Source organism: Caulobacter sp. GW821-FHT09B11 (assembly GCF_059418205.1).
Genome location: NZ_JBWKPK010000002.1, coordinates 240,483 through 293,323 on the forward strand (window position 1 = coordinate 240,483; position 52,841 = coordinate 293,323).

At 69.4% G+C, this 52,841-nt stretch carries 52 protein-coding genes, 1 tRNA gene and 1 pseudogene; 24 read left to right on the top strand and 30 right to left on the bottom strand.

Features of this window, described 5'->3' with window-relative positions; genetic code table 11:
* The first annotated feature begins 62 nt into the window (after positions 1 to 62).
* From AC07N1_RS02155 to AC07N1_RS02165, 3 genes are all read left to right on the top strand, one after another.
* A complete protein-coding gene (locus tag AC07N1_RS02155) occupies positions 63 to 1,091 on the top strand; it encodes an aspartate-semialdehyde dehydrogenase (protein WP_198578263.1) in 1,029 nt (342 codons plus the stop codon).
* Positions 1,092 to 1,229: 138 nt separating this feature from the next.
* Complete coding sequence (gene rarD / locus AC07N1_RS02160; RefSeq protein WP_494670273.1) at positions 1,230 to 2,147, top strand: EamA family transporter RarD; 918 nt, start codon at positions 1,230 to 1,232, stop codon at positions 2,145 to 2,147.
* 112 nt (positions 2,148 to 2,259) lie between these two features.
* The gene (locus AC07N1_RS02165; protein WP_494670274.1) at positions 2,260 to 2,589 is read left to right on the top strand and encodes a DUF8776 family protein; all 330 of its coding nucleotides are present in this window, start codon (positions 2,260 to 2,262) and stop codon (positions 2,587 to 2,589) included.
* 186 nt (positions 2,590 to 2,775) lie between these two features.
* On the opposite strand, the gene AC07N1_RS02170 is transcribed toward AC07N1_RS02165, so the two are convergent.
* Positions 2,776 to 3,915: a serine hydrolase domain-containing protein gene (locus AC07N1_RS02170; protein ID WP_494670275.1), complete on the bottom strand. Its 1,140-nt coding sequence runs from the start codon at positions 3,913 to 3,915 to the stop codon at positions 2,776 to 2,778.
* A 72-nt stretch (positions 3,916 to 3,987) separates the two neighbouring features.
* Here AC07N1_RS02170 and AC07N1_RS02175 point away from each other — a divergent pair, with 72 nt between their 5' ends.
* Entirely contained in the window at positions 3,988 to 4,899 is a 912-nt protein-coding gene (locus AC07N1_RS02175) for a 2-hydroxyacid dehydrogenase (RefSeq protein ID WP_494670276.1), read from the top strand.
* Positions 4,900 to 5,062: 163 nt separating this feature from the next.
* Here the strand turns inward: AC07N1_RS02175 and AC07N1_RS02180 are convergent, their stop codons facing one another.
* On the bottom strand, positions 5,063 to 5,911 hold the full coding sequence (locus AC07N1_RS02180) for a PfkB family carbohydrate kinase (RefSeq protein ID WP_494670277.1): 849 nt from the start codon (positions 5,909 to 5,911) through the stop codon (positions 5,063 to 5,065).
* 136 nt (positions 5,912 to 6,047) lie between these two features.
* Positions 6,048 to 7,439 (bottom strand): adenosylhomocysteinase, encoded by a 1,392-nt coding sequence (ahcY, locus tag AC07N1_RS02185; protein WP_494670278.1) that lies wholly within the window; start codon positions 7,437 to 7,439, stop codon positions 6,048 to 6,050.
* A 428-nt stretch (positions 7,440 to 7,867) separates the two neighbouring features.
* On the opposite strand from ahcY, the gene AC07N1_RS02190 reads away from it, so the two are divergent.
* Entirely contained in the window at positions 7,868 to 9,895 is a 2,028-nt protein-coding gene (locus AC07N1_RS02190) for an AsmA family protein (RefSeq protein ID WP_494670279.1), read from the top strand.
* A 25-nt stretch (positions 9,896 to 9,920) separates the two neighbouring features.
* Here the strand turns inward: AC07N1_RS02190 and AC07N1_RS02195 are convergent, their stop codons facing one another.
* Positions 9,921 to 11,417, bottom strand: a complete 1,497-nt coding sequence (locus AC07N1_RS02195; RefSeq protein WP_494670280.1) for a CYTH and CHAD domain-containing protein — start codon at positions 11,415 to 11,417, stop codon at positions 9,921 to 9,923.
* 105 nt (positions 11,418 to 11,522) lie between these two features.
* Between AC07N1_RS02195 and bioB the strand changes: the two genes are divergently transcribed.
* Together bioB and AC07N1_RS02205 are read left to right on the top strand one after the other, a co-directional pair.
* Positions 11,523 to 12,554 (top strand): biotin synthase BioB, encoded by a 1,032-nt coding sequence (gene bioB / locus AC07N1_RS02200; protein ID WP_494670281.1) that lies wholly within the window; start codon positions 11,523 to 11,525, stop codon positions 12,552 to 12,554.
* A gap of 248 nt (positions 12,555 to 12,802) precedes the next feature.
* Positions 12,803 to 15,556, top strand: a complete 2,754-nt coding sequence (locus AC07N1_RS02205) for a M16 family metallopeptidase (RefSeq protein WP_494670282.1) — start codon at positions 12,803 to 12,805, stop codon at positions 15,554 to 15,556.
* 218 nt (positions 15,557 to 15,774) lie between these two features.
* On the opposite strand, the gene AC07N1_RS02210 is transcribed toward AC07N1_RS02205, so the two are convergent.
* From AC07N1_RS02210 to chvI, 5 genes are all read right to left on the bottom strand, one after another.
* A complete protein-coding gene (locus AC07N1_RS02210) occupies positions 15,775 to 16,053 on the bottom strand; it encodes an HPr family phosphocarrier protein (RefSeq protein ID WP_110119891.1) in 279 nt (92 codons plus the stop codon).
* Positions 16,050 to 16,454: a PTS sugar transporter subunit IIA gene (locus tag AC07N1_RS02215; RefSeq protein ID WP_058348726.1), complete on the bottom strand. Its 405-nt coding sequence runs from the start codon at positions 16,452 to 16,454 to the stop codon at positions 16,050 to 16,052. Before AC07N1_RS02215 ends, AC07N1_RS02210 begins: the two co-directional genes overlap by 4 nt.
* Positions 16,455 to 16,529: 75 nt before the next feature.
* The gene (locus AC07N1_RS02220; protein WP_494670283.1) at positions 16,530 to 16,964 is read right to left on the bottom strand and encodes an HPr kinase/phosphorylase; all 435 of its coding nucleotides are present in this window, start codon (positions 16,962 to 16,964) and stop codon (positions 16,530 to 16,532) included.
* A complete protein-coding gene (gene chvG / locus AC07N1_RS02225; RefSeq protein WP_494670284.1) occupies positions 16,961 to 18,622 on the bottom strand; it encodes a two-component sensor histidine kinase ChvG in 1,662 nt (553 codons plus the stop codon). Before chvG ends, AC07N1_RS02220 begins: the two co-directional genes overlap by 4 nt.
* Positions 18,591 to 19,301: a two-component response regulator ChvI gene (chvI, locus tag AC07N1_RS02230; protein ID WP_494670285.1), complete on the bottom strand. Its 711-nt coding sequence runs from the start codon at positions 19,299 to 19,301 to the stop codon at positions 18,591 to 18,593. Before chvI ends, chvG begins: the two co-directional genes overlap by 32 nt.
* A gap of 239 nt (positions 19,302 to 19,540) precedes the next feature.
* Between chvI and AC07N1_RS02235 the strand changes: the two genes are divergently transcribed.
* The gene (locus tag AC07N1_RS02235; RefSeq protein ID WP_494670286.1) at positions 19,541 to 21,247 is read left to right on the top strand and encodes a hypothetical protein; all 1,707 of its coding nucleotides are present in this window, start codon (positions 19,541 to 19,543) and stop codon (positions 21,245 to 21,247) included.
* A 263-nt stretch (positions 21,248 to 21,510) separates the two neighbouring features.
* Complete coding sequence (locus tag AC07N1_RS02240) at positions 21,511 to 21,822, top strand: EthD family reductase (RefSeq protein WP_494670287.1); 312 nt, start codon at positions 21,511 to 21,513, stop codon at positions 21,820 to 21,822.
* Between the two features lie 200 nt (positions 21,823 to 22,022).
* On the opposite strand, the gene pseC is transcribed toward AC07N1_RS02240, so the two are convergent.
* A complete protein-coding gene (gene pseC / locus AC07N1_RS02245; protein ID WP_494670288.1) occupies positions 22,023 to 23,186 on the bottom strand; it encodes a UDP-4-amino-4,6-dideoxy-N-acetyl-beta-L-altrosamine transaminase in 1,164 nt (387 codons plus the stop codon).
* Positions 23,186 to 24,223 (bottom strand): UDP-N-acetylglucosamine 4,6-dehydratase (inverting), encoded by a 1,038-nt coding sequence (gene pseB / locus AC07N1_RS02250; RefSeq protein ID WP_494670289.1) that lies wholly within the window; start codon positions 24,221 to 24,223, stop codon positions 23,186 to 23,188. Before pseB ends, pseC begins: the two co-directional genes overlap by 1 nt.
* Before the next feature lie 118 nt (positions 24,224 to 24,341).
* On the opposite strand from pseB, the gene AC07N1_RS02255 reads away from it, so the two are divergent.
* Positions 24,342 to 24,749, top strand: coding sequence for a hypothetical protein (locus AC07N1_RS02255; protein WP_494670290.1), 408 nt, complete (start codon positions 24,342 to 24,344; stop codon positions 24,747 to 24,749).
* Here AC07N1_RS02255 and tadA read toward each other — a convergent pair.
* The 3 genes from tadA to AC07N1_RS02270 are packed head-to-tail and all read right to left on the bottom strand — an operon-like array spanning position 24,746 to position 26,155.
* A complete protein-coding gene (tadA, locus tag AC07N1_RS02260) occupies positions 24,746 to 25,225 on the bottom strand; it encodes a tRNA adenosine(34) deaminase TadA (RefSeq protein WP_494670291.1) in 480 nt (159 codons plus the stop codon). The two genes, AC07N1_RS02255 and tadA, sit on opposite strands and share 4 nt — an antisense overlap.
* Positions 25,222 to 25,653: a type II toxin-antitoxin system VapC family toxin gene (locus AC07N1_RS02265; RefSeq protein WP_494670292.1), complete on the bottom strand. Its 432-nt coding sequence runs from the start codon at positions 25,651 to 25,653 to the stop codon at positions 25,222 to 25,224. Before AC07N1_RS02265 ends, tadA begins: the two co-directional genes overlap by 4 nt.
* Positions 25,643 to 26,155, bottom strand: coding sequence for a DUF7662 domain-containing protein (locus AC07N1_RS02270; RefSeq protein WP_494670293.1), 513 nt, complete (start codon positions 26,153 to 26,155; stop codon positions 25,643 to 25,645). Before AC07N1_RS02270 ends, AC07N1_RS02265 begins: the two co-directional genes overlap by 11 nt.
* A gap of 144 nt (positions 26,156 to 26,299) precedes the next feature.
* Between AC07N1_RS02270 and AC07N1_RS02275 the strand changes: the two genes are divergently transcribed.
* Positions 26,300 to 27,580: a pseudouridine synthase gene (locus AC07N1_RS02275; protein WP_494670294.1), complete on the top strand. Its 1,281-nt coding sequence runs from the start codon at positions 26,300 to 26,302 to the stop codon at positions 27,578 to 27,580.
* 168 nt (positions 27,581 to 27,748) lie between these two features.
* On the opposite strand, the gene AC07N1_RS02280 is transcribed toward AC07N1_RS02275, so the two are convergent.
* Entirely contained in the window at positions 27,749 to 28,420 is a 672-nt protein-coding gene (locus AC07N1_RS02280; protein WP_494670295.1) for a CDP-alcohol phosphatidyltransferase family protein, read from the bottom strand.
* 107 nt (positions 28,421 to 28,527) lie between these two features.
* On the opposite strand from AC07N1_RS02280, the gene AC07N1_RS02285 reads away from it, so the two are divergent.
* Together AC07N1_RS02285 and AC07N1_RS02290 are read left to right on the top strand one after the other, a co-directional pair.
* Positions 28,528 to 29,511, top strand: a complete 984-nt coding sequence (locus AC07N1_RS02285; protein WP_494670296.1) for a phosphatidate cytidylyltransferase — start codon at positions 28,528 to 28,530, stop codon at positions 29,509 to 29,511.
* 7 nt (positions 29,512 to 29,518) lie between these two features.
* Positions 29,519 to 30,172 (top strand): lysophospholipid acyltransferase family protein, encoded by a 654-nt coding sequence (locus AC07N1_RS02290; RefSeq protein ID WP_492856262.1) that lies wholly within the window; start codon positions 29,519 to 29,521, stop codon positions 30,170 to 30,172.
* On the opposite strand, the gene AC07N1_RS02295 is transcribed toward AC07N1_RS02290, so the two are convergent.
* Entirely contained in the window at positions 30,169 to 31,122 is a 954-nt protein-coding gene (locus AC07N1_RS02295; RefSeq protein WP_494670297.1) for a CPBP family intramembrane glutamic endopeptidase, read from the bottom strand. The two genes, AC07N1_RS02290 and AC07N1_RS02295, sit on opposite strands and share 4 nt — an antisense overlap.
* 160 nt (positions 31,123 to 31,282) lie before the next feature.
* On the opposite strand from AC07N1_RS02295, the gene AC07N1_RS02300 reads away from it, so the two are divergent.
* Both AC07N1_RS02300 and rsmD read left to right on the top strand, forming a co-directional pair.
* The gene (locus tag AC07N1_RS02300; protein WP_494670298.1) at positions 31,283 to 31,948 is read left to right on the top strand and encodes a TMEM175 family protein; all 666 of its coding nucleotides are present in this window, start codon (positions 31,283 to 31,285) and stop codon (positions 31,946 to 31,948) included.
* Positions 31,948 to 32,511, top strand: a complete 564-nt coding sequence (gene rsmD / locus AC07N1_RS02305) for a 16S rRNA (guanine(966)-N(2))-methyltransferase RsmD (RefSeq protein ID WP_494670299.1) — start codon at positions 31,948 to 31,950, stop codon at positions 32,509 to 32,511. Before AC07N1_RS02300 ends, rsmD begins: the two co-directional genes overlap by 1 nt.
* 169 nt (positions 32,512 to 32,680) lie before the next feature.
* Here the strand turns inward: rsmD and AC07N1_RS02310 are convergent, their stop codons facing one another.
* Positions 32,681 to 33,316, bottom strand: a complete 636-nt coding sequence (locus AC07N1_RS02310) for a hypothetical protein (protein WP_494670300.1) — start codon at positions 33,314 to 33,316, stop codon at positions 32,681 to 32,683.
* 180 nt (positions 33,317 to 33,496) lie between these two features.
* On the opposite strand from AC07N1_RS02310, the gene AC07N1_RS02315 reads away from it, so the two are divergent.
* From AC07N1_RS02315 to AC07N1_RS02325, 3 genes are all read left to right on the top strand, one after another.
* Positions 33,497 to 34,141, top strand: a complete 645-nt coding sequence (locus AC07N1_RS02315) for an HAD-IA family hydrolase (RefSeq protein ID WP_494670301.1) — start codon at positions 33,497 to 33,499, stop codon at positions 34,139 to 34,141.
* Between the two features lie 28 nt (positions 34,142 to 34,169).
* Positions 34,170 to 34,457, top strand: a complete 288-nt coding sequence (locus tag AC07N1_RS02320; RefSeq protein WP_494670302.1) for a 4a-hydroxytetrahydrobiopterin dehydratase — start codon at positions 34,170 to 34,172, stop codon at positions 34,455 to 34,457.
* 255 nt (positions 34,458 to 34,712) lie between these two features.
* Positions 34,713 to 35,498, top strand: a complete 786-nt coding sequence (locus AC07N1_RS02325; protein ID WP_494670303.1) for an SDR family oxidoreductase — start codon at positions 34,713 to 34,715, stop codon at positions 35,496 to 35,498.
* A 173-nt stretch (positions 35,499 to 35,671) separates the two neighbouring features.
* On the opposite strand, the gene spdR is transcribed toward AC07N1_RS02325, so the two are convergent.
* Together spdR and AC07N1_RS02335 are read right to left on the bottom strand one after the other, a co-directional pair.
* Positions 35,672 to 36,229: a stationary phase response regulator transcription factor SpdR gene (gene spdR, locus AC07N1_RS02330; protein ID WP_110120159.1), complete on the bottom strand. Its 558-nt coding sequence runs from the start codon at positions 36,227 to 36,229 to the stop codon at positions 35,672 to 35,674.
* A gap of 88 nt (positions 36,230 to 36,317) precedes the next feature.
* Positions 36,318 to 37,721, bottom strand: a complete 1,404-nt coding sequence (locus AC07N1_RS02335) for an ActS/PrrB/RegB family redox-sensitive histidine kinase (RefSeq protein ID WP_494670304.1) — start codon at positions 37,719 to 37,721, stop codon at positions 36,318 to 36,320.
* Positions 37,722 to 37,777: 56 nt separating this feature from the next.
* Here AC07N1_RS02335 and AC07N1_RS02340 point away from each other — a divergent pair, with 56 nt between their 5' ends.
* From AC07N1_RS02340 to AC07N1_RS02350, 3 genes and pseudogenes are all read left to right on the top strand, one after another.
* Positions 37,778 to 38,371, top strand: a complete 594-nt coding sequence (locus AC07N1_RS02340; protein WP_494670305.1) for an SCO family protein — start codon at positions 37,778 to 37,780, stop codon at positions 38,369 to 38,371.
* A 197-nt stretch (positions 38,372 to 38,568) separates the two neighbouring features.
* A complete protein-coding gene (locus AC07N1_RS02345) occupies positions 38,569 to 39,834 on the top strand; it encodes a polyhydroxyalkanoate depolymerase (protein ID WP_494670306.1) in 1,266 nt (421 codons plus the stop codon).
* Between the two features lie 28 nt (positions 39,835 to 39,862).
* Positions 39,863 to 39,956 (top strand): annotated as a pseudogene (locus AC07N1_RS02350) (hypothetical protein); the annotation flags it as partial.
* 44 nt (positions 39,957 to 40,000) lie between these two features.
* Here the strand turns inward: AC07N1_RS02350 and AC07N1_RS02355 are convergent.
* A complete protein-coding gene (locus AC07N1_RS02355) occupies positions 40,001 to 40,945 on the bottom strand; it encodes a Tle-like phospholipase domain-containing protein (RefSeq protein WP_494670307.1) in 945 nt (314 codons plus the stop codon).
* A 112-nt stretch (positions 40,946 to 41,057) separates the two neighbouring features.
* Here AC07N1_RS02355 and AC07N1_RS02360 point away from each other — a divergent pair, with 112 nt between their 5' ends.
* Complete coding sequence (locus AC07N1_RS02360) at positions 41,058 to 41,795, top strand: M48 family metallopeptidase (RefSeq protein WP_494670308.1); 738 nt, start codon at positions 41,058 to 41,060, stop codon at positions 41,793 to 41,795.
* A 111-nt stretch (positions 41,796 to 41,906) separates the two neighbouring features.
* Here the strand turns inward: AC07N1_RS02360 and AC07N1_RS02365 are convergent, their stop codons facing one another.
* Positions 41,907 to 42,389: a peroxiredoxin gene (locus tag AC07N1_RS02365; protein WP_494670309.1), complete on the bottom strand. Its 483-nt coding sequence runs from the start codon at positions 42,387 to 42,389 to the stop codon at positions 41,907 to 41,909.
* 108 nt (positions 42,390 to 42,497) lie between these two features.
* Between AC07N1_RS02365 and AC07N1_RS02370 the strand changes: the two genes are divergently transcribed.
* Complete coding sequence (locus AC07N1_RS02370) at positions 42,498 to 43,094, top strand: YqgE/AlgH family protein (RefSeq protein WP_494670310.1); 597 nt, start codon at positions 42,498 to 42,500, stop codon at positions 43,092 to 43,094.
* Here the strand turns inward: AC07N1_RS02370 and AC07N1_RS02375 are convergent.
* Positions 43,091 to 44,719, bottom strand: coding sequence for a sensor histidine kinase (locus tag AC07N1_RS02375; protein ID WP_494670311.1), 1,629 nt, complete (start codon positions 44,717 to 44,719; stop codon positions 43,091 to 43,093). The genes AC07N1_RS02370 and AC07N1_RS02375 overlap by 4 nt on opposite strands.
* A gap of 136 nt (positions 44,720 to 44,855) precedes the next feature.
* Here AC07N1_RS02375 and AC07N1_RS02380 point away from each other — a divergent pair, with 136 nt between their 5' ends.
* On the top strand, positions 44,856 to 45,527 hold the full coding sequence (locus tag AC07N1_RS02380; protein ID WP_494670312.1) for a TorF family putative porin: 672 nt from the start codon (positions 44,856 to 44,858) through the stop codon (positions 45,525 to 45,527).
* A 116-nt stretch (positions 45,528 to 45,643) separates the two neighbouring features.
* Here the strand turns inward: AC07N1_RS02380 and pnp are convergent, their stop codons facing one another.
* From pnp to AC07N1_RS02420, 8 genes are all read right to left on the bottom strand, one after another.
* The gene (gene pnp / locus AC07N1_RS02385; RefSeq protein WP_494670313.1) at positions 45,644 to 47,794 is read right to left on the bottom strand and encodes a polyribonucleotide nucleotidyltransferase; all 2,151 of its coding nucleotides are present in this window, start codon (positions 47,792 to 47,794) and stop codon (positions 45,644 to 45,646) included.
* A 262-nt stretch (positions 47,795 to 48,056) separates the two neighbouring features.
* Positions 48,057 to 48,326, bottom strand: a complete 270-nt coding sequence (gene rpsO, locus AC07N1_RS02390; RefSeq protein WP_058348691.1) for a 30S ribosomal protein S15 — start codon at positions 48,324 to 48,326, stop codon at positions 48,057 to 48,059.
* Between the two features lie 14 nt (positions 48,327 to 48,340).
* Positions 48,341 to 49,273, bottom strand: coding sequence for a tRNA pseudouridine(55) synthase TruB (gene truB, locus AC07N1_RS02395; RefSeq protein ID WP_494670314.1), 933 nt, complete (start codon positions 49,271 to 49,273; stop codon positions 48,341 to 48,343).
* Positions 49,274 to 49,276: 3 nt separating this feature from the next.
* Positions 49,277 to 49,741: a 30S ribosome-binding factor RbfA gene (rbfA, locus tag AC07N1_RS02400; protein ID WP_494670315.1), complete on the bottom strand. Its 465-nt coding sequence runs from the start codon at positions 49,739 to 49,741 to the stop codon at positions 49,277 to 49,279.
* 227 nt (positions 49,742 to 49,968) lie between these two features.
* Positions 49,969 to 50,766, bottom strand: coding sequence for a dienelactone hydrolase family protein (locus AC07N1_RS02405; RefSeq protein ID WP_494670316.1), 798 nt, complete (start codon positions 50,764 to 50,766; stop codon positions 49,969 to 49,971).
* 17 nt (positions 50,767 to 50,783) lie between these two features.
* On the bottom strand, positions 50,784 to 52,172 hold the full coding sequence (locus tag AC07N1_RS02410) for a serine hydrolase domain-containing protein (protein ID WP_494670317.1): 1,389 nt from the start codon (positions 52,170 to 52,172) through the stop codon (positions 50,784 to 50,786).
* A gap of 62 nt (positions 52,173 to 52,234) precedes the next feature.
* Positions 52,235 to 52,693 carry a MaoC family dehydratase gene (locus AC07N1_RS02415; RefSeq protein WP_494670318.1) on the bottom strand — a complete coding sequence of 153 codons (459 nt, stop codon included), beginning with the start codon at positions 52,691 to 52,693 and terminating at the stop codon, positions 52,235 to 52,237.
* A 71-nt stretch (positions 52,694 to 52,764) separates the two neighbouring features.
* Positions 52,765 to 52,841 (bottom strand) — tRNA-Met (locus AC07N1_RS02420).

The following is a 52,841-nucleotide window of genomic DNA, read 5'->3' on the forward strand; positions in this document are numbered from 1 at the left end:
GTTCCCAGGCGTAACGGGACGGCGCATTTCCCCTTGTCGGGGCTGAAAGATTGGAGACTGCGATGGGTTACCGGGTCGCCGTGGTCGGCGCCACGGGCAACGTGGGCCGCGAGATGTTCAACATCCTCGAGGAAGTGAAATTCCCCGTGGAGAAGATGCACGCCATCGCCTCGCGCAAATCCATCGGCACCGAGGTCTCGTTCGGCAACAAGATCCTCAAGTGCGAGGACCTGGAGCAGTTCGATTTCTCGACGGTCGACATCGTGCTGATGAGCGCCGGCGGGTCGATCTCGGCCGCCTGGGGCGAGAAGATCGGCGCGGCCGGTCCGATCGTCATCGACAACTCCAGCCACTTCCGGATGGATCCGGACGTGCCGCTGGTGGTGCCGGAAGTGAACCCGGACGCCGTCAACTCGATCCCCAAGAACATCATCGCCAACCCCAACTGCTCGACCGCCCAGTTGGTGGTGGCCCTGAAGCCGCTGCACGACGAGGTGCCGATCAAGCGCGTGGTGGTGTCGACCTACCAGTCGGTTTCCGGCGCGGGCAAGGAAGGCATGGACGAGCTGTGGGACCAGACCAAGGGCGTCTTCGTCCTGGGCGCGCCCGAGCCGAAGAAGTTCACCAAGCAGATCGCCTTCAACGTCATCCCCCACATCGACGTCTTCATGGACGACGGCTTCACCAAGGAAGAGTGGAAGATGACCGTCGAGACCCAGAAGATCCTGGATCCGGCGATCCAGCTGGTCGCCACCTGCGTGCGCGTGCCGGTGATGGTGGGCCACTCGGAGTCGATCAACATCGAGTTCACCGGCCCGCTGGACGAGGACGACGCCCGCGAAATCCTGCGCGACGCCGAAGGGATCGTGGTGGTCGATAAGCGCGAGAACGGCGGCTACATCACGCCGAAGGAAGCCCAGGGCGAGTTCCCGGTCTACGTGTCGCGCATCCGCAAGGACCCGACCGTCGAGCACGGCATCGCCCTGTGGTGCGTGGCCGACAACCTGCGAAAGGGCGCGGCCCTGAACGCCGTGCAGATCGCCCAGCTGCTGCACGACAAGGGCCTGATCAAGCAGAAGACGCCGGCCTAGAGAACGACCTCCCCGTCGTCCTTCCGCCAGCGGAGGGACGACGGGAAGCGCCTTCGGGCGAATTTCGCACCTCTCCGCAAAAAGCGGGCGGACGCCGGGACGACTCCCTGTCAGATCCCTCCGCGAAAGGTGCGGTCCATGTCTCCAAGTTCCACGAGCAGCGCTTCGAGCGACGCCCGTTCGGCCTATCTGGCCGGCGTCGGCTGCTATGTGATGTGGGGCTTCCTGCCCCTCTATTTCCACACCCTGGCGACCCTGGGCGTCACCTCGTTCGAGATGATCGCCCACCGCACGCTGTGGTCGGTGCTGTGGGCCGGCGGCCTGGTGCTTCTGGCCCGGCAGAGCGGCCAGGTGGCGGCGGTGATGCGCCAGCCCAAGACCCTGGGCCTGCTGGCCCTGTCGACCCTGGCCATCTTCGGCAACTGGACGATCTACGTGGTGGCGGTGAACGCCGGCCACGTCATCGAGGCCAGCCTCGGCTACTACATCAACCCGCTGATGAACATGGCGGCCGGCGCGCTGCTGTTCCGCGAGCGCATGACCACCGAGGGCAAGGTCGCCATCGGCTTCGCCGCCGTGGGCGTGGCGATCCAGACCGTGGCCCTGGGCCACCTGCCGCTGGTGTCTCTGGGTCTCGCCTTGACCTTCTGCGTCTACGGGATCCTGCGAAAGCAGGTGAAGGCCGACGCCCAGACCGGCCTCTTCATCGAGTGCGCCTACCTGGCCATTCCGGGCCTGCTCTATGTCTGGCATCTGCAGGCCAGCGGCGCGGGGCACTTCACGCAAGGGCTAGGCACGGCGATCCTGCTGCTGGTCGCCGGCCCGGCCACGGTGATCCCGCTGGCCCTCTTCGCCTGGTCGGCCCGCCGCCTGCCGCTGAGCGCGCTGGGCTTTCTGCAGTTCATCGCGCCCACCTTGCAGTTCCTGCTCGGCGTGTTCCTCGGCGAGGCCTTCACGCCGCTGCGGGCGCTGTCGTTCGTGTTCATCTGGCTGGGGGTGGCGGTGTTCGCCTATGGCGCCTGGAAAAGGCTCAGGGCCGCGCCCGCGGTGGCCTGAGACCTTCAAGCGTGACAAAACGTTGGTCAATTTGTCGCATGCCGCCGACGCTTAAGTCGGCGGCAACGGACGCGATTGCAGGTATGCCCGCAGTCTTTCGCAGGGGGAAACCATGACTACCGAAGCTGGCGCCACGCCCAACCTCGCCGCCGTGCTCGAGGCCCTTTCCGTCGAGATGTCGCTGGCCGCCGAGGCCTGCGGCCACCTGGACAGCGCCCTGGGCAAGATCCTCGAGAACACGCCGGCGGAATCGCGGCTGGCCGTGATGCAGGAACTGCACACGGTCGACCACCTGGCCCAGCACATCACCGCCATCACCGACTTCACCAGCAAGCTGGTGCAGGCCGCGCCCGACGGCGTGCCGCTGGAAGTGCAGGAAGCCCTGGCGACCATCACCCTGGGCGCCGTGGCCGAGCGGCTGCGGGGGCGGCTGGGGGTCTGAGGGCCAAGCCCTTCCCCACTCTTCCCGTCATTCCCGCCCTTGTGGCGGGAACCCCTGGTTCCGCTCGCACGTGAAGCGCCAGCGGACTGCTGAGCAGTCCGCCCCCTTCCGCCCTTGCGGCTGACAGAGGGGTTCCCGCCACAGGGGCGGGAATGACGGGAGTTATGGGGAGGGCGAGAGCCTTCCCTACAGGCTCGCGTACGCCGCCTTGATCAAACTCACCGCGCGCGGGTCGCCGATCAGCTCGTTGCCCTGGCGGTTCATCACGTACGAGCCCGAGACCCCCGTCTTCGGGTCGGCGAAGGCGCAGGAGCCGCCCCAGCCGGAATGGCCGAAGGCGTCGCTCGTCGGGCCGTAGAAGAAGTTGGGCGTGTTGCGCATGAAGCCCGCGCCCCAGCTGATCTCGTAGGGCAGCACCAGGTCCTGGCCGGCGATGCGCTCGGCCCTCGCCAGTTCCATCGTCTCCGGCGACAGCACCTTGACGCCGTCGAGGGTCCCGCCGCTGGCCAGGGCGCCCATCAGGCGGGCCAGGGAATGGGCGGTGGCGTGGCCGTTGGCCGAGGGGATCTCGGCCCGTCGCCATTCGCCCGTGCCGCGGCCGCCGGGCGCGGCCCACTTGGTCATGAAGGCGGCGCGGATGGCGTCGTTGATCTCGCCGAACTTGGGAAAGGCGGTCGGCCGCATCAGGTCGGCGCAGCGCTCGTGCTCGCTGTCGGGCAGGCCGATCCAGATGTCGAGGCCCAGCGGAACGGCCAGGTCCTCGCGCAGCGCCGTCCCCATGGTGCGGCCGTCGACCCGGCGGAAGATCTCGCCGGCCGTATAGCCGAAGGTCACCGGATGATAGCCGCTGGCCGTGCCGACCGGCCACAGCGGGGCCATGGCGGCCAGCTTGGCCGTCGTCGCCTCCCAGTCGAACCAGATGGCCGGATCGACCTCGTCGAGGAAGCCCGACAGCCCGTCCTGGTGCGACATCACCTGGCCGACGGTGATAGCTTCCTTGCCGTTCTGCGCGAACTCCGGCCAGACCGAAGCCACGCTCGTGTCGTAGGAGAGCTTGCCCTGGTCCACCAGGCGCGCGACCAGCAGGGCGGCGATCGCCTTGGTGGTCGAGAACAGCGGCGTCAGGGTGTCAGGGCCGAAGGCGACCTCACGTTTCCGATCGGCGAAACCGGCCATCAGGTCGACGACGATCTCGCCGTCGATGGCCAGGGAAAAGCGCGCGCCGAGCTCGCCGCCGCCCGGCGAGGCCGGATCGAAATTGGCCTCGAAGGCTTCGTAGACCTGGGCGAACGGGGCGGGGCAGACGCCGGTGATGTCGAGGCTCATGGCTTTTGCTCTAGCCCGGCGGCGCGGGGTTTGTCATCCGAAGGACAGTCCCCCGCGTAACGGAGCCCGCCGATGAAGCCCGAGATCCTGCAGCTCAAGGCCCTGTCGCCGCAGCTCGAAGCCGGGCTGGAGGCGGCTTACGTCGTCCACCGCCCCTACCGCGCCACCGATGCGGACGCCTTGATCACGGAGGTCGGCCCCAGGGTGCGCGGCGCCGTCACCGGCGGCGACCTGGGCGTGCCCGCCGACCTTTGGGACCGCCTGCCGGCCCTGGAGATCGTCGCTGTCCATGGCGTCGGCCTCGACAAGGTGGACCTGGCTCGCGCCGCCGCCCGGGGCGTGACCGTGACCACAACGCCCGGCGTGCTCACGCAGGACGTCGCCGAGCTGGCCATCGGGCTGTGGCTGTCGCTGTCGCGCCGCATGGTCACCGCCGACCGCTATGTGCGCGAAGGCCGCTGGCCCAGGGCCGAGCGCCTACCCCTGGCGCGGCGGGCCTCGGGACGCACGGTCGGGATCCTGGGCCTGGGCCAGATCGGCCGGGCCATCGCCCAGATGGCCGCCCCCTTCGCGGCGAGCATCGCCTATCACAGCCGCCGGCCGGTGGAGGGCGTTCCCTACGCCTATCACGCCAGTCCGCTGGCGCTGGCGAAGGCGGTCGACGTGCTGTTCCTGGTCACGCCCGGCGACGCCGGACCGCTGGTCGACGCGGCGGTGCTGAAAGCGCTGGGTCCCGACGGCCTGCTGATCAACGTCGCACGGGGCTCGGTGGTCGACGAGGCGGCTCTCGTCGCGGCGCTGCAAACGGGAACCATCGCCGGGGCGGGCCTCGACGTGTTCGAGGACGAACCGAACGTGCCCCAGGCGCTGCTGGCGATGGACAACGTCGTGCTGCAGCCGCACCGCGGCAGCGCCACGGTCGAGGCCCGCGAGGCGATGGCGGCGCTGGTGCTGGAGAACTTGGAGCGGCAGTTCGGGGTGTGAGGACGCCCTCTCAACTCCCGTCATTCCCGCCCTCATGACCCCTCTGTCAGCCGCAAGGGCGAATGGGGCGGACTGCCAAGCAGTCCGCTTGCGCCTCACGTGCGAACGGAACCAGGGGTTCCCGCCACAAGGGCGGGAATGACGGGAGGATGGGGGGAGCCTTCTAGGCCAGCCGCTCGATGCGCACGGTCGGCGAGGTCTGCTTGATGCGGGCGGCCATGGCCACGATCGGCAGTTCGGGGGCGTTCCAGATGTTGGCGGCGGTCACCGTCTCGGCGACGCCGCCGACGGCGCGGGCCAGGCCGTAGGACAGGGTCTGGCCTTCGAGGATCGAGGCGGCGAACAGGGCGGTCAGCAGGTCGCCCGTGCCGCTGGGCGAGCGCTCGGCCTTGGCGTGGGCGGCCAGCCAGGCCTCCTTGCGGTCGGCGTAGACGACGCCGATCTCGTTCCCGCGCTGCACCGACGAGACGATCACCGGCTTGTTCAGCAGGCGGGCGGCGCGCACGGCCCCGGCCGGGTCGCGCACCTCGGCGCCGGTCAGCCGCTGCAGCTCCCAGGCGTTGGGGGCGACGATGTCGGCGCGCGGGATCAGGTCGGCGGCGATGGCGTCGGCCACCTCGGCGGGCACGTAGAGGCCCTTGCCGGCGTCGCCCATGGTCGGATCGACGATGATGGTCGGCTTGCGGGCGGCCGCGCCGTCGCGCGGCGCGGCCCGCACGGCGTCGATGGCGCGGGCGGCGGCGCGCACCTGGGCGGCGCTGGCGAAATAGCCGGTGATGACGAGGTCGGTCAGGCCGAACAGGCCGTTGGCCTCCAGCCCGTCGAGCATGCCCTCGACCACCTCGATCGGCACGGGCGCCCCGCCGGGAACGCCCCAGCCGGGATGGCGGCCGTAGAGCACGGTGGGGACCACCAGGGTGTCGATGCGGAACTGGGTCAGGGCGGCGGCCTGGGCGGTGGCGCCCACCTGACTGCCGGCGACGTGACTGGAAATGAGGAGCGCGAGCGGCATGGGCAAAGCAGTTAGCCGAGCCTGCGGAACTTGAACAGGGCGTCACGAAGGCAAAACGGCGGCCATTCGCGCCATGGTCGATCCGCAACAAAAAAGCCCGCTCCGAAGAGCGGGCTTTCCCGTGAAGCCTGTCGGCTCAGTAGCGGTAGTGGTCCGGCTTGAACGGGCCGGCTTCCGGCACGCCGATGTAGTCAGCCTGTTCCTTGTTCAGCTTCGAGAGCTTGGCGCCCAGCTTCTCCAGGTGGAGGAAGGCGACCTTTTCGTCGAGGTGCTTGGGCAGGGTGTAGACGTCGTTCTTGTAGGCGGCCTTGTTGGTCCACAGCTCGATCTGGGCCAGCGTCTGGTTGGTGAACGAGGCCGACATCACGAACGAGGGGTGGCCCGTGGCGTTGCCCAGGTTCACCAGGCGGCCTTCCGACAGCAGGATGATCTTCTTGCCGTCCGGGAATTCCACGTGGTGGACCTGCGGCTTGATCTCGTCCCACTTGAAGTTCTTCAGGCCGGCGACCTGAATTTCCGAGTCGAAGTGGCCGATGTTGCAGACGATGGCGTTGTTCTTCATCCGGCGCATGTGGTCGACGGTGATGACGTCCTTGTTGCCGGTCGCCGTCACGTAGATGTCGGCGCGGTCGGCGACGTCGTCCAGGGTCTGGACCTCGTAGCCTTCCATCGCCGCCTGCAGGGCGCAGATCGGGTCGATCTCGGTGACGATCACGCGGGCGCCGCCTTGGCGCAGCGAGGCGGCCGAGCCCTTGCCCACGTCGCCGTAGCCGCAGACCACCGCGACCTTGCCCGACAGCATGACGTCGGTGCCGCGACGGATCGCGTCGACCAGCGATTCACGGCAGCCGTACAGGTTGTCGAACTTGCTCTTGGTGACGCTGTCGTTGACGTTGATGGCCGGGAACGGCAGGTCGCCCTTGGCGGCCATCTGGTACAGGCGGTGCACGCCCGTGGTGGTTTCTTCCGACACGCCGCCGATGGCGTCGCGGATGGCCGAGTAGAAGCCCGGCTTTTCGGCCAGGTAGCGCTTCATCACGGTGTAGAGCGCTTCTTCTTCCTCGTTGGTCGGGTTGTTGAGGATCGACGGATCCTTCTCGGCCTTCGGGCCGAGCACGCACAGCAGGGTCGCGTCGCCGCCGTCGTCGAGGATCAGGTTCGGGTAGCCGCCGTCGTGCCACTCGAAGATCTTGTGGGCGTATTCCCAGTACTCGACCAGGTTTTCGCCCTTGAAGGCGAAGACCGGGATGCCGGCGGCGGCGATGGCGGCCGCGGCGTGGTCCTGGGTCGAGAAGATGTTGCACGAGGCCCAGCGGACCTCGGCGCCCAGGGCCGTCAGGGTCTCGATCAGCACGCCGGTCTGGATGGTCATGTGCAGGCTGCCGGCGATGCGGGCGCCCTTCAGCACCTGGGCCGGGCCGTATTCCGCGCGCGTGGCCATCAGGCCCGGCATTTCGGTCTCGGCGATGGCGAGTTCCTTGCGGCCGTAATCGGCGAGCGAGATGTCCTTGACGATGTAGTCGGCCACGGTCGGCTCCTGGATCGGGGGATTGTCTTGCCCGCTCTATAGCGCGCGGCGGGGACAGTGGCAAATCGACATAAAGATTTCCTTATGTCCGTGAAGCGCGAAACAAAACCCGTCGCGGGCGAACTGGCGTGACCCTTGCGGGCGAAGGCGGCTCAAGTGTCAAAGTGGGATCTGGGGGACTATCAACATGCGCTCGCCGAGCCGGCCTTTCTTCAAGGCCTATGAAATCGTGGCCATCGTCGCCTTCGTGGCCGCCGCCGTCATCGTGGGCAGCCTGAAGCTGGTCTACTAAACACCCGGCCAACGACCCGTCTTGGAACGAAACGGCGCCGCCCACGCGTTGTAGGCGGATGCCGGAAGGTTCCGTTACGCCACCGCCGCCTCCGCCCGAGGCCACCGCCACGCCGCGACGCCGGTCGTGGCGCGCCTTGCCGCGCGCCGCGCGCTGGGGGATCGGCGCGGCCCTGCTGATCCTGGCGGCGATCATCGCCTTCGTCGTCTGGTTCGACTGGAACATGCTGCGCGGCCCGGTCGGCCGCTTCGCCTCGGCCCAGTTGCACCGGCAGGTGCGGATCGAGGGCGACCTGCGCGTCCACCCCTGGTCGTTCTCGCCCAAGGCCGAGGCCTACGGCCTGTTCGTCGGCCAGCCCGACTGGGCGCCCAAGACGGGTCCGCAGGCCGGACACATGGCCCGGGTCGACCGCGTGGCGGTGCAGATCAAGCTGCTGCCGCTGCTGAAAGGCGACGTCATCCTGCCGCTGGTGGCGGTCGACCGGCCCGACGTGCGCCTGCTGCGCGAGGCCTCGGGCCGCGCCAACTGGACCTTCGGCGACCCCAACAAGAAGAGCGCCAAGCCGCTGAAGCTGCCGGCGATCCAGCACTTCGTGATCAACGACGGCCAGCTGCGGGTCGAGGACCGCTCGCGCGACGTGCTGTTCATCGGCTCGGTCAGCTCGAACGAACACGCCAGCGGCGACGGCAAGGGCCGCTTCGTGCTGGAGGGCAAGGGCCAGTACAACCGCTCGCCGTTCCTGGCGCGGGTGACCGGCGGCCCGCTGCTGAACATCTCGCCGAGCCGCCCCTACCCGTTCGACGCCAAGGTCAGCGCCGGCTCGACCCAGGTGAGCGCCGAGGGCTCGATCACCAAGCCGTTCGACCTGGGCCGCTTCGAGAGCGACCTGACGGTGGCCGGCAGCGACCTGAACCGCCTCTACGGCCTGACGGGCCTGACCCTGCCCAACACCCCGCCCTACAGGATCAGCGGCCATCTGGTGCGCAAGGGCGGCCGGTTCGACTTCGAGAAGCTGAACGGCCGGATCGGCGACAGCGACGTCAGCGGCGACCTCTTCGTGCTGGTCGATCGCGAGCGGCCCTATCTGGAGGCCGACCTGAAGTCCCGGCGCCTGGACTTCGACGACCTGGGCAGCCTGGTCGGCGCCGCCCCGGCCACCGGCAGGGGCGAGACCGCCTCGGCCGGCCAGAAGGTCGAGGCCGGCCAGCGCGAGGCCACCGGCCGCCTGCTGCCCGACGCTACCCTGCAGACCGAGCGCGTGCGGGCCATGGACGCCAAGGTCACCTACCGCGCCCTGGCGGTGAACGCGCCCAACCTGCCCCTGCAGAAGGTCCGCCTGGACCTGACGCTGGACAAGGGCGTGCTGACCATGGACCCGATAGCCTTCACCTTCTCGCGCGGCGATCTCGCGGGCAAGGTGCGGCTGGACGCGCGGCCCAACGTGCCGGTCACCGACCTCGACTTGCGCCTGACCAACGCCAAGCTGGAAGACTTCATCCCGCTGAAGAGCGGCGGCAAGCCGGCGATCGAGGGCGGCATCGTCGCCCGGGCCAAGCTGCGCGGCGTCGGCAATTCGGTGCACCGCGCCGCGGCCTCGTCGAACGGCACGGTGACCCTGGTCGCCCCCAAGGGCCAGGTGCGCCAGGCTTTCGCCGAGCTGCTGGGCGTCAACGCCTCCAAGGGCCTGCTGATGCTGCTGTCGAAGGACAACAAGGAGACCAGCCTGCGCTGCGCCGTGGCCAGCTTCGACGTCAGGAACGGGGTGATGCGCGCCGACAAGATCATCGCCGACACCGGCGTGGTCCTGGCCAAGGGCGAGGGCACCATCAATCTGGAGACAGAGCGCCTGGATCTGCAGATCGAGGGCGACAGCAAGAAGCCGCGCCTGGTGCGGCTGTTCATCCCGATCGAGATCAAGGGCCCGCTGGGCGCGCCGCGCATCAGCCTGCAGACCAGCGGGGCCTTCACCCAGGGCGGCGTCGCCGCGGCGCTGGGCGCGCTGGTCAACCCGCTGGCCGCCATCCTGCCGTTCGTGACCCCCGGCCTGGAAAAGGACGCCGACTGCGCGGGCCTGGTGGCCGAGGCGCGCGGCGAGGGCGTGGCCGTGCGTACGGCCCAGACCACCCAGGCGGCCCCCAAGTCAGGATCGAAGAAGGGCAAGTAGGGCCGCGCCGGCGCGGCCCCCGGTCTCACCAGAACGGCTTGGCGTCCGACAGCTCGTCCAGCGCGGCCCTGGCCTCGCGGGTCATGGCGCCCGTCGCCTCCGGCGCAGCCGACAGGCGGCCGGCGGCGTAGGCGGCTTCCGGATCGCCGTCGGCCAGGGCGGCGGCGCGGGCCAGGTCCGCGCCCAGGCTGGCGTCGTTGAGGCCGCCCAGCGCGTCCTGCATCTGGCGGGCCGCCGTCGACCACCGCTCCAGCCGCTTGGGATGGTCGGGAAACAGCGGGGCCAGGGCGTCGATGGCGTAGCGCAGGCCCTTGCCGCGGATGCGCAAGGCGTGACGGGCCTTGACGTCGAGGGCGTCGAAATCCTCGCCGCGCTCCAGCACGTCCTTGGCCAGCTTCTTCAGCTGTTTGGCCGCGAAGGCCTTGGCCGGCGTGCGGCGAGCCTCGGCGCGCTCGGGATCGTCCAGCCAGTCGCCGGTCTCCAGCCAGGCGGCGATGTCGAGCGCCAGCGGACCGAAGCGTTCGGGGCGGGCGACCTCGACCGCGCGGGCGTAGGCGCCCTGCTGGGCCTCGACCAGGGCCTTGCCCAGCGCGCCCAGGCCCTCGACCGGCTGCGGATCGGCCGAGACCGCCGGACGCCAGACGCCGGCGATGTAGACGTCGAGGTCCCGCGCAGGCCCCAGGGCGTCGGCCAGGGCCTTCAGCGACTCCAGGGCCGGCGTGGCGGCGAGCTTGCCGGTCAGGGGCCGGAAGAGCTTGATCAGCGCCCGCAGGCGGCGGGCGGCGACGCGCAGTTCGTGCACCGCCTCGGGGCCGGGCAGGTCGGCCAGGGTCTCGGCGGCGACGCACAGGCGGCCCAGGGCGGTATTGCCCAGGGCCTGGAAGGCCTCGGCGGCGGTCATGTCGGGCCGCAGCACGGCCGCTTCGCGCCGGGCGGACGGCGCTTCGCCCAGGGCCAGAGCGTAGCCGCGCTCGGCCTTGCTGACGAGGGAAAGGCGCAGGGGCGCGTGGGCCATCAGGTCTCGCGCCAGGGCGAACAGGGCGGCGGGCGCGCCGGTCTTCAGTTCGAGCTCCAGCTCGCTGACGGCGGCGCGGTCGGTTCCGGCCTGCAGCTCGCCGCGATCCAGCGCCGCCTCGATGGTCGCCCCGCCGTGCTCGACCAGGCGCAGGGTGCGCTCGACCCTCGTGGCGAAAACGGGGGCGAGGACGTCGCCGTTGACGATGCGGCCGGCCGGGGTCTGGTCCAGCAGGTCGCGGTCGGGACCGGGGCCAGTGACCGGGGCCTCCCATTCGCCGCGGGCGAACACCCCGCCGGCCGAGGCCGATTTCAGGGTCTGCTTGCGGCCGCCGTCGCCGTCGCGCACCCGCAGGCCGAAGCCCGCCCGTCGCAGGGCATGGTCGGCGGTGTCGTAATAGGTGGCGTCGAGCCGGCGCACGGCCTCGCGACCGTCCAGACGGGCCAGGACCGCGTCGGAAGCCTCCGGGGCGATCAGGAACTTCAGTTCGATTTCGCGGTCCATCATGTGACTATAACCAGCCCGGCGGCGTTTGGCTTCCGCAACGCAACATCGGTGCGCATGCGCGGGCCGTCTTGCCATTCGGATCGCCCAAGTTCAAACCTGCGCGCCATGACGCCGATCAACATCTCCGCACAGCCCCGCCACGACTGGACCCTTTCCGAGGTCGAGGCCCTGTTCGCCCTGCCGTTCATGGAGCTGGTGTTCGAGGCCGCGCGCGTTCACCGCGCCTGGTTCGACCCCTCCGAGATGCAGCTGTCGCAGCTGCTGTCGGTCAAGACCGGCGGCTGCGCCGAGAACTGCGGCTACTGCAGCCAGAGCGCCCACTTCAAGACCGGCCTCAAGGCCGAGAAGCTGATGGAGCCGGCTGTGGTCATCGCCAAGGCCAAGGCCGCCCGCGACGGCGGCGCCCAGCGCTTCTGCATGGGGGCGGCCTGGCGCGAGCTGAAGGACCGCGACCTGCCCAAGCTCGCCGAAATGATCGGCGGGGTGAAGGCGCTGGGCATGGAGACCTGCGCCACCCTGGGCATGCTGACCGCCGAACAGGCCAAGCAGCTGAAGGACGCCGGCCTCGACTACTACAACCACAACCTCGACACCGGCCCGGACTACTACAAGGACGTGGTGACGACCCGCACCTACCAGGAGCGCCTCGACACCCTGGCCTATGTGCGCGACGCGGGCATGAGCACCTGCTGCGGCGGCATCGTCGGCATGGGCGAGACCCGCCGCGACCGCGCCGGCCTGCTGCACCAGCTGGCCACCCTGCCCTCGCACCCCGACAGCCTGCCGATCAACGGCCTGGTGCCGATCAGCGGCACGCCGCTGGGCGACCAGATCCTGGCCGAGGGCGAAAAGGCCATCGACTCCATCGAGTTCGTGCGCACCATCGCCGTGGCCCGCCTCGTCTGCCCGAAAGCCATGGTCCGCCTTTCGGCCGGCCGCGAGGGCATGAACCGCGAGCTGCAGGCCCTGTGCTTCATGGCCGGCGCCAACTCGATCTTCGTCGGCGGCAAGCTGCTGACCACGCCCCTGCCGGACATGGACGACGACAGCCGCCTGTTCCACGACCTCGACCTCAAGCCGATGGTCATGGTGAAGGCCGAAGTCGCGGCGGCGCCCGAGGCTATTCCCGCGGAATAACCTCCACCTCCGTAAAATCCCCGCGAAAGCGGGGACCCAGGCTTTTTCTGAAAGGCCTGGCGCTCGACGATAAAACACCTGGGTCCCCGCTTTCGCGGGGATTTTACGGGTGAGCGTGAGCCCCCAAGCTCGAGCATTTCTGGACGAAATTTAATGAAGGCGGGCCTGAGGCTCGCTTGTCCCGGAGGCCCCGCAACCTATGGTGCGGGGCATCTTCGCTTTTGCGCGAAACCTATTCGGGGCCTTTCATGAAGCTGTTCGCCTCCGCCGCCGTCGCGGCGTTGCTCCTCGCCAATCCGGTACTGGCTCAAGCCGCGCCAAAGCCGGCCGCCAAGGTCACCGGCCAGCTGGCGCAGCTGCCCGACGTCGACATCGCCTACACCAAGTTCACCCTGCCCAACGGCCTGACGGTGATCGTCCACGAGGACCACAAGGCCCCGATCGTGGCGGTGAACGTCTGGTACCACGTCGGCTCCAAGAACGAGCCGAAGGGCCGCACCGGCTTCGCGCACCTGTTCGAGCACCTGATGTTCAACGGCTCGGAGAACTTCAACGACGACTGGTTCAAGGCGCTGGAGAAGCTGGGCGCCACCGACATGAACGGCACCACCAACGAAGACCGCACCAACTACTTCCAGAACGTGCCGACCGCGGCCCTGGACCAGGTGCTGTGGCTGGAAAGCGACCGCATGGGCCACCTGGTCGGCGCCATCGACAAGGCCCGCCTCGACGAGCAGCGCGGCGTCGTCCAGAACGAGAAGCGCCAGGGCCAGAACCAGCCCTACGGCCAGGTCTGGGACGTGATCACCGCCAGCACCTACGACGCCGACCACCCCTACGGCCACACGGTCATCGGCGAGATGGCCGACCTCGACGCGGCCTCGCTGGACGACGTCAAGGACTGGTTCAAGAACTACTACGGCCCGGCCAACGCCGTGCTGGTGCTGGCCGGCGACATCACGCCCGCCGAGGCCAAGGCGAAGGTCGAGAAGTATTTCGGCGACATCCCCTCGGGCCCGCCGGTCACCCGCCAGAAGGCCTGGGTGGCCAAGCGCACCGGCAGCCAGCGCGCCGAGATGCAGGACCGCGTGCCCCAGGCCCGCATCTACAAGATCTGGAACATCCCGCAGTACGGCTCGGCCGAGTCCGACTACCTGGCCCTGCTGGGCGACGTGCTGGTCTCGGACAAGACCTCGCGGCTCTACAAGCGCCTCGTCTACACCGACCAGACCGCCGTCAACGTCGGCGCCGGCGTCAACGACAGCGAGATCGGCAGCCAGTTCATGGTCACCATCACCGTCAAGCCGGGCGGCGACCCGGCGGCGGTGGAAAAGGCCTTCGACGAGGAATTCCAGCGCCTGCTGCGTGACGGTCCCACGCCCGAGGAAGTGGCCAAGGTCCGCACGCTGAGCCTGTCGAACTTCGTGCGCGGGGTCGAGCGCATCGGCGGCTTCGGCGGCAAGTCCGACATCCTGGCCGAAAGCCAAGTCTATCTGGGCTCGCCCGACGCCTACAAGACCAGCCTGGAGCGCGTCCGCGGGGCCACGGCGGCGCAGTTGCAGGCGGCCGGCAAGGCCTGGCTGACCGACGGCGACTTCACCCTGACCGTGACGCCGTTCCTGACCTACACGACCACCGCCGGCGTCGATCGCAAGACGATGCCCGAGGTCGGCGCGACGAAAGCCCCGGCCTTCGCCAAGCTGGAGCGCGCCACCCTGTCGAACGGGATCAAGGTGATCCTGGCCGAACGCCACGAGACCCCGCAGATCCGCATGGGCCTGCTGTTCGACGCCGGCCTCGCCGCCAGCGCCGGCGACAAGGCCGGCCTGACGGGCGTGACCACCAGCATGCTGACCGAAGGCACGACGCATCGCGACGGCCTGACCATCAGCCGCGAACTGGCCCAGCTGGGCGCGGGCATCGGCTCGGGCAGCGGCCTGGACTTCACCCAGGTGTCGCTCAACACCCTGACCACGACGCTCGACCCGGCCCTGGCGATCTATGCCGACGTGCTGCAGAACCCGGCCTTCAAGCCCGAGGACCTGGACCGGTTCAAGAAGCAGAACATCGCCGCCATCCAGCAGGCCAAGCAGAACCCGCAGGCGCTGTCGGGCCGCATCCTGCCGGTCCTGGCCTATGGCGCGGGCTCGCCCTACGGCCAGCTGACGACCGAGGCCTCGATCGCCTCAATCACCCGCGACGACGTCGTGCGCTTCCAGAAGACCTGGCTGCAGCCGCAGGGCGCCACCCTGGTCGTGGTCGGCGACACCACCCTGGCCCAGCTGCTGCCGAAGCTGGAAGCCCAGCTGGGCGGCTGGAAGGGCGCCCAGACCAAGTCGAAGCCGCCGGTGCAGGCCGCGCCCAGCAAGGCGGCGGTCTATCTGATCGACAAGCCCGGCGCCCAGCAGTCGGTGATCACCGCCGGCAACCTGGTGCCGCCGCGCGATCCGAAGGACCAGGCCGCCCTGGACGCCTTCAACACCCTGTTCGGCGGCGACTTCGTCTCGCGCCTGAACATGAACCTGCGCGAGGACAAGCACTGGTCCTACGGCGCCGTCTCGGGCGTGCGCGACGCGCGGGGCTCGCGGCTGTTCCTGATCCGCGCGCCGGTGCAGACCGACAAGACCGCCGAGTCCTTCGCCGAGGCCCGCAAGGAGCTGACCGACATCATCGGCCCGCGTCCGGCGACCCCGGCGGAGCTGGCCAAGGCCCAGAACAGCCTGACCCTGTCGATGCCCGGCAGCTGGGAAACCGGCCAGGCCGTCTCGGACTCGATCGGCGAGCTGGTCAACTACGACCTGCCCGACAGCTATTTCGACGACTATCCGGCCGACGTGCGGGCGGTGACCGTCGACAGCGTCACGGCGGCGGCCAGGAAGGCGATCAAGCCGGACGAACTGGTCTGGGTGATCATCGGCGACCGCGCCGTCATCGAACCCAAGCTCAAGGCCCTGAAGCTCGACATCCAGGTGATCGACGCCGACGGCAAGCCGGTGAAGTAGGGGTTCGCAAGAGCCTGGACATGCGAAGGGCGGCCTCTCGGGGCCGCCCTTTTCTTTTTTCTTCCGTCATTCCCGCCCTTGTGGCGGGAACCCCTGGTTCGGCGCGCACGTGAGGCGCAAGCGGATCGCTGGCGATCCGCCTCGTTCGCACCTGCGACTGACAGAGGGGTTCTCGCCACAAGGGCGAGAATGACGGGAGTTTGGGGGACTGCGGAGCCCTACCGCTCCTCGTCGAAGCGGTTGCCGACCAGCTCCACCAGCGCATCCACGGCGGCTTCGGCTTCGGGGCCTTCGGCGGCGATGTCGATGGTCGAGCCGATGCCGGCGGCCAGCATCATCAGGCCCATGATCGAGCGGGCGTCGACGCTGGAGCCCTCGCGGGCGACCTTGACCTCGGCGTCGAAGCCCGAGGCCAGCTTGACGAACTTGGCCGAAGCCCGGGCGTGCAGCCCGCGCTCGTTGACGATCTCGACCGTGGCTGTCGCCGTTCGACTCATTTTTCTCCCGCCAGCACGTAGGAGGCCACGGAGATGTATTTCCGTCCAGCCTCCTGGGCGTGAGCGACGCAGGCGTCCAGGTCGTCGCGGGTGCGCACGCTGGCCAGCTTGATCAGCATCGGCAGGTTCAGCCCGGCGATGACCTCGGCCTTGGTCTGCTCCATGACCGAGATGGCCAGGTTGCTGGGCGTGCCGCCGAACATGTCGGTCAGCAGGATGACCCCCGCGCCGTCGTCGACGGCGGCGCAGGCCTTCAGAATGTCCGACCGGCGACGCTCCATGTCGTCTTCCGGCCCGATGCAGATGGCCTTCACCGCGGTCTGCGGCCCCACCACATGCTCCATGGCGGAAACGAATTCCTCCGCCAATCGCCCGTGCGTGACGATCACGAGCCCGATCATGCCTGGTCTCTCAAACGGGATCCCCTTCGCCCGAAACGGCAGGGAGGCGCCGCGCGGGCCGCCTTGATACGCTTGTTAGGGACCGACTCCAAGATGCTCCAGCATGCGGGCGATCTTCGCCGGGGCGGCGGGTTCGAGCGGCCACAGGTCGAAGGCGGGTACGGAAACCCCCAAAACCACCTCAAACCGAGGCTCGGGCAGGCGTTCGACGCGTTGCGGGGCCTCGACGCAGCGCACCACCAGCGTGATCTCGGCCAGGCGCAAGGCGGGCTCGGAGACCACGCCGAAGCCCCGGATCTCGACCAGGCCGGCCAGCGGATCGGGCGCGCGGCCGTAGAGCCGGCCCTCGGAGACGAAGGTCACCACCCGATCGTCGGCCACCAGGCGAAAGCCCGCCTCCAGGCTCCGCAGGGCCAGATCGCTCTTGCCCGCGCCCGAAGCGCCCTCGATCAGCGCCCCGCGCCAGCGGCCGGCGACCCGGCGGGCCACCAGCCCGGCATGGCGGATCACTCGCGGCCCCCGTGGCCGTGACCATGGTTGTGATGGCCGTCGCGATGCTCAGGCAGCTCGACCACGAACCGCGCGCCGATCACCTTGCCGGCCTCGTCCTGGCGGTTCTCGGCGTGGATCCTGCCGCCGTGCGCCTCGACGATCTGGCGGGCGATCGACAGGCCCAGGCCCGAATTGCCGCCGAACGCCCGGCCCTTGGGCCGCGAGGTGTAGAAGCGCTCGAAGATGGTCTCAAGATTGTCGGCCGGGATGCCCGGGCCGTCGTCCTCGACCGTCGTGGTCAGGCGGCCGTTCTGGCGGACCAGCCCGACCCGCACTTCGCCGTCGCCGGCGCTGAACGAGCGGGCGTTGTCGATCAGGTTGCGGAACACCTGGCCCACGGGGATTTCCCGCGCCAGCACCCGGACCGGACCGGCAGGCAGGCCGGTCAGGACGACGCGGACGCTGAACGGCGGCTCCTCGCCGCGCACCTGGCCTTGGTAGATGGCCGCGGTCTCGGTCAGCAGGCGCGAAAGGTCGATCGGTCGCGGGGCCTCGCGCGACAGCTCGGCGTCGAGCCTGGAGGCATTGGAGATGTCGGTGACCAGGCGATCCAGCCGGCCGACGTCCTGCTGCAGTATGCCCAGGAGGCGCTGGCGGGCCTTGGGCTCGGTGACGAGGTCCAGGGTCTCGATGGCCGAACGGATCGAGGTCAGCGGGTTCTTGATCTCGTGGGCCACGTCGGCGGCGAAGCGCTCGATGGCCCCCATCCGCTCGGACAGGGCCTCGGTCATCTCTTCCAGAGACCTGGAGAGGTCGCCGATCTCGTCGTTGCGGCGCGAGATGTCGGGCAGGCTGATGGCCCGCGCGCCTTCCAGGCGCACGTGGTCGGCGGCCCGCGCCATGCGCAGCACCGGCTGGGCCACCAGGCGGTGCAGCAGCACGCTTGAGACCAGCACCGCGCCCACCGCCACCAGCACGAAGGGCAGCAGGGCCTTGCGCTCGGCGCTGATGATCTCGTCGACGTCGCCGGCCTCGACGGTCAACACGCCCAGGACCGCCCGGACGTGCTGGATCGGGATCGACACCGACACCACCCGCTCGCCGTTCTCGGCCACGCGCTGCTGCTTGACGGTTTCGCCCATGCGGGCGCGGGCGATCTCCTGATCGAACTCGGCGCGGGCGCGCTCCAGGGCGCGCGGCTTGGCGTCCTTGTCCTGAAGCGATAGGCGGAAGCCGTTGTCGCCGGACTTGCGGGCCGGCGGCAGCACCTTCCATTCGACGCGGTCCTCGACGAGGTAGGAGTCGGCCAGCAGCCGGCCCTGGCCGTCATAGAGGCGGGCGCGCTGCGAGTGGCCGGCGAAGAACGATTGCAGGATGTCGTTGGCCGCCGCCACGTCGAGCGCCGGCTCGGGCTCGCCCACGGTGGCGGCCCGTTCGATGATGTTGGCGATCAGCTCGCCCTGGGTGCTGAGGCTGTCGATCCGCGCATTGATCAGGCCGTTGCGCAGCTCGTTGAGCACCAGGGCCCCGACCACCAGGATGGCCAGGGCCAGCAGGTTCAGGCCGATGATCAGCCGCCCCAGCCGCGAGGCGCGCGGCCAGGCCAGCCGACGCCGCTCGCGCGGCGCAGGCTCAGGACCCGGCTCAGGCCTCGCGGTAGCGGTAGCCGACGCCATACAGGGTTTCGATGGAATCGAACTCGGGGTCCACCTGGCGGAACTTCTTGCGCATCCGCTTGATGTGGCTGTCGATGGTGCGGTCGTCGACATAGACCTGATCGTCGTAGGCGGCGTCCATCAGGTTGTCGCGGCTCTTCACGAAGCCGGGACGCTGGGCCAGCGATTGCAGCAGCAGGAACTCGGTGACCGTCAGGCGCACCGGCTTGCCGTCCCACAGGCTGTCGTGGCGGGCCGGGTCGAGCGTCAGCTTGCCGCGCTTCATCATCTTCGAGCCGGCGGCGCCGGCGGCCGGGGCCGCGGGATCATCCTCCTCGGGACGGGCGCGACGCAGCACGGCCTTCACCCGCTCGAGCAGCAGGCGCTGGCTGAACGGCTTGTGCATGTAGTCGTCGGCCCCGAGGTTGAAGCCGAGGATCTCGTCGATCTCGTCGTCCTTCGAGGTCAGCATGATGACCGGCGTCTCGGACGACTGGCGCAGGCGGCGCAGCACTTCCATGCCGTCCATGCGCGGCATCTTGACGTCCAGGATGACGAGGTCGGGCGGATTGCTTTCCACCGCCTCGAGCCCGGAGACGCCGTCGTAATAGGCCTTCACCGTGTGGCCATGGCTCTCCAGGGCCAGAGAGACCGAAGCAACGATGTTCTCGTCGTCGTCGATGAGCGTGATCTCGGCCAAGCCGTCTAATCCTCCGAAAATCCGTGGGCCGATCCTATCGACCCTGGCGCTCCGCTACAACGCACGGAGCGGCCAAGCTTTCCATCCGGCCTTTTCGAACCCTATTGCGGCCGGGGCGTGGCGGGCTTGGACACAGTTGAGGCGCAGATGCGAACAGCGCGCAAAACACCGGTCTTGGCCCTCAACCTCGCCTTAAGGTCTCGTACGCCATAGTCGAGTCTCAGGAGCCCCATCAGCCCATGAGCGACCAGGTCCATTACGAGCTATTCGTGCGCCGCAAGGTCGGCGCGCAATGGACTCTGGACATGGCTACCGAAATCCGGAGCCACGCCCTGGCGCAGGCCGAGGAAGTCCTGAACTCGGGGCGCGCCGTCGCCGTGCGGGTCTCGAAGGAGACCCTGGACCCCGAAACCCGCGAATATCGCTCCATCTCGATCTTCACCAAGGGCATGGTCGACGGCGGCAAGCCGAAGAAGCCCGTCGAGGAGATGGAGCCGCTGTGCGTGCAGCCGGCCGACCTCTACACGGCCCACGCCCGCGACCGCATCGGCCGCCTGCTGGAAAGCTGGCTGCAACGCCACAAGGCCACGCCCTTCGAGCTGCTGCACCGGCCCGACCTGGTCGAGAAGCTGGAAGCCTCCGGCACCGACCTGCAGCACGCCCTGCAGAAGATCGCCATCCCCGAGGCCGAGGCCCGGGGCATGTCGGTCCACGAACTGATCCGCAACTTCCAGGGCCTGGTCGAACGCTCGGTCGCCAACCTGATGAAGGCCTTCAAGAAGGGCCAGCTGCCGGACCTCGACAAGGAAGGCTTCGCCAAAGCCGCCGAGCGCCTGGCCGCCGACCCGGACCGCGCCTTCCTGCTGGGGGCCGGCGTCGCCGCCTCGATCGCCCCGGCCAAGGACTGGAGCGAGAAGATCGCCCGCCTGCTCGACCTGGCCGACGCCGCGCCGGCCGATCCCAAGGCCCGCGCCGCCGCCCTGGCCGCCATCGAGACCCCGCTGGCCGAGATCATCGGCTCCAAGGCCGGCATGGCCGACCTGCTCAACACCGCCGACGACCTGGGCGCCACGCTGGCGGCCATGACCCGCCTGGCCGGCGGCGCGCAGGTGGAGATGCTGATCAAGGTCGAGGCCAGCGTCCGGGCCTGCATGCCCGAGCTGTCCGGCACGGCCAGGCGCCTGGGCCAATGGCTGACCGGCGACACCTTCCCCACCGTCCGCGCCTCGATCGCCCGCCGGGTGCTCAAGGAGCTGAACGGCGTGCGCCGCCTGAAGCCGACCGACGCCGAGAGCGAGATCGAGCACCTGCGGGCCCTGGCGATGAGCCTGACGGCCGCCGCCGGCCGCATCCTGCCGGCCGAGGACATCACCGCGGCCTTCACCACCCGCTCCAAGACCCTGCTCAACGGCGACTTCATCGAAAGCCTGCTGGGCCGCGACCGCTCGGCGCGCGAAGAGATCGTCATGCTGATCCGCCTGGCCGAGAACGTCATGGGCGCGGTCAACAAGCGCCATGCCGCCCGCTGGCTGTCGGCCAACATCCAGGCCATGCGCTTCGAGAAGGAGATGCGCCAGGGTCCCGACACCCCGTCGGTGAAGCTGGCGGCCCTGGCCGCGCTGCAGAAGTCGCTGGTCCGCTCGGGCCTGGTGCGCGAGGACTACGAGCCGCTGTGCGCCAAGCTGGGCGACGTGGGCGGCATGGTCGAGGCCGACTCTCGCCTGCTGTCGCTGCTGGTCCGCGCGCCCGCGCCCCTGCCCCAGCGCCTGGCCCTGCTGGCGCGCCTGGCCAGCGGCGAGGCCGGCCCCACCGGCCCGGTCGCCGACCGCGCCCGCATCGAGGCCCTGAAACTGGCCCGCGCCCCCGAAGCGCGTGAGGCCCTGGCGGCGAGTCCGGAGACGCTGGACCTGCTCAAGGGCCTGGTGCAGCAGCAACAGGCGGCCTGACCGGACTGAACCTCTCCCATGGGGAGAGGGAGGGGCCCGCGCCGCAGGCGTGGGAGGGTGAGGGGGTACGCCCTCACCGAATAATCCCGAAAATCTCGCAGAGACGACGACGCGCAACCGGCCGCCGTTCCTAACCCCTCACCCTCCCAGGCTTCGCCTGGGCCCCTCCCTCTCCCTTTGGGAGAGGTTTCTATGGGAGCTTGACCGACGAACGCAGGCGGCCAATCTGGCGCCCCTTCCCGCGACCTGCCCGGAACCTCGCCATGGCCTTCATCAGCATCGTCTACCCGGCCCGCGACGGCGCCCGCTTCGACCACGACTATTACGCCCGCACCCACATCCGCATGGTGCGCGAGGCCTTGGCGCCGAGCGGCCTGCTGGACGCCCGGGTCTATCGCGGAGTGTCGGCCCTGGACGGCGGTCCGGCGCCGTTCGTGGCGATGGCTCACCTGACCTTCCGCGACGAGGCCGCCATGCGCGCCTGCCTCGAAAGCCCGGCCGCGCCCGGCCTGCACGCCGACGTGGCCAACTTCACCGACATCGCGCCCGTCATCGAGATCTACGCGGCGGGGTAGAAGCGCCAACCTCTAGAAACCTCTCCCATGGGGAGAGGGAGGGGCCCGCGCCGCAGGCGTGGGAGGGTGAGGGGGTACGCCCTCGCCGAATAGTCCTGAAAATCCCGCGGAGACGACGGCGCGCGAACGGCCACCGTCCCTAACCCCTCACCCTCCCAGGCTTCGCCTGGGCCCCTCCCTCTCCCTATGGGAGAGGTTTTTTAAAGCCCCAACGCCCGCGCCAGCGCCTCGACCACGCGGTCGACGTCGCCGTCGTCCATGGTCGGGTAGAGCGGCAGGGTCAGGCAGCGGTCATACCAGGCGTCGGCGCCGGGCAGGTCAGCTTGGCCATACCGGTTCACATAGTAGGGCTGACGGTGCACGGGGATGTAGTGAACCTGGCTGCCGATCCCTTGCGCCTTCAGGGTTTCGGCCACCGCGGCGCGGGTCGTCATGGCGGCTTCGAAGTCGATCAGCACGGTCAGCAGGTGCAGGGCCGGGTTCGACCCGGTCGGACTGGCCGCCAGGGTCACAAGCGGCGACAGCGGGGCCAGAAGCCTGGCATAGCGGGCCGCCAGGGTCCGCCGGCGCTCGACGAACCGGTCCAGCTTGGCCAACTGCGAGATCCCCAGGGCGCACAGCACGTCGGGGATGCGGTAGTTGAAGCCCAGCTCCGGCATCTCGTAGACCCAGGGCTCGGCCCCGGCCGGGCGGACCATGCCGTGGCCGCGCAGGGAGCGGGCGCGGGCCGCCAGGGCGGCGTCGTTGGTGGTCAGCATGCCGCCTTCGCCGGTGGCCAGCGTCTTGACCGGATGGAACGAGAAGCTGGCGAAGGCCGAATAGGCCCCGTCGCCGACGGGGTGCTCTTCGTTGCCGAAGGTGGCGGTCGAGCCCAGCGCATGCGGCGCGTCCTCGACCAGCACCGCTCCGGCCGCGCTGGCCATGGCCTTCAGCGCCGGCAGGTCGCAGACGTCGCCGCGCAGGTGCACCGGCAGCACGGCCCGCACGCGGCGGTCACCGGCGCGGGAGAGGGCGTCGGCCAGGGTGTCGGGGGTCATCAGGCCGCTGGCCGGATCGACGTCGGCGAACACCACCTCGGCCCCGACATAGCGGGCGCAGTTGGCGGTCGCCAGGAAGGTGATCGACGGGGCTATGCAAACCTCGCCCTCGCCCACCCCGAGGGCCATCATGGCCAGGTGCAGGGTGGCGGTGCCGTTGGCTACGGCGATCGCGTGTTCGGCCCCGACCTTCTGCTTGAACGCCGTCTCGAAGGCCTCGACCGTCGGGCCCGTGGTCAGGAAATCGGCCCGCAGGGCGGCGGCGACGGCGGCGACGTCGTCGTCCTCGATGGTCTGGCGACCATAGGGGAGGAACGGCTGGGCCATCAGCCCGCCTTCTCCTCCAGCATGGCCAGCAGCCCGTCGGCGCTCAGCCAGTCGTGGTTGTTGTCGCTGCTGTAGGAGAAGTCTTCCGCCACCGGCCTGGCGCCATCGGCCGCCGAATAGGGGACGCGGCCGAACTCGGCGAAGTTGGGCTCGATGGCGAAGCGGTCGTCGAACTCGACGGTCGAGCGCGAGTCGTCGGCGCTGATCATGATCTCGTGCAGCTTCTCGCCGGGGCGGATGCCGATGACCTTGATCCCCGCCGTCGGCGACATCGCCTTGACGAGGTCGGGCATGGCCATGGACGGGATCTTGGGCACGAAGATCTCGCCGCCGCGCATCAGGTTCAGCGACGACAGCACGAAGTCGACGCCCTCGGTCAGGGTGATCCAGAAGCGGGTCATGCGCGGATCCGTGATCGGCAGCTCTGTCGCCCCCTGGGCCAGCAGCCGGCGATAGAGCGGCACGACACTGCCGCGCGAGCCCACCACGTTGCCGTAGCGGACCACCGCGAAGCGGGTGCCGATGTCGCCCGACAGGTTGTTGGCGGCCACGAAGGTCTTGTCCGAGGCCAGCTTGGTGGCGCCATAGAGGTTGGTCGGGTTGCAGGCCTTGTCGGTCGACAGGGCGATCACCTGCTTCACGCCGTTGTTCAGGCTGGCCCAGACCACGTTCTCGGCGCCCAGCACGTTGGTGTGGATGCATTCGGACGGGTTGTACTCGGCGGCCGGCACCTGCTTCAGCGCCGCGGCGTGGATGACGATGTCGACGCCGCGCAGGGCCAGGGTCAGGCGCTCGCGGTCGCGCACGTCGCCCAGGAAGAAGCGCAGCTTGGCGAAGGCGGCCTCGTCGAACTGCTCGCGCAGCTCCAGCTGCATGTCGCTCTGCTTCAGTTCGTCGCGGGAATAGATGATGACCTTCCGCGGGTCCGACAGCCTGAGCACCGTCTCGATGAACCGGCGACCGAACGACCCCGTACCGCCGGTGACCAGGATCACCTTGCCGTCGAGGTCGAGGGTTTGCGGTGAAAAGCGTCCCAAGATCAGCCTCCTCGCGCCCGCCGCGCGCGCAAACGACGCACGGGGAATCCAGGTTAACGCCGTTTGTGACGCACCAGACGTAAAGAGGACGTCAACCACGACGGGTTATGGCACACCCATGCGCCGCATCCTCGCCCTCATCCTCGCCGCCCTGACGCTCACCGGCCTCTTCGCCGCGCCCGCCTTCGCCAACGAAGGCGGCGAAGGCAAGAAGGACGCGCCCCCGACCTATTTCGCCCTGCCGACCATCACCGCAACGGCCATCCGCCGCGACGGCCGCAAGGGCGTGATGACGCTGGAGACCGGCATCGAGGCCAAGGATCCCAAGGTCATGGAATACGCCGTGGCCTCGACCCCGCGCCTGCGCGCGGCCTTCGCCCAGGTGCTGATGACCTACACCGCCGGCCTGCGCCGCGGCGTGCCGCCCGACCTCGACTATATCGGCGCCGAGATGCAGAAGGCCGCCGACAGGGTGCTGGGCAAGAAGGGCGCGAAGGTCCTGCTCGGCTCGGCGATGGTGAACTAGGCTTCCGGCGGAGCGGATTTGGCCTTCCGCCGCGCCCGGAAGAACCCGCGCAGCAGGTCGGCGCTCTCCTGCGCCATCACCCCGCCCGTCACTTCCGGCCGCCAGTGGCAGGTGGGCTGGGCGAAGAACTTGGGGCCGTGGACCACCGCCCCGCCCTTGGGATCGTCCGCGCCCCACACCACCCGGCCGATGCGGGCGTGGCTGATCGCCCCGGCGCACATGGCGCAGGGCTCCAGCGTCACCACCAGGGTCAGGTCGGTCAGCCGGTAGTTCTCGAGCCTGGCCGCCGCCGCCCGCATGACCGCGATCTCGGCGTGGGCCGTGGGATCATGAGCGGCGATCGGACCATTGCCGGCCCGGGCGATCACCTCGCCCGTCTTCGGATCGAGGATCACCGCCCCCACCGGCGTCTCGCCCCGCTCGGCGGCCGCGCGGGCCTCCTCCAGGGCCAGGGCCATGGCGTCTTCGTCGGTCATGGGCGGCCTCCGTCTTCGAGCAGGCGAACAAACGCGCCGAGACCCGCGCCCCGCGCCTTGGCGACGAGGCGGGCGTCGGCGGTGACCACCACCGCCCCGCGCTGCTGCGCCAGGGCGACATAGGCCACGTCATAGGCGCTCATGCCATGCCGCGCCGCCAGGGCGAAGGCCCGAGCGGCCAGGCCGCCCATCGGGTGAAACTCGGCGACGATCTGATCGAGGGCCGAGACGGCGCGCCCGGCCAGCGCCTCGTCCAGCCCGTCGGTCCGCACCCGCCGGGCGGCGATGCTGGCCATCTCGATCCACAGCAGGTCGGGCGCGATCAGCCGGGCGTCCGACAGGGCCAGGGCCTTGGCGGCGTCGGAACCGGCCTCCAGAAAGAACAGCTTGGCCGCCACCGAGGCGTCGAGCACGACCTCATCGGCCATCGCGGTCCTCGCGCACCAGGGCGGCGGCGTCGGTCGCGCCGGCCGGCAGAGGCTGGGCCAGGTCGGCCAGCAGGGCGCGGCGGCGCTCCACGGCCAAGGCGTTGAGCAGCAGGACGACGGCGGCCTCGCGCTGTACCCCGGTCGAGGCGGCGTGGCGGTCGATCAGCTGCACGGCGGCCGGGCTCAGCCGGTCGAGCGGCACGGCGAGGTCTTCGCCGCGACGGCGAAACGCCGCCGCGCCCTCGGCGACGCCCCGCGCGGCTTCCCGCACGAAGGTCACCCGGCGGCCGGCGAGATCGAGCGCCGAGGTCTTCCAGCCGGCGTCGAGCCAGGCGGCGGCGTGGGTATGGCCGATGCGGGTGTTGGACCACCAGGCCTGATGCTCCCGCGCCGAGCGCGGCAGGGGAAAGCCCAGCACGGCCTCGATCTCGTCGAAGGCCAGGCGCAGTTCGTCGCGATCATAGGCGCCTTCGAGATGGCGCTTGAGCGGTTCGTACTTCATCGCCGCCTCCATAGATAAGTTATATACTGTTATATCGCCTTCGATCCGAAAAGTCCGCGCCTTGATCCCTCCGGCGTTCGGCGCCATGAGATTTCTTCAACGCCCATCGTGAGATGCGCCCCTCCCATCGAAGGAACACCGGTCATGACCGACAAGTACCAGCCCGCCCTGCACGACGCCGTCGAGCACGACACCGACGCCGAGGGCGGCGAGCGCGTCGCCAAGGCCCTGGCCCGCGCGGGCGTGGCCTCGCGGCGCGAGGTCGAGCGGCTGATCGAGGCCGGCAAGGTGGTGCTGAACGGCCAGGTGCTGACCACCCCGGCCGTGCGGGTGTTCGCAGGCGACCTGCTGGTCGTCGACGGCAAGCTGGTCGAGGACCGCCAGCAGACCCGCCTGTTCCGCTATCACAAGCCCACCGGCCTGGTGACGACCCACAACGATCCGGGCGGCCGTCCGACCGTGTTCGGCGCCCTACCCCACGGCCTGCCGCGGCTGATCTCGGTCGGCCGTCTCGACCTGAACTCCGAAGGCCTGCTGCTGCTGACCAACGACGGCGAGCTGTCGCGCGCCCTGGAGATGCCGCAGAACGCCTGGACCCGCCGCTACCGCGCCCGCGCCTTCGGCCACGCCACCCAGGAGACCCTGGACAAGCTGAAGGAAGGCAAGACCATCGAGGGCGTCCGCTACGGCCCGATCGAGGCCAAGCTCGACAAGGCCCAGGACAAGGCCGGCGGCGGCCGCAACGTCTGGATCACGATCACCCTGAGCGAAGGCAAGAACCGCGAGGTCCGCAAGGTGCTCGAGTCGGTGGGCCTGAAGGTCAACCGCCTGATCCGCCTGTCCTACGGCCCGTTCGCCCTGGGCACGCTGCTGACCGGCCAGGTCGAGGAGGTCGGCCCCCGGGTGATCCGCGAGCTGCTCGAAGGCGTGATCTCCGAAGAGAACATGCCCACCGGCGACCGGCCGCAGTTCGTCGGCGTCGCCGATCCGCTGTACGCCCCGGGCGTCGCCAAGGACGGCGAGCGTCCGCGCGGCGGCGAGGTGCAGCGCCGCGCGCCTTCGGGCCGCGCCCCGCAGATCGCCACGCCCAAGGTCGAGGAGCCCAAGAAGGTCTACAAGGCCGGCTGGGCCAAGGCCAAGATCCGCACCGACGGGCACAAGGCCAAGACCCACAAGCCCAAGTCGCTGGAGACCAAGTTCGTCGACAAGGCCCCGCCGCGCGGCAAGCCGCCGGGCCCGCGCCCCGGCGCGGCCAAGGATGCGGCGGGCAAGGGTCCGGTGAGCAAGCCAGGCGCCGGCAAGGCCGCGCCAGGCCCCACCCGCGGAAACGTCGCGCCGGTGCGGACGGCGCCCGCCAAGCCCACAGGCTTCAAGGGCTCCCGCCCGACCGGGGTCAAGCCGGCGCCGCGAGGTCCCAAGCGGTAACTTCCTTTCGTATCTAGAAATCTGCCTTCCCCGGCCTTGTGCCGGGGACCCATCGTTCAGCCTGCTCAGACCTTTCGCCCTCGGTCGCGACCTGAGCAGCGGCCGCCATGGGCCCTCGCCACAAGGGCGAGGGAGGCGATCTGTTTGCGATGGGAGGGTTGGGTTTTCCTACCCCTTCTCCGCCAGTCGCGCGGCGAGGTTGCTCGTCCGCCGCACCACGGTGACCAGGGTCCCGACGGCGATCACCGCCAGGCCCAGGGCCAGCACCTCGCCATGCCCGCGCCAAAGCGGCTCGAAGGCGGCGACGGCGCAGGTCGCGGTCAGCGCCGCCATGCGCTGGGGCTTGGCCAAGGGCCCGGAGAAGTCGGCGGGAAAGCCGAGGCCTCGGCCCAGTTCGCGCACATAGGCCGTCAGCACCGCCAGAACGGCGGCGAGCCAGCCAAGGGCCGGTCCGCCCGAGAAGCCGGCGGTCATCGCCCCGTAGCCGGCCCCGGCCAGCAGCAGCACGTCGGCGATGCGGTCGGGCAGCTCGTTCCAGATCGGACCGAAGGGGCTGGAGCGGCCATGCTCCACCGCCACCAGCCCGTCGAGCAGGTTGCAGACCAGCCGCAGCTGGATGCAGGCGGCGCCGACGACCAGGCAGGCGGCGCGCAGCCAGCCGTCCACCCCGCCGCTGGCCGCCAGCAGCGCCCCGCCCAAACCGGCGAAGGCCAGGCCCAGGCCCGAGATCACGTCGGCCTTGATCCCCTTGCCGGCGAGCCTCCCGGCCAGGCCCTGGGCCCAGGCCGTCTGACGGCTCTTGAGCGGGCGGCGGTTGTCGAGGTCGGGCGCATCGGTCATCGGCGGCTTTCCGGCGGGGCGTCGTTCCCGGAAGGGCGACGGCGGCGGGAAGTTCCACGCCTCTGCGCAACTAGGCTATACCGAAGGCCGAGCCAGCGGGAGCGTCGATGGATTTCGCCGATTGGATAGGGCGGGCGCAGGCCTTCCTGGCCGCCAAGCCGCCGGCCCTGCTAGCAGGTCTGGCCGGCGTGGTGATCCTGCTCGGCGTCGCCAGCGCCATCGCCGCCGTCCTGCCGCTGCTGAAACCCGGCAAGTCGTTCGAGGAGCTGCGGCTGCGCATCGCCTCCTGGTGGGGAATGGTGGCCCTGCTGGCCGGGGCGCTGCTGCTGGGCTGGCAGGCGACGACGGCGGTGTTCGCCTTCATCTCGTTCCTGGCCCTGCGCGAGTTCCTGTCGCTGGCCGTGCGGCGGCGTGAGGACCGGCCGGCCATCCTGGCGGCCTATGGCTGCCTGATCGCGGCCTACGGCTTCATCGTCGCCGACCGCTACATGTTCTACATCGTGTTCATCCCGGTCTGGGTGTTCCTGGGCCTGCCCGCCCTGATGGCGCTGATCGGCCAGACGCGCGGCTACCTCGCCAGCGCCGCCACCTTCCACTGGGGCCTGGTCACCTGCGTCTACAATCTGGGGGTCGTGGCCTTCCTGATGCGGGTGCCCGACAGCGAGCCGCTGCCGGCGGGCGCGGCGGGCCTGGTGTTCTTCCTGCTGCTGGCCACCGAATTCAACGACGTCGCCCAGTACTGCTGGGGCAAGCTGGTAGGCCGCCACAAGATCCTGCCCAAGGTCAGTCCCAACAAGACCTGGGAGGGCTTTGTCGGGGGCTGGATCACCACCGCCGCCCTGATCTGGTTCCTCGGTCCGGTGTTCACGCCGCTGTCGGGCCTGGGCCTGGGCGTCGTCGCCTTCGTGCTGCCGGCGGCGGGCTTCGCCGGCGACGTGACCATGAGCGCCATCAAGCGCGACATCGGGGTCAAGGACACCTCGCACGCCATTCCCGGCCACGGCGGGGTGCTGGACCGCGCAGACAGCCTGACCTTCACCGCCCCGCTCTATTTCCACCTGCTTGCCTTGTTCGGCCTGCAGAAGTTCTAGGCCAACCGTGCGCTTCCTCCGCTTCCTCCTGCTCGTCCTCGTCGCCCGGCCGCTGGCGGTGCTGATGACGGGGGCCGACGTCACCGGCCGCGAGCGCCTGCCGCTGAAGGGCCCGGCGATCATCGCCGCCAACCACGCCAGCCATGTCGACACCCTGCTGATGCTGGCCGTCTTCCCGTCGCGGGCGGTGTCGAAGCTGCGGCCGGCGGCGGCGGCCGACTATTTCCTGCGCGATCCGGTGATCGGCTGGTTCTCGCGTCATGTGATCGGCATCGTGCCGGTGGCGCGCGGCAAGGCGGCCGACGGCGAGGACGTGCTGGCCCCGGCCCGCGCGGCCCTGGCGGCCGGCGAGATCGTGCTGATCTTTCCCGAAGGCACGCGCGGCGACGGCGAGAGCGACGAGATGGGCCAGCTGAAGAGCGGCGTCGCCCGCCTGGCCGAGGCCTTCCCGCAGGCGCCGGTGATCCCGGTGTGGATCCAGGGCGCCGGCCGGGTGCTGCCCAAGGGCGCCAGCGTGCCCGTGCCGCTGAACTGCGCGGTGCTGGTGGGCGAGCCGGTGGTCTGGACCGGCCGGCGCGGCGGCTTCATGGACGCCCTGCGCGCGGCCATGCTGGCCCTGAAGGCCCAGGCCCCGCCGCTGCGCTGGTCCGAAGAGCCTTAGGCCGTGACGACCCCGGCCCAGCGCGACAGCCGGGGCGTGCGGGCCACCAGTTCGGCCAGGCCGACATAGAGCGCCAGCATGCCGGCGGCGATCGGAACCACTTCCCAGCGGAAGGCGTGAGGCGCTTCGGGAGCCAGGGTCATCGGCTGCAGGAACAGCAGGATGACGATGTTGTTGGCCGCGTGGGCGCCGACGGAGAACTCGATCCCGCCCAGCCGCAGCGTCGCCCAGGCCAGGCCGACGCCCAGCACCATCCGCACCAGGAAGGCGTCGGGATTGGGATCGAAATGGATGGCCGAGAACATCAGGCCGTTGATCGCCAGCACCAGCCAGGTGCGATGGGTGAAGGCGCCGGAAAGCTTCAGCAGCCAGCCGCGGAACACCAGCTCCTCGGCCGCCGCGGCGACCAGCAGCAGGCCGATCGCGCCCGCCGCGTGCACGAACCGGCTGTCGAGATCGGGCGTCAGGGTCAGGATCGGGGCCGCCGGCGGATGCGGGTCGAGCTGGGCCAGGCCCGCCAGCAGCGGCCCCAGGGTCACGGCGAACAGCGCCAGGCCCAGCAGGGTCAGCCGCCAGCGATAGGCCGGGGCGCTGGTCAGGTAGGACTTCAGGCGGCGCTCGTGCAGCATGGCGGCGACGGCGGCGAAGGCCGTGGCCATGCCGCCGTTGGTGGCGGCCAGCAGGCACAGGACGAACAGCAGGGTCTGCAGGCTGCCGGCGGCCGCCTTGGGATCGCGCAGCGACTCCATCAGGGCCATCGCCGTGTTGAAGCCGCCCGGCGCCAGGCCGGCGAACAGGGCCATGACGAAGACCGCCCCGATGATGGCCGCCAGGGCCGCGGCGATCACGCCCACGGGCAGGGTCAGCAGCACCCGGCCGATGCGGCGGTCGGCCGGCGTCAGGTCGCCCAGGAAGGCCGAGCCTCTCACGTCCTCGAACACCGCCGCCATCCCCTCGCACAGCCCCTGCTCCTCGCTAGAGCGGCGCGAGGCGAAGGAAAAGGGTTTTCGCTCAATCGAGGCCCGCGACTTGCCGCCGCGCGGCGATGAAGGCACACATCCCCCGGTATTTGGCCCCAGTGTTTGTGGGGCGATCGCCCACGGGGGTTTCATGAGCAAGGCGGCGAACGCGGGCGGACACGAGGGCAGCGCCCCCCACCTGCACCGGCTGGTGCTGTTCTCGGACGCGGTGTTCGCGATCGCCATCACCCTGCTGGCCATCGAGATCCATCCGCCCGAGCACTGGACCAGCATCGCCGACCTGTTCGGCCAGATGGGCCACAAGCTGTGGGCCTATGCGGTCAGCTTCGCGGTGATCGGCGTCTACTGGATCAGCCATCGGCGGATCTTCGCCCGGCTGCAGACGGCCAACGGCGTGCTCGACGTGCTCAACCTGGTCGTCCTGGGCCTGATCGGCCTGCTGCCCCTGGTCACCGAACTGCTGTGGGAGCACGGCGGCGCGGCCGCCATCGTCTATCTGGGCCTGGTCACGGCGATCGGCTTCGCCCTGGCGGCCCTCTGGGGCTATGCGGCCTTCGCTGGCGAGCTGACCGGCCCGGTGCACCGGGGCGAGGCCCTGTTCACCCTGGCGCGGGTGGCCATCGCCCCCGGCCTGATGTGCGGCCTGATCTTCTTCACCCTGAACAACACCTGGGGCCTGGTGCTGCTGGCCCTGGCGCTGGCCGCCTTCATCGCCGGCGGCCGCTACATGCGCCGGCAGGCCGAGCAGGGCGCGCCGGCCGAACCGATCGACCAGCCCGAAGAGGCCTCGGCCTGATGCGCATCGTCTCCGGCCAGTTCCGCGGCAAGGCCATCGCCACCCCGCCGGGCGACGCCACCCGACCGACCTCAGACCGCGCCCGCCAGGCCGTGTTCAACATCCTGGAGCACGCCGCCTGGGCGCCGGAACTGCACGGCGCGCGGGTGATCGACGTCTTCGCCGGCTCGGGCGCCCTGGGCCTGGAGGCCCTTTCGCGCGGGGCGGTGAACTGCCTGTTCGTCGAGACCAGCGAGGCCGCGCGCGGGGCCATCCGCCAGAACATCGACGCCTTCGGCCTGTTTGGCCAGACCCGCGTGCATCGCCGCGACGCCACCGACCTGGGCGCCCGCCCGGCCAGCGCGGGAGCGGCCTTCGACATCGCCTTCCTGGATCCGCCCTACGCCAAGGGCCTGGGTGAAAAGGCCCTGACCGAACTGGTGGCCGGCGGCTGGCTGGCCCCCGGCGCGATCGTGGTGTTCGAGCGCGGGGTGGGCGAGCCCGATCCTGTGCTGGAAGGGTTCGAGACCCTGGACGCCCGCGACTACGGCGCGGCGCGGGTGCTGTTTTTGAGGCTGCTGTAGAGCGCCCTGCCCCTTCTCCCGTCATTCCCGCCCTTGTGGCGGGAACCCCTCTGTCAGCCGCAAGGGCAGGAGGGGCGGATCGCTGGCGATCCGCTGGCGCTTCACCTGCGAGCGGACCCAGGGTTTCCCGCCACAAGGGCGGGAATGACGGGAGTTTGAGGTAGCGGCTCTAAGGCCGCTTGCCCGGCCAGACGAGGTAGCCGTACGCGTCGCGCCCGGCAGACTGGTATTCGCCGTAGGATCCATAGGCCGCCGCATAGCCGTAGCCGGAAGCTGGCCCGGCCTCGGCATAGCCGCTGGCGGCGCTGTCGTAGCGTTCGCGGCTGGACTCGTAGGTCTCCTCGGTGCGCGAATAGGCCGAGCCGCCGCGATAGGTTTCCTGGCGGCCGACGTCGCCGTGATAGCCGCCTTCCCGATAGCCCCCGTCCTGATAACCGGCGTCGTCATGGCGGCGGCTGTAGCGGTCGGGCGCGTATTCCGGCGGCGGAGGGGGCGGCGGCAGGGCGGCGTGGTCCTCCACCCGCAGCGGCGGACGGCCGTAGCTCCAGCGGTCGAAATCGCTCCAGCCGCGCTCGCCGTCGTCGCACTCCACCCGCTCCCAGCGATAGGCCCCGCCGGGACCGGTGACGCGGCGGGCGACGCATTCGCCGGGCCGGGTGTCGGGCGGCAGGATCTGCGGATCGACCGACAGGTTCGAACGGTCGGGCGGACCGCCGGCCAGGCCGCGGTCATGGGCCAGGGCCGGCGCGGCCAAGGCGAGGCCGGCGACGATCAGCAGCGGGGCGAAGCGGAAAGCATGGCGCATGGGGGAACACTCCAGGCCCGTTAATAAATCAGACCCGGGCGAGGCGCGCGCCCCCTTTCGCGCTCGGCGCGAGCTTGGCCGTTGATCACAGGGGGAACGAAGGCGGGATCGAAGGCGGCTTTTCCCGTCGCCCGTCCTCGCCTAGGATCACATTCAAACAATCGTTCGAAGGCGGGCGTCATGGCGATCGAGGCGGTGATCTGGGATTTCGGCGGGGTGTTCACCACCTCGCCCTTCGAGGCCTTCCGCCGCTACGAGGCGCGCAACGACCTGCCGACCGACTTCCTGCGCGGGGTCAACGCCGTCGATCCCGACACCAACGCCTGGGCGCGGTTCGAGCGGGCCGAGATCGACGCGGCCGCCTTCGACACCCTGTTCCTGGAGGAGTCGACGCGCCTGGGCCACGCCGTGCCGGGCGCCGACGTGCTGCCATTGCTGTCGGTCGAGGTGAGGCCGGGGATGGTGGCGGCGCTGAAAGCCTGCAAGGACCGCTTCAAGGTCGGCTGCATCACCAACAACGTGCCCGGCGCCGGCCACGGGACGGGCATGGCGGCCTCGCCGGAAAAGGCCGCGGCCGTCACCGAGATCCTGTCGCTGTTCGACGCCCTGATCGAGAGCTCCAAGGCCGGGGTGCGCAAGCCCGATCCGCGCATCTATCTGATGATGTGCGAGCTGCTGGATGTCGCGCCGGAGGCCTGCGTCTACCTCGACGACCTGGGGGTCAACTGCAAGCCGGCCGCCGCCCTGGGCATGACCGCCATCAAGGTGACGAGCGAGGAGCAGGCCCTTGCCGAGCTTGCGGCGGCGACCGGATTGGCGTTCTGAAGAGGCTGACGTTTTCGGAGCCACCCGCATGACCCGCCCCGCCAAGATCGGCGCCGCCGCCGCCCTCGCCCAGCTCGAAGGCTGGACCGCCGCCGACGGCAAGGACGCCATCGAGAAGACCTACAGGTTCGCCGACTTCAACGCCGCCTTCGGCTTCATGACCCGCGTGGCCATCGAGGCCGACAAGCGCGACCATCACCCCGAATGGTTCAATGTCTACAACCGCGTCGAGGTGACCCTGACCACCCACGACGCCGACGGCGTCAGCGAGCGCGACGTGCAGCTGGCGAAGTTCATGGATGGCATAGCTGGGTAGAGGGGCGGCTGGGCCGCAGGCCCTACACCCCTAAACGCCCGTCATTCCCGCCCTTGTGGCGGGAAACCCTCTGTCAGCCGCAGGTGCAGGTGGGGCGGATCGCCGGCGATCCGCTGGCGCTTCACGTGTCAGCGGACCCAGGGGTTCCCGCCACAAGGGCGGGAATGACGGGAGTAAAGAGCCGACAGCGAACACCCCTTCCCCTCCCCCCGCATCCAGTTCAAACTATCGTTTGAATTTCAGGGAGGACGCCGAATGGCGCAGACCATGGGCCGGGTCGCCGGCAAGAAGGCCTTCATCACCGGCGCGGCCCAGGGCCTGGGCGCGGCGGCGGCGCGCAAGCTGGCCTCGGAGGGCGCCAAGGTCGCCCTGGCCGACATCAATGTCGACGGCGCCAAGGCCGTGGCGGCCGAGATCAACGCCGCCCACGGCGCCGGCACGGCCTTCGCCTACGCCCTGGACGTCACCCAGGAAGACCAGTGGATCGCGGCGCTGGAAGCCGCGGCCGCCGACCTCGGCGGGATCTCCGTGCTGGTCAACAACGCCGGGGTGGCCGGCGACAAGCCGCTGGAGCAGATGGAGTTCGACCTCTGGAAGAAGATCATGTCGATCAATGTCGACAGCGTCTTCCTGGGGGCCAAGCACGCCCTGACCCACATGCGCGCCCACCAGCCGGGCTCGATCGTCAACATCAGCTCGATCGCCGGCCTGATCGCCAACCACAACTCGCCGGCCTACAACGCCTCCAAGGCCGGGGTCTGGCTGCTGTCCAAGAACATCGCCCTCTACTGCGCCAAGCAGGGGCTCGACATCCGCTCGAACTCGATCCACCCGACCTTCATCGACACGCCGATCCTCGATCCGCTGAGCCAGCGCATCGGCAAGGAGGAGGCCCACGCCAAGCTCGGCCGGCAGATCCCGCTGGGCCACATCGGCGAGCCCGACGACATCGCCAACGCCGTGCTCTACCTGGCCAGCGACGAGAGCAAGTTCATGACCGGCGCCGAGCTGAAGCTCGACGGCGGGATCTCGGCGATGTGAGCCCCGATCCTTCTCCCCTTGCGGGAGAAGGTGTCGGCGAAGCCGACGGATGAGGGGTCTCTCAGACGCAAAACGCCGCGAAAGCTGATCGGCTTTCGCGGCGTTTCTGTTCGTGCAACCCCTCACCCGACCTCCCTTCGGGAGGCCACCCTCTCCCGCAAGGGGAGAGGGGGTTACCGCGGAGCTCGCTTCGCCAGGATCCGCTGCAGGGTGCGGCGGTGCATGTTGAGGCGGCGGGCCGTCTCGGAGACGTTGTGGCCGCACATCTCGTAGACCCGCTGGATGTGCTCCCACCGCACGCGGTCGGCGCTCATCGGGTTTTCCGGCGGGGCGGGGGCAGCGTCCTTGGCGGCCAGCAGGGCGCGGGCCACGTCGTCGGCGTCGGCCGGCTTGGAGAGATAGTCGACCACCCCGGCCTTCACCGCCGCCACCGCGGTGGCGATGTTGCCGTAGCCGGTCAGCATGATGACCTTGGCGTCGGCGCGGGCGTCGCGCACGGCCTCGACCACCTTCAGGCCCGAGCCGTCCTCGAGCCGCATGTCCAGCACCGCATGGGCCGGGGCATTGCTCTTCAGCGTGCTCATCGCCTCGGCCACCGAGGCGCAAAGCGTCACCTCGAAGCCGCGTTGTTCCAAAGCTCGACCGAGCCGCGTTCTCAGCGGCGCATCGTCGTCGAGCAGAAGCAGGGACTTGTCCGGCAGCGCCGCGACCAGTTCACCGATATCCGCCATGAACTCAGCGCCTCCCCGCGCCAATACTCAACCGGGTGTCGTGCACCATCATGTGTACGACTTGCAAAACTTCGCAAGTCTTTCGTCTTCAAACGCCGATGAAGCCAGGAGCCTCCATCGCCGGACGCGGCCACCGTGCGGCCACGACCGCACCGCCTCGTCGTCCATTTCTGAAATCCACCGCCGCCCCGGTTCGTTCCAACAGGGTCTTGGCGATGAAGAAGCCCAGGCCCATGCCGATATGGCCGGTCCGAGAGCCTTCCGCCCCAGGACGTGACGTTACGTAAGGTTCGCCTAGTTTGGCCAGCACTTCCGGAGAAAAACCCGGACCGTCGTCGCGAACCTCGATCAGGATCGAGCGGGCGTCGAAGCGGGCGACGACGATCACCTCCGAACGGGCGAAGTCGACGGCGTTCTCGACGATCGAGGTCAGGGCGTGAATCACCTCGGCCCGTCGCCAGACGTCGGGCGCGGCCTCGCCGGAAGGACCGTTGACCACCGCCTCGACCCGCACGCCGTGGATCATGTGCGGCTCGATGATCTCGTGCACCAGCTGGGTCAGGCTCATGCGCTCGTGCACGGCGTCCTGGGCCTCGGGCATCTCGGTCAGGCGCTGCAGGATCTCGCGGCAGCGGGCGGCCTGGCCGATCAAGAGTTCGGCGTCCTCGCGGGTCTGCTCGTCGGGGGCGCCCCTGGCCATCTCGCGGGCGACGACCGAGATGGTGGCCAGGGGCGTGCCCAGTTCGTGCGCCGCCGCGGCCGCCAGGGCGCCCAGGGCCGACAGCCTCTGCTCCCGGGCCAGCACGGTCTCGGTGACGTTGAGGGCCAGCTCCATGCGGGCCGATTCGGTCGCCGCCTGCCAGGCGTAGAGGCCGGTGACGATGATGCCGAGGATGCGGGCCGTGACGATGGCGGCCAGCAGGGTTCCGGTGGGGCGGATCGCCGGCGGCGCGCCCGCCGCCACCGGCAGGGGCAGGTAGAGGAAGGCCAGGACGATGCTGACCACGACCGCCAGCACGCCCAGGCCCAGGGCGTAGCGCGCCGGCAGGGTCGCGGCCGCCAGGGTGACGGGCGCGATCAGCAGCAGGGAAAAGGGATTGCTCGCCCCGCCGGTCAGATAGAGCATGCCGCCCAGCTGCAGGATGTCGAAGGCGATCTGAGCGGTGGCCTCGACGTCCCGCGCCATCCGCTGGCCGGTCGAGGCCAGGCCGATCAGCACGTTCAGCCAGGCCGAAAGCGCGATCAGCGAGAAGCACAGGGCGTAGGGAACCTGGACATCGAGAACGAGGCCGCAGAACAGCACCGTCACCGACTGGCCCGCCACGGTCAGCCAGCGCTGGGCCAGCAGGGTGCGCACCCGAAGGCGGCCGCGGCGCAGACCAGGGCCCGCCCACGACCAGTCGTCGCTGTCTTGCGCCGCTCCGCCGTCGGGCCTATCGAGCCCGTCGTGGGATGTTTTCTTCGGCGCGTCCCTGAACGAAGCGTCGGCCATGCCGCCACATTAAGGCCAGAAATTTCGATCTGGCGAGCCCCAAAGGACGCGTACCCATGAACCGCAACCGCCTGATGGTCCTGGCCGTGTGCGTGGTGGGGGTGATCGTGGCCGGCGCGCTGATCTTCCGCAGCGGCGTCTTTTCGCCCCCGCCGCCGCCCTCGGCGGTGGGCGGACCGTTCCAGCTGGTCGACTATGACGGCCGCCCGGTCGACGAGAAGGTGCTCAAGGGCAAGTGGAGCGCCCTGTTCTTCGGCTTCACCTACTGCCCCGACGTCTGCCCCGGCACCTTGCAGGCCCTGGCGACCGCCAGCGACCAGCTGGGCCCCAAGGCCAAGGACCTGCAGATCGTCATGGTGTCGGTGGATCCGCAGCGCGACACGCCCGCGGTGATGAAGACCTACCTGACCGCCGGCTACCTGCCCAGGAACATCGTCGGCCTGACCGGCTCGCCGGCCCAGGTGGACGCGGCGGTGAAGACCTATCGCGGCTACTACAAGAAGGTCGGCGACGGCCCCGACTACAGCGTCGACCACTCGACGGCGATCTACGTCATCGATCCCAAGGGCCGCTTCGACCGCGTCATCGCCTACAGCCTGCCGCCCGAAGAGATCGCCCGCCAGCTGAAGGCGGCGATGGAGGGGCGGTAGTCAATCGCCCCTCTGGGGGGTGGGGAAAACCCCGCCGACGCCTCGGAAGCTGAGAACGTCCCCCTCCGTCCTTCGGCCGCCTCCCCCACGGAGGAGGTTCGCCCATTTTTGCGGCGCAATGCCGCTAGGTCACCTCAGGGCTGTACCTTCTTAACCGCCAGCGTGTTATGCTGCATTGCACAATCGCTGGAGACGGCATGCTGTACGCCCTGCACGAAGCGAGCTTCTACGCCTCGACCCCGCTGCGCCTGGCCGCCCGCGCGGCCCGGGACTTCTGGGGCTCGCCGCTGAACCCGGCCGCCAACACCGAGCTTGGCCGGCGGCTCTATGCCGGCGCCGACCTGTTCTCCAACGTCACCCGCCGCTACGGCAAGCCCGACTGGCGCGTCGACAGCGTCAAGATCAACGACGTCGACGTGCGCGTGCGCCCGACCGTCGTCTGGCAGAGCCCGTGGGCCCGGCTGATCCAGTTCGACCGCGACATGTCCGACATGCGCCGCGCCGGCCGCTTCGAGCTGGACCCCGCCGTGCTGATCGTCGCCCCGCTTTCGGGTCACTATGCCACGCTGCTGCGCGGCACGGTCGAGGCCTTCCTGCCCGACCACGCGGTGTTCATCGTCGACTGGCAGAACGCCCGCGAGGTCTCGGTCCTGCAGGGCCGCTTCGACTTCCACGACTATATCGACCACATCCGCGACATGCTGCGGGTGCTGGGGCCGCGCCCCAACGTGCTGGCCGTCTGCCAGCCCGGACCGCCGGTGCTGGCCGCCGCCGCCCTGATGGCCGAGGACAAAGACCCGTCGCGTCCGGCCAGCATGACCTTCATGGGATCACCGATCGACGCGCGCCTGTCGCCGACCGTGACCAACAACCTGGCGGAGGAAAAGCCCTTCACCTGGTTCCAGTCGAACATGATCTACACCGTGCCCACGCCCTATCCGGGCATGGGCCGGCGCGTCTATCCGGGCTTCGTGCAGCTGGCCAGCTTCATGAGCATGAACGCCGACAAGCACCAGGAAGCCCACCAGCGCTACTTCCACAGCCTGGTCGACGGCGACGGCGACAGCGCCGACAAGCATCTGGAGTTCTATGACGAGTACCTGTCGGTGCTGGACCTGACCGAGGAATTCTACCTCCAGACCATCGACATCGTCTTCCAGCGCCACCTGCTGCCCAAGGGCGAGCTGATGCATCGCGGCCGCCACGTGAACACCGCGGCGATCACCGACATCGGCCTGATGACGGTCGAGGGCGAGAAGGACGACATCTCCGGCATCGGCCAGACCCAGGCCGCCCACGACCTGTGCGTCAACATCCCCGCCGAGCTGAAGGAAGACTACGTCCAGCCTGGCGTCGGCCACTACGGGGTGTTCAACGGCCGCCGGTTCCGCGAGGAGATCTATCCCAAGGTCCGCGACTTCATCCTGCGCAGCGACCCCAACTTCGGCGGCAAGAAGGCCTGAGGTCGTATCGACATTCGGCGTTTGAGACGAAAACCTCGTCCTTCGACAGGCTCAGGATGAGGTTTTTCTCAGGCCCGAGTCTGTACAATGGTCCTCATCCTGAGCTTGTCGAAGGACGAGGACTACGCACCGCGCCTGAATGTCGATCCGACCTAGACCCAGGTCTTCAGGCGAAGGCCGAAGGCAGGGTGCGGCCCAGGGCGATGCGCTCGGGCGCTGCGCCGTCCCACAGGTTGAAGGCGCCCTTCATGTGCCTGACGATGTGGAAGGCGCCGTTCCGGTCCCAGAACTGGTGATAGAGGAACGAGTCGTGGGCGATCGGCATGCCGATCAGCGAGAAGGTGTCGAACGAGGTCTTGGGCGGGCCGTTGCTCTGCCTGACCACGGCGTAGAGATTGAGGTCCTCGCCGATCACCGCCGCCAGGCGCGTCCCGGAAATGTCGGTCAGGCGGATCGGGTCGTTGGGCCGGATGTAGTGGCGGCTGGCGGCGATGGCCTGGGCGTCCACCGCCGCGCCGCGCGCGACCGCCACCGCCCGGATGGCGTCGGCGAAGGGGGCCGAGGCGAAGCCCGTGGCGGTGATCGGAAAACTCGCCGGCAGGTTCGCGGCCTGGCGGAACAGCGCCGCCTGGGCCTCGGCCATGGCTCCGCCCAGCGAATGGCCGGTGAAGGTCGCCCGGGCCACCGGCAGGCCTTTGGCGACCAGGGCCGCATGGGCCGCCAGGGCGTAGGCCAGGGCCGCGTTGACGCTGCGGGTATCCTGCAGCACGGCCGACTTGAAGTTCAGCAGCCAGTCCAGTTCGCTGTCGGTGCCGCGGTTGACGACCACCAGCTCGGCCGGTCCCGGGGCGTAGAAGCAGAAGGCGTCGTAGCCGCTGGGCTTGTCATTGGCCGGCCCGATCGGCGCGACCAGGCCCAGCTTGTCGATCCACGACGGGGCGGTGGCCTCGGTCGAAGGCTTGTGGAAGGCGCGGTAGACCCAGGCGCTCAGGGCCGCCAGCACGGCGTGCCCCGCTCCGAAGGGCGCGCCCGACCTCACGTGATCGCGGATCGCCGCGGCCAGGGCGGCGCTGCGATCGGCGCGCGCCGGAACTTTCAACAGCACCGCCACGCCGCACCCCTCAATTGAGAAATAACATTGTTATCGCCAAGGTAGATTTCATACCGGGCGCGGTCAACGCCGCCTCTTGCGCCGAACGGCGGCGGGCGCGATCTAAGGGACGATGAACCTCTTCCGCCCGCAGCCGAAAGCCGCCCCGAAACGCTTCGCCGACGGCGACCGGCTGGAGGTGGAAGGCTGCGCCCTGCGGCTTAAGGTGGACGGCCGCGCGCGGCGGGTGTCGCTGCGGGTCGACCGGGCCAAGTCCGAGATCGTCGCCATCGCCCCCACCGCGCGCCGCCTGACCGAGGCCGTGGCCTTCGCCCACGAGAAGGCCGGCTGGATGAGCCTGCAGCTGGCCGCCCTGCCCGGCCGCCAGGTGATCGAGCCCGGCGGCGTGCTGAAGATCTGGGGCAAGCCCTATCGGCTGGAGGTCGCGCCCGGCCGGGCGCGGATCACGGACAACGCCCTGATCGCCCCCGACGACGCCAACTGGGGCCTGAAGATCCTGCGGCTGGTGAAACGCGAGGCGCTGGAAAAGCTGACCGAGCGGACGGCCCATCACGCCGGGCGCCTAGGACGGCCGATGCCGTCGGTGGCGGTGGCCGATCCCAAGGCCCGCTGGGGCTCGTGCCGGCCGGCCCGTCCGGGCGCGCCGGCGGCGATCCGCTACAGCTGGCGGCTCGTGCTGGCGCCGGCGGCGGTGGCCGACTACGTCGTCGCCCACGAATGCGCCCACCTGATCGAGGCCAATCACGGCCCGCGCTTCTGGGCGCTGTGCGAGACCCTGATCGGCGATCCCGCGCCGCACCGGGCGTGGCTGCGGGCGCATGCGGCGCAGCTGCACGCGATCTCGGCCTAGAGAGTGCGAGAACCTCGTCCTTCGACAAGCTCAGGATGAGGTTCTCGACTGTCTCGGCCTATCAGTAGCCCTCATCCTGAGCCTGTCGAAGGACGAGGGCGGGCCTGAGCCTTACAGCTGGCCCAGCAGGTAGTCGGCCGACGAGACCTTGAATTCACCGGCCTCTTCGACGTTCAGCGTCTCGACGACGCCGTCCTTGGCGACCAGCGAGTAGCGCTGCGAGCGCACGCCCATGCCGAACTTCGAACCATCGAAGTCCAGGCCCAGGGCGCGGGTGAAGTCGCCGTTGCCATCGGCCAGCAGCAGCACCTCGTCGGAGATGCCCTGATCGGCGCCCCAGGCCTTCATCACGAAGACGTCGTTGACCGAGACGCAGGCGATCGTATCGACGCCCTTGGCCTTCAGTTCGGCGGCCTTCTCCTTGAAGCCCGGCAGGTGCTTGGCCGAGCAGGTCGGGGTGAACGCGCCGGGGACGGCGAACAGGGCGACGGTCTTGCCCTTGAAGAGGTCGTCGGAGGTGACCGGCTTGGGGCCTTCGGCCGAGCTGGTCATGAACGTGGCCGCCGGAAGCGTGTCGCCAACCTTGATCGCCATGGTGTCATCCTGTGCTGAAAGGGCGCTCCGGAGATAAAGCGTCCGGATCGGTTCGCCAATAACGCGGTTTGACTTGAAACCGACGCGTTGTGTGCCGATCCTCAACAGATGGACGCTCCCGAGACCGATCCCCTCGACGGCGAGGGCCAATTCCTGACCGGACGGGTCCTGGTGGCCATGCCCGGCATCGAGGACCCGCGCTTCGAACGCGCCGTGGTCTATCTGTGCTCGCACGACGACGAACAGGCCATGGGCCTGGCGGTGAACCGCCCGGTCGAAGGCCTGACGGTCTACGAACTGCTGGGCAAGCTGGGCATCGACCCCGAGGTTCGCGCGCCCAGCGACCTGGTGATGCTGGGCGGACCGGTGGAGCGCGAGCGCGGCTTCGTGCTGCATACCGACGACTACGCCTCGCCGGAGTCGACCTCGCCGATCGCCGACGGCCTGGCCCTGACCGTCACCCGCGACGCGCTGGACGCCCTGGGCAGCCGCATCCACCGCCCCCGCCGGGCGATCCTGGCCCTGGGCTATTCGGGCTGGGGCGCCGGCCAGCTGGAGCAGGAGCTGCGCGACAACGTCTGGCTCATCTGCGACGCCGACGAGGGCCTGCTGTTCGACGACGACCACGACAGCAAGTGGACCAGAGCCCTGGCCAAGATCGGCGTCACCGCCGACCACCTGTCGGCCCAGGCCGGCCGGGCCTAGGCCCGCCGCACCGGAATCTCGAAGCGGAAGGTCGATCCGACGCCCGGCGTGCTCTCGACCGCGATGACCCCGCCCATCAGCTCGACCAGTTCGCGGCAGATCGACAGCCCCAGCCCCGACCCGCCATGCGAGCGGGTGGCCGAGCCGTCGACCTGGGAGAAGGTCTCGAACAGGCGCGGCAAGTGCTCGGCCGCCACGCCGACGCCGGTGTCGGCGACCGCGAAGACCAGCCCCCGGGCCCCTTCGGAAACCACGACCCGCACCGCGCCGACCTCGGTGAACTTCACGGCGTTGGCGACGAGGTTGCCCAGCACCTGGCGCAACCGCATCGGATCGCCGGTCCAGGCGCCGCGGCAGTCTTCGTCGACAGTCCAGGACAGCTCGATCCGGCGGCTCGCCGCCGCGCCCGAAAAGATCGCGCAACTGGCGTCCACCAGGGCCTCGATATCGAAGACCTCCTCGCGCAGCCCGACGGCGCCGGCTTCCAGGCGGGTCATTTCGAGCACGTTGTTCAATAGCGCCAGCAGGGCCCGGGCCGACTCCTCGGCGATCGCCAGACGCTCGCGCTGGACCGGCGGCAGCTCGCCGGCGGCCATGATCTGGGTCATGCCCAGCACGCCGTTCAGCGGCGTGCGGATCTCGTGGCTCATATTGGCCAGGAACTGGCTCTTGGCCAGGTTGGCGGCCTCGGCCTGTTCCTTGGCCTCGACCAGCGCCTGCCGCTTGCGGGCGAGATTGGCCAACACCTGGGACAGCCACGCGAAGAGCACGACGCTGGCTCCGACCAGCAGCAGGAAAACCAGGCCCGCCCAGGGCGCGGCGCGCAGCAGGAGCGACATCCCCGGATCTCGGGCCGGCCAGGCCAGGGCGCCGATCCGCCGTCCCTGGCGATCCTGCAGCGCCACATAGGGCTCCGCCGCCTCGTCGTCCGTCACCAGGCTCAGCCCCTCGACGCCGAGGTCGCCGCGCATGCCCGCGACGAAGCCGGCGCCGATCCGCCGCGCCGAGACCACCACGACCGGCGCGCCGGGCCGCCTGGCCATCACTGCGGCATGCTCCGCGATCACGTCGCTGGCCACCACCAGATAGAGCGCGTCGGCCGACCGCACGAGGCCGGACGCGGTCGAGACGCCCTCCAGATCGGCGCGCCCCGCCCGGTGGGCGGAGCGGGCGCTCGCGGTCACCGTCTCGACGATGTCGCCGGCGTCACTCCGCAGCGCCTCGACGCGGTCGGCCGACACGCGCTTGCCCGCGATGGAGGCGTAGACCACCCCGCCGTCGCGGACGGCGAAACTCAGGTCGTGGCTGAAGTAGCGATGGTAGTAGTCGCCGTAATTGACGTCGGCCCAGGCGGCGTCGACCTCGCCGGTCATGGCCTCGTAGGCATCGTCCCAGACGGTGGCCGAGGTCACCTCCCGCGTCATGCGGTCGAGGGTGCGGCGGACGGTGCGCTCGACCAGCGCCCGCTCGTCCAGGGTCTCCATATGATCGAGCGACCGCGCGGCGAGCAGCATCAGGGCCAGACCGCCGAGGATCGAGGCCGCCACCAGCACGACGGCCGACCCGACGATCCAATGGATCGCCTGCAATCGGCGGGCTTCGGGAGAGGTCGGAGGGCGCAACACGCCTCTTCGCCTAAAGGCCGCCTCGCTAGCGCTTCGTTAACTGCGACCGATGGCCGCAAGACATCGTTTTTCGAAAACCGTAAGGACCCTGGTCACGACTGGCGGTCCACTGGATCGGCAAGATCCGGAGTTCCCGATGCGCACCTTCCTCGCCGGGGCGGCCCTGGCCGCCGCCCTCGCCTCGCCCGTCTTGGCCCAGAACGCGGCCGAGCCCGCGGTCACGATCAGCGGCAAGATCGGCGTGGTGTCGGACTACCGGTTCCGGGGCGCGACCTTCTCCGACGAGCAGCCGGCCCTGCAGGGCGGCCTGACCGCCACGGCCGCCAATGGCCTCTACGGCTGGGTCTGGGGCTCGACCATCGACGACTACGGCGGCGCGACCACCGAGCTCGACGTCGCCCTGGGCTACACCTTCACTGCCGGCGGCACGACCTTCGACGTTTCGGCCGCCCGCTACGGCTATCCCGGCGGCCAGGACGTCGACTACTGGGAGCTGCCGGTCTCGGCGAGCCGCGCCTTCGGCGACTGGACCTACGGCCTGGGCTTGGCCTGGTCGCCCGAGCAGGACGCCCTGGGCGGGATGGACAACCGCTACGGCTATGTCCGCGCCGCCTGGACCTCGCCCAAGGCCCCCGTGACCATCGCCGCCCAGCTCGGCTACGAGGACGGCGCCTTCGCCCCCGACGGCAAGTGGGACTGGTCGCTGGGCGTCACCCGCAAGATCAAGGCCGTGGACCTGGGCCTGGCCTATATCGGCAGCGACCGCACCCCCGACACGGTGGTGGCCTCGGTGACGGCAGGGTTCTGACGAAAAGCTCACTTCCCCCTCGATGGGGGAGGGAGAAGACAGACCCCCAAACGCAAAACGGGCGGCCCCTTTCGGAGCCGCCCGCTGCTTTTTCAGGCCTGGCCTGAAAGCCGGCGTCAGGTGTTGACGGCGTCTTCCGGCGAGACTTCGGCCTTCTTCGACAGGTCTTCACCCGTCGTCTGGTCGACGACCTTCATCGACAGCTTGGTCTTGCCGCGATCGTCGAAGCCCAGGAGCTTCACCTTCACGATCTGGCCTTCCTTCAGCACGTCCGACGGCTTGGCGACGCGTTCGTTGCTGATCTGGCTGACGTGGACGAGGCCGTCCTTGGCGCCGAAGAAGTTCACGAAAGCGCCGAAATCGACGACCTTGACGACCTTGCCGTCATAGATCGCGCCGACTTCAGCTTCCTGGGTGATCGACTTGATCCAGTCGATGGCGGCCTTGATCTTGGCGCCGTCCGAGGCCGAGACCTTCACGGTGCCTTCGTCGTTGATGTCGACCTTGGCGCCGGTGGTGGCGACGATCTCGCGGATCACCTTGCCGCCGGTGCCGATCACTTCGCGGATCTTGTCGGTCGGGATGGTGATGGTCTCGATCTTCGGAGCGAAGTCGCCGACTTCCTCGCGCGGCGCGTCCATGGCCTTGTTCATTTCGCCGAGGATGTGCTCGCGGCCGCCCTTGGCTTGCGCCAGGGCCTGCTCCATGATCGCGGGCGTGATGCCGGCGATCTTGATGTCCATCTGCAGCGAGGTCAGGCCCTCGCTGGTGCCGGCCACCTTGAAGTCCATGTCGCCCAGGTGATCTTCGTCGCCGAGGATGTCGGACAGAACGGCGAAGCCGTCCTTTTCGAGGATCAGGCCCATGGCGATGCCCGAGACCGGACGGACCAGCGGAACGCCGGCGTCCATCATGGCCAGCGACGAACCGCAGACAGTGGCCATCGAGGACGAGCCGTTCGACTCGGTGATCTCGGAGACCAGGCGGATGGTGTAGGGGAAGTCTTCCTTGCTCGGCAGCATCGGGCGCAGGGCGCGCCAGGCCAGCTTGCCGTGGCCGATTTCGCGGCGGCCCGGGCTGCCCATGCGGCCGGTTTCACCGACGCTGTAGGGAGGGAAGTTGTAGTGCAGCAGGAAGGATTCCTTGTAGGTGCCTTCCAGGGCGTCGATGAACTGCTCGTCGTCGCCGGTGCCCAGGGTGGCGACCACGATCGCCTGGGTCTCGCCGCGGGTGAACAGGGCCGAGCCGTGGGTGCGCGGCAGGATGCCGACTTCGCCCAGGATCGGACGGACCTTGTCGACGGTGCGGCCGTCGATGCGGATGCCGGTGTCGAGGATCGAGCGACGGACGATGTCCGCTTCCAGTTCCTTGAACACCGAGACCAGCTTCAGCGGATCGATGCCGGCCGGGTTGGTGTCGCTCTTGGCGAAGGTCTCGATGGCCTTGGCCTTGGCGGCGCCCAGGGCGGCGACGCGGTCGCCCTTGGCCTGGATCTTGTAGGCGTCGGCCAGGTCCTGACCCACGGCCTTCTTCACTTCGGCCTTCAGGGCGTCGGTGTCTTCCGGTTGGAAGTCGAACGGCTCCTTGGCGGCGTGTTCGGCCAGCTCGATGATCGCGTCGATCACCGTCTGCATTTCCTTGTGGGCGAAGTTGACGCCGCCCAGGACGATCTCTTCCGAGAGTTCCTGGATTTCCGACTCGACCATCATCACGGCTTCGGCGGTGCCGGCCACGACGAGGTCCATCTTGCTTTCCTTCAGCTCGTCGAGCGTCGGGTTCAGCACGTACGCGCCGTCAACATAACCGACGCGGGCGGCGCCGATCGGGCCCATGAACGGGGCGCCCGACAGGACCAGGGCGGCCGAGGCGGCCACCAGGCCCAGGATGTCGGGATCGTTCTCGAGGTCGTGCTGCAGCACGGTGACGACGACCTGGACTTCGTTCTTGAAGCCCTTGACGAACAGCGGACGGATCGGACGGTCGATCAGGCGGGAAACCAGGGTTTCCTTTTCCGACGGACGGCCTTCGCGCTTGAAGAAGCCGCCGGGGATCTTGCCGGCCGCGAAGGTCTTTTCCTGGTAGTTGACCGTCAGCGGGAAGAAATCTTGGCCGGGCTTCGCCTTCTTGGCGAACACGGCGGTGGCCAGGACGACGGTTTCGCCCATGGTGGCCAGAACGGCGCCGTCGGCTTGACGGGCGATGCGACCGGTTTCGAGGACCAGCGTCTTGCCGCCCCACTCGATCGTCTTGCGTTTGATATCGAACATTTTTCTTCTTTCGATTCCCGCGGGCGGATTCCCGTCGGGGGTGGACAGGGGCGGACGGCCTGCTCGAAGAGCTTTGGGGGCCGACCCGATGATCCTCATCCTAATGCGACAGGCGGGGTTTGAGGACGTGAACCCCCGCACGTACGGGGCGCCGCTCCACCTGGAGCGAAACCCTCGGACCCTCCGTCTCGGCCTGTCTCGAGACGGCTGGCCCTAAAAAGCGTTCCGCCGCCCTACCGGAGTAAGGCGGCGGAAATGCGCCTTAGCGGCGCAGACCCAGCTTCTCGATGAGAGCCGCGTAACGGCCTTCGTCGGACTTCTTCAGGTGGTCGAGGAGACGGCGACGCTGGGAAACCAGCTTCAGCAGGCCACGACGGCTGTGGTTGTCCTTCTTGTGGGTCTTGAAGTGCTCGGTCAGGTTCGAGATGCGCTCCGAGAGGATCGCGACCTGGACTTCAGCGCTGCCGGTGTCACCCTCGGTGCGAGCGTGTTCGGCGATAAGAGCGCTCTTGCGCTCGGCAGTGATCGACATCGGGTTGTCTCCGCTCAGGTGAGTTGGAAGACCCGCACCGGATTGAGCTTTCCGGCGCGCATCTCGCACAAGGCCACCAGGCGCTCTCCGGACATGGCGGAAACGGTGCGATCGCCGGGCGTGAGCTCGGCTTTCAGCTGTTCCACCTGCCTGGGTAGCAGAACGATGGCGCGTCCTTGCGCAAGCCGGAAGGCGTCTTCATCGGTCACGGCCAACGCCGGGATGTCGTCCAGCGCGGTCTCGACCGGAAGCAATGCCTCCGACAGGCGCGCCTCATAGCTCAAATTCTCGAGACTTTCCAGGCTTATCGCCGATTCCTCGGCGAACTGGCCCACCCGCGTTCGGCGAAGCTGGCTGACATGTCCACAGGCTCCGAGCGCGGCCGCCAGATCCCGGACCACGGCGCGCACATAGGTGCCCTTGCCGCATTCCATCTCCAGCTCGACATGGTCGGCGTCGGGAACAGACAGCAGGCGCAGGGCGTGGATGGTCACCTTGCGGGTCTGGAGCTCGAACTCCACCCCGTCGCGGGCCAGATCGTAGGCCCGCTCGCCGTCGACCTTGATGGCCGAGTAGTTCGGCGGGATCTGGTCCACCTCGCCGACAAAGGCTGGAAGCGCCGCCTCGACGGCCTCCGCCGAGGGCCGCACGTCCGACGAGGCCGTGGTCTCGCCCTCGCGGTCGAGGGTGGTGGTGTTGCGGCCCCACTCGATGGTGAAGCGATAGGCCTTGTCGGCGTCCATCAGGAACGGAACGGTCTTGGTCGCTTCGCCCAGGGCCAGCGGCAGGATGCCGGTGGCCAGCGGGTCCAGCGTGCCGGCGTGGCCGGCCTTCTGGGCGTTGAACGCCCGGCGCACGCGGGAAACGGCGCTGGTCGACGTCAGGTCGTAGGGCTTGTCCAGGCACACCCAGCCGGAGACGGCGTCACCCTTCTTGCGGCGCGCCATGGATCAGTTCTCGTCTTCTTCGTCGAGCACGTCGGACAGGCGGCGCTCGGTGTCCTGGCGCACGCGCGGATCGAGGAACAGCTTGTCCATGTAGGCGGCCGTGCCGAAGCTCTCGTCGTGGAGGAACTTCAGGTCGGGCGTGAACTTCATGTCGATCGACCGGCCCAGGCGCCCGCGCAGGAACTTGGCGACGCGGTTCAGGCCCTTGATGATCTCGTCGACGTTCTGGCTCGCGCCCTGGTCGGCCAGGCCCGCGCCCAGCGGTTCGACGAAGCAGACGGCGTGCCTGAGGTCTGGGCTCATCCGCACTTCGGAAACGGTGACGGAGACGCCGGTCAGGGCCTCGTCCTGCAGTTCCTCCTCGCGGAGGATGTCGACCAGGGCGTGGCGGATCAGCTCGCCGGCGCGGAGCTGGCGTTGCGAGGGACCCACCGGCCCGCTCTTGGTTTTCTCGGAATGGCGCTTCATGGCGCGGATAGCCTTTGCAGCCCGGCCGGCGGATCGAACGCCGGTAGCGCGGGGGAAAATCGAAGGCGCGGTGTCTAGGCGCGTAAAGTGGAAAAGTCCAGAGAACACCCCCTCAGTCGCTTCGCGACAGCTCCCCCAGAGGGGGAGCATCTACGCCGCGTGGACCAGATCCTCCCCCTTTGGGGGAGGTGGCCCGGAGGGCCGGAGGGGGTCGCGCGCAGCGCGTGCTAAGCCCCCGTCCGTTCCCGGAAGAACTCGACCACCCGCCGCGCGGCCTGCATGCCCGCCCCGTCCGGCCGGTCGCGATCCAGATGCAGGGTCAGCACCGAATGCGGCGGGATCACCCGGTAGGCGTTGGCGTCGGCGTCCTCCAGCTCGATCAGTTCGGCCCGCTCGCCGAACTCGGCCTTCAACCGCTCGAAGCGGGCGTCGCGCACGTGGCGGTCGCTGCGATAGCGCAGGGCGATCAGCGACAGGTCCTCGGCCTCGAACCGCGCCTTCGCACAGGCGATCTCGGCCGGCGAGGCGTCCAGCCCGCCCTTGTCGAGCACCGGCAGCGACGGCTCGGCCAGCACCGGCGCCACCACGACCGGCTCGGTCATCATCGCCAGGGCGAAGCCGCCGGTGAAGCACATGCCCACCGCCCCGACGCCCTTGCCGCCGCACTCGGCGTGAACCTGACGCGCCAGGGCCTTCAGCCAGTCGACCACCGGGCTGGAGCGGCCGCCGCGCCAGATGGCGAACTCGCGCCGCACGCAGGCCAGGCGGAAGGTCGTCGCGTCGATATAGCGCTTGGTCACGCCCTTGCCAGGCTCGCCGAACAGGCTGGGGCAGAAGACGGTCATGCCGCCGGCGGCGACGTCGCGGGCGAAGTCCAGCACGCCGGGATGCAGGCCGGGGATCTCGTGGATGACGATCACCGCCGGCCCCGTTCCCATGCGCCAGACCGGGCGCGTGCGGCCTTCATGAGTGAAATCGAACCGGGAAAAGCCTTCCAGCGCCGCCTCGTCCAACGCGTCCGCCATCGCTTCCCCCTCCGTGCTCAGCCCGCCTTGGGCCCGATCAGGAACTGCTCGACCTTGCCGTCCGGCGTCAGCCGCATCGACACCGACAGGGTCCGCGCCCCGAACGCCGCGTCGAAACCGTACCAGGTCATGCCGCCGCGCACTTGGACGCCCTGGCCCTCGAGCATGCGCAGCGGACCCAGCGGCGCGAGACTCCGACCGAAGTCGGCCAGCCGCGCGGGGGTAAACCAGGCGCGGCCGTTGTCGGTGAGCAAGGCGGGGTCGATCCGGCCGGCCTGCAACTGGGCGACCAGGCTGCGCGCCATCGCGGTCGCACCCGTCGAGGGCCGCAGCAGGAAGGCGACGCGCTGGGAGATGGCCGTCTGCGGGTCGCCGAAATCGGCGTTGGCGATCACGGTCACCGCCCGCTTTTCCTCGGGCCAGACCGTATTGCTGGTCAGCACGCCCGACAGCATGCCGCCGTGGCTGATCGACGTGACCCCGTCGCGCACCTTGACTGAAACGCCGAGGCCGTAGCCGGCCGGCACGCCATTTGAGAGATCCACAGAGGTGGTCATCGCCTCCCACGAGGCGGGCTTCAGCAGTTCGCGGCGGATCATCGCCCGGTTCCAGCGCGCCAGGTCGGACGGCGACATCGCCAGTTCGGCCGCGCCGAACAGCCAGCCCGGCGCCTCCTTGTCGGCCAGGACCACGGAGCCCAGGCCATAGCGGGTGTAGTGCCCGGCGTCGGGCGCCGACAGGGCCTTGCTGTCGTCCTCGGTGACGCCGGTCATGCCCAGGGGATCGAAGATCCGGCGCTTCAGGAACGCGACCAGCGGTTCACCGGACACCTTCTCGACGACCAAGCCGGCGATGACGAAGCCGGTGTTGGAATAGCGCCACTGCTCCCCGGGCGGATAGTCCAGCGGGATCCGCGCCCAGCCGTCGAGGATCTTCTGCGAGGTGGTGGGCGAACGCATGGCCTCGAACACGAAGTCCTGCGGCCAGTAATCGCGATAGCCGGCGGTGTGCGACAGCACCTGGCGCAGGGTGACCTTGTCGCCCTCGGTCAGGCCGGGGATGTACTTGCCCACGGGGTCGTCGAGCGAGACCTTGCCGTCCTCGACCAGCAGCAGCACGGCCGCGGCGGTGAACTGCTTGCTGACCGAGGCTATGCCGTAGCGGGTGGTCGTGGTGGCGGGGACGGCCGGCGACAGCCGCGCCTGGCCATAGGCCTGGGCGTAGGCCGGCTCGCCGTCCTCGACGATGGCGACCGAGGCCGACGGCGCGCCGGTGGCGGCCAGCACCTCGCGGGCGATGGCGTCGATCTGGCGGGTCTTGTCGGGAGAGAGGGGCGCCGCGAGCGCGGGCGCCGCCAGGGCCAAGGCCAAGACAATGCCGCCCGCCAGAACCGTCCGTCGCCGCATCGAAGCCCCCTCGCACTGGAGACGGCACAGTGGGGCCGCGTCGGCGCCGGAAGCAAGGGCGGCTAGAGGGTCACGCCCGCGTGGGCCGGCATCTGGATCAGGTTGAAGAAGGTCAGCACCGTCTCGCCGTGCTGGTTGGCCACCGTCGTGAAGGTGCGGATCGTGCCGCGGTCGGGCTTGGAGCGCGAGCGGGTCACCTCGACGATCTCGCGGCGCACGGTCAGCGTGTCGCCGGGACGGACGGGCTTTTGCCAGGTCAGCTCGTCGATGCGGATGCCCAGCATCGGCGTCGCGCCGAACGGGGCGGTGTCGACATATTCGCGCATCACCCGCGAGGCCACGTGCCAGCCGCTGGCGATGATGCCGCCGAACCGGCCGGCGGCCGCCGCCTCGGGATCGACGTGCATCGGCTGGGGGTCATAGGCGCGGGCGAAGTCTAGGACCTCCGCTTCAGAGAGCGTGAAGGGCTCGCCGGTCCAGGTTTCGCCGACGATCAGGTCGTCCAGATAGCGGTCGGTCATGCGCGGGATCCTGAAGCGAGGCCCAGAACGACGAAAGCCCCCGGCGAGATGCTGGGGGCTTCGTAGAATAGTGGGTGCGGGGACAGGATTTGAACCTGTGACCTTCAGGTTATGAGCCTGACGAGCTACCGGGCTGCTCCACCCCGCG

Coding starts and splice junctions, on each gene's coding strand:
- AC07N1_RS02365 (WP_494670309.1), bottom strand. CDS start 42,389: ATGGCGATCAAGGTTGGCGACACGCTTCCGGCGGCCACGTTCATGACC.
- AC07N1_RS02205 (WP_494670282.1), top strand. CDS start 12,803: ATGAAGCTGTTCGCCTCCGCCGCCGTCGCGGCGTTGCTCCTCGCCAAT.
- rbfA (WP_494670315.1), bottom strand. CDS start 49,741: ATGAAGCGCCATTCCGAGAAAACCAAGAGCGGGCCGGTGGGTCCCTCG.
- chvG (WP_494670284.1), bottom strand. CDS start 18,622: ATGGCGTCGGCTACCGCTACCGCGAGGCCTGAGCCGGGTCCTGAGCCT.
- rsmD (WP_494670299.1), top strand. CDS start 31,948: ATGCGCATCGTCTCCGGCCAGTTCCGCGGCAAGGCCATCGCCACCCCG.
- AC07N1_RS02175 (WP_494670276.1), top strand. CDS start 3,988: ATGAAGCCCGAGATCCTGCAGCTCAAGGCCCTGTCGCCGCAGCTCGAA.
- bioB (WP_494670281.1), top strand. CDS start 11,523: ATGACGCCGATCAACATCTCCGCACAGCCCCGCCACGACTGGACCCTT.
- AC07N1_RS02380 (WP_494670312.1), top strand. CDS start 44,856: ATGCGCACCTTCCTCGCCGGGGCGGCCCTGGCCGCCGCCCTCGCCTCG.
- rpsO (WP_058348691.1), bottom strand. CDS start 48,326: ATGTCGATCACTGCCGAGCGCAAGAGCGCTCTTATCGCCGAACACGCT.
- AC07N1_RS02325 (WP_494670303.1), top strand. CDS start 34,713: ATGGCGCAGACCATGGGCCGGGTCGCCGGCAAGAAGGCCTTCATCACC.
- AC07N1_RS02415 (WP_494670318.1), bottom strand. CDS start 52,693: ATGACCGACCGCTATCTGGACGACCTGATCGTCGGCGAAACCTGGACC.
- AC07N1_RS02280 (WP_494670295.1), bottom strand. CDS start 28,420: ATGACCGATGCGCCCGACCTCGACAACCGCCGCCCGCTCAAGAGCCGT.
- AC07N1_RS02265 (WP_494670292.1), bottom strand. CDS start 25,653: ATGGCCGATGAGGTCGTGCTCGACGCCTCGGTGGCGGCCAAGCTGTTC.
- AC07N1_RS02270 (WP_494670293.1), bottom strand. CDS start 26,155: ATGAAGTACGAACCGCTCAAGCGCCATCTCGAAGGCGCCTATGATCGC.
- AC07N1_RS02155 (WP_198578263.1), top strand. CDS start 63: ATGGGTTACCGGGTCGCCGTGGTCGGCGCCACGGGCAACGTGGGCCGC.
- truB (WP_494670314.1), bottom strand. CDS start 49,273: ATGGCGCGCCGCAAGAAGGGTGACGCCGTCTCCGGCTGGGTGTGCCTG.
- AC07N1_RS02310 (WP_494670300.1), bottom strand. CDS start 33,316: ATGCGCCATGCTTTCCGCTTCGCCCCGCTGCTGATCGTCGCCGGCCTC.
- AC07N1_RS02235 (WP_494670286.1), top strand. CDS start 19,541: ATGAGCGACCAGGTCCATTACGAGCTATTCGTGCGCCGCAAGGTCGGC.
- AC07N1_RS02215 (WP_058348726.1), bottom strand. CDS start 16,454: ATGATCGGGCTCGTGATCGTCACGCACGGGCGATTGGCGGAGGAATTC.
- AC07N1_RS02165 (WP_494670274.1), top strand. CDS start 2,260: ATGACTACCGAAGCTGGCGCCACGCCCAACCTCGCCGCCGTGCTCGAG.
- rarD (WP_494670273.1), top strand. CDS start 1,230: ATGTCTCCAAGTTCCACGAGCAGCGCTTCGAGCGACGCCCGTTCGGCC.
- AC07N1_RS02240 (WP_494670287.1), top strand. CDS start 21,511: ATGGCCTTCATCAGCATCGTCTACCCGGCCCGCGACGGCGCCCGCTTC.
- AC07N1_RS02405 (WP_494670316.1), bottom strand. CDS start 50,766: ATGGCGGACGCGTTGGACGAGGCGGCGCTGGAAGGCTTTTCCCGGTTC.
- pnp (WP_494670313.1), bottom strand. CDS start 47,794: ATGTTCGATATCAAACGCAAGACGATCGAGTGGGGCGGCAAGACGCTG.
- AC07N1_RS02255 (WP_494670290.1), top strand. CDS start 24,342: ATGCGCCGCATCCTCGCCCTCATCCTCGCCGCCCTGACGCTCACCGGC.
- AC07N1_RS02170 (WP_494670275.1), bottom strand. CDS start 3,915: ATGAGCCTCGACATCACCGGCGTCTGCCCCGCCCCGTTCGCCCAGGTC.
- AC07N1_RS02410 (WP_494670317.1), bottom strand. CDS start 52,172: ATGCGGCGACGGACGGTTCTGGCGGGCGGCATTGTCTTGGCCTTGGCC.
- AC07N1_RS02345 (WP_494670306.1), top strand. CDS start 38,569: ATGCTGTACGCCCTGCACGAAGCGAGCTTCTACGCCTCGACCCCGCTG.
- AC07N1_RS02300 (WP_494670298.1), top strand. CDS start 31,283: ATGAGCAAGGCGGCGAACGCGGGCGGACACGAGGGCAGCGCCCCCCAC.
- AC07N1_RS02360 (WP_494670308.1), top strand. CDS start 41,058: ATGAACCTCTTCCGCCCGCAGCCGAAAGCCGCCCCGAAACGCTTCGCC.
- AC07N1_RS02315 (WP_494670301.1), top strand. CDS start 33,497: ATGGCGATCGAGGCGGTGATCTGGGATTTCGGCGGGGTGTTCACCACC.
- AC07N1_RS02275 (WP_494670294.1), top strand. CDS start 26,300: ATGACCGACAAGTACCAGCCCGCCCTGCACGACGCCGTCGAGCACGAC.
- AC07N1_RS02285 (WP_494670296.1), top strand. CDS start 28,528: ATGGATTTCGCCGATTGGATAGGGCGGGCGCAGGCCTTCCTGGCCGCC.
- AC07N1_RS02370 (WP_494670310.1), top strand. CDS start 42,498: ATGGACGCTCCCGAGACCGATCCCCTCGACGGCGAGGGCCAATTCCTG.
- AC07N1_RS02320 (WP_494670302.1), top strand. CDS start 34,170: ATGACCCGCCCCGCCAAGATCGGCGCCGCCGCCGCCCTCGCCCAGCTC.
- AC07N1_RS02340 (WP_494670305.1), top strand. CDS start 37,778: ATGAACCGCAACCGCCTGATGGTCCTGGCCGTGTGCGTGGTGGGGGTG.
- AC07N1_RS02195 (WP_494670280.1), bottom strand. CDS start 11,417: ATGATGGACCGCGAAATCGAACTGAAGTTCCTGATCGCCCCGGAGGCT.
- AC07N1_RS02295 (WP_494670297.1), bottom strand. CDS start 31,122: ATGGCGGCGGTGTTCGAGGACGTGAGAGGCTCGGCCTTCCTGGGCGAC.
- tadA (WP_494670291.1), bottom strand. CDS start 25,225: ATGACCGACGAAGACGCCATGGCCCTGGCCCTGGAGGAGGCCCGCGCG.
- spdR (WP_110120159.1), bottom strand. CDS start 36,229: ATGGCGGATATCGGTGAACTGGTCGCGGCGCTGCCGGACAAGTCCCTG.
- AC07N1_RS02335 (WP_494670304.1), bottom strand. CDS start 37,721: ATGGCCGACGCTTCGTTCAGGGACGCGCCGAAGAAAACATCCCACGAC.
- pseC (WP_494670288.1), bottom strand. CDS start 23,186: ATGGCCCAGCCGTTCCTCCCCTATGGTCGCCAGACCATCGAGGACGAC.
- AC07N1_RS02210 (WP_110119891.1), bottom strand. CDS start 16,053: ATGAGTCGAACGGCGACAGCCACGGTCGAGATCGTCAACGAGCGCGGG.
- AC07N1_RS02180 (WP_494670277.1), bottom strand. CDS start 5,911: ATGCCGCTCGCGCTCCTCATTTCCAGTCACGTCGCCGGCAGTCAGGTG.